The sequence below is a fragment of the Streptomyces sp. NPDC002788 genome, assembly GCF_053592115.1.
In genome coordinates this window covers 398,912-455,905 of the sequence record NZ_JBSFVB010000001.1, presented here as the reverse complement: position 1 = coordinate 455,905, position 56,994 = coordinate 398,912, and the positions used below count along the sequence as shown (strand labels likewise).

The window sequence follows — 56,994 nt, the reverse complement described above, 5'->3', positions numbered from 1 at the left end:
TCCCCTTCGCTCACCTGCCCACCTCGCTCTCCTGTCAGGGAGTCATCTCGTCATGCGTGTGAACAGCGACAGCACGGCCCGTACCCGCGCGGCCGTGGGCCTGACCGTGGCCGCGCTGGCCGCCGGCGCCATCGCCGGAGCGGGACCGGCCACCGCCCAGCCGAAGGCCGGCCCCGCGGCGGCCGCAGCGGCGGACTGCAGCGCCGCCTACCGCATCGAGCGGAAGCTCTCCACCGGCACGACCTGGAGGATGTGCTGGCGCTACGACGGCAAGGCCGGCCTCGTCCTGGAGAACATCTCGTACCAGCCCAAGGGCGAACCCAAACCGATCAAAGTCCTCAACAGCGCCCGGCTCGGCCAGATCCACGTCCCCTACGACGACGGCACCGTCGAGTACGACGACCTGACCGGCTTCGACTTCGCCCAGGGACTGATGAATCTGGCTCCCGGCGAATGCCCCGGCGGCACCATCAAGACGGTCAAGGTCCCCGACTCCTGGAACGAGGACCCGAACGTCAAGGGCCTGTGCACCACCACCCGCTCCCGCGGCCACGCCTACCGCATGCAGGGCGACAGCGCGAACAAGGTCTACCAGGCCGAGGGCAAGGACCTCCTCGTCTACACCGTGAACCAGGTCGGCTGGTACGAGTACATGACCGAGTGGCGCTTCCAGGACGACGGCGCGATCACCATGAACGTCGGTGCCACCGGCAGCCTCTCCTGGGACGACTACGACGCCGGCGACGGCCGCGGCTGGCCCATCGGCAAGGGCGCGAGCGCCAAGGCCACGAGCCACAGCCACAACGCCTTCTGGCGGCTCGACTTCGCGCTCGACGGCTCCACGAAGAACAGCGTCGAGCAGTACGACTCGACCGTCACCGCGCCGGCCAGGGGCCAGCGTGCCCCCACCACGAAGACGACCCGCACCAAGGTCACCAAGGAACTCGCCGGGGACAGCAAGAACTACCGCTGGTGGCGCGTGGTCAGCGCGGCCGGCAAGAACAAGGACGGACACGCGCGCTCCTACGAGATCGTCCCGGGGCCGACCACCAAGTACCCGGGCCGCGGCTACACCAAGCACGACCTGTACGTCACCCAGTACAACAAGTGCGAACTGTTCGCCAGCCACAACCCCGGCAACTGCGGTCGCGGAGCGGGCAATTCCGTCGACAAGTGGGTGAACGGGCAGGCGCTGAAGCACCCGGTGGTCTGGATGAACATCGGCTTCCACCACATCGCCCGCGACGAGGACCAGCAGCCCATGCCCGTCCACTGGCAGGGATTCTCCATCGCCCCGCGCGACGTCACCGCCATGAATCCGCTCACTCCGGCCGAGCTCGGGTGGCAGAACGGACACTGGCAGCCGCGCCGTTGAGAACGATGCTGCCCATCCGGCTGCACCGCCGACCGCTCCCGGAGTACCCTTCCTTGATCGTTGGGTGGGGCCTACGGAAATGTGACGCCAGGCCCCTCGGGAGTGCTCGGGGGAGCGGAAGGCGGTGCGCGGGTGGGCTCGGGAGGGCTGGAGCTGCCCCCTGGTGACGAGGGTCACGAGGGGAACTCCACAGAGGTCCCGACCGGTGCCGTGTCCCTGGCACGGCCGATGGACGCGGTGGGCTCGATCGGCCCGGAACTGGACTGGGGCGCCGACGCCTGGCGCGAGGTGCGCACCCGCGCTCAGCGAGCCGGCCGGGCCTACATCTGGCTGAACCTCGTCGAACAGCGGCTGCGCGCGGTCGTCGCCGCCGTCCTGCGCCCCGTCTACGAACCCGTCCACGGCGAGGATTGGGTGGTGGCCGCCGCCGGACCGGCCGGCCAGGAGTGGGCGCAGCGAGCGGTCGCGGTCCGCGAGGTCAGCCGCCGCAAGGGCTATCTGCTCGACCCGGCCGACGACAACGTCCTGTCGTTCCTCACCCTGCCGCAGCTGCGCGAGCTGATGGTGCAGCACTGGCCCTGCTTCGAGCCCTACTTCGACGACCGCCGGGACGTCGAGCTCGCCCTGGACGAGCTGGAGGTCACCCGGAACGTCGTCTCCCGCAACCGGGCCCTTTCCGAGGCCGTCCTGAACCAGGCCGAGCGCGCCTCGGCCCGGCTGCTGGAGATGCTCGGCGCGGGCGGTGACGTGCCCTCCGCGCGCCGGCTGCCCATCGACGCGGTCGAGGACCTCGTCGGCGACCGGTACGCCGACGTGGTCGCGGTCCACCCGGACCGGGTCCGGCTGATGCGCCAGTTCCCGGCCGAGGACATCTTCGGCGGCGCCCGCCGCCTCGACGCCATCGGCATCGGCCTCAACCTGCTCGTGCAGAACTTCTCCGGCCGCCGCCTGGTCCGGCTGGCCGAGTCCGGCTGCCGGGTGCGGTTGCTGTTCCTGAACCCGGCCTCCAGCGCGGTCAAGCGGCGCGAGCGCGAACTGGGCATCAAGCGCGGCGAGCTCAGCCGGGCCGTCGAGATGAACATCCTGCACATGCGCCGGGTGCGCGCCCGGCTGCGGGACCCGGGCGCCTTCGAGATCCAGGTCTTCGACGAGACGCCCCGCTTCACGGCGTACCTCGTCGACGGCGACGGGGCGGACGGCATCGCGGTGGTGCAGAACTACCTGCGCCGGACCCGCGGCATGGAGGCGCCGGTGTTCGTGCTGCGCAATGGCGGAAAACTGGTCAAGTCGGGTGAGGTTGACGAAAGTGGACTCTTCCCTACCTATCGTGAGGAGTTCGAGGTGATGTGGGCGGATTCGCGGCCGGTGTCGTGAACTGTGCCCCGGTGTGGGGTGATTCCGCCGCCCGTGCCGGGCGCAAGCGGAGCGCGGTCCTCTGATTGTCAGTGGTGCGTGGGAAGGTGGAGATCACTGGGGGAACGCACCACGAGAAGGGGGGCCGCCCATGGGCTGGCACCGGGAGCTGCTGATCGGCTTCGACCTGGAGACGACGGGCACGGATCCGCGTGAGGCGCGCATCGTCACGGGGGCCGTGATCGAGGTCAGGGGTGGGGAGCCGCGGGGGCGCCGGGAGTGGCTGGCCGACCCGGGGGTGCCGATCCCCGCGGACGCGGTGGCGGTGCACGGCATCAGCAGCGAGCGGGCGGCGGCCGAGGGCAGACCGGCCGACCAGGTGGCGGACGCCCTCGCGGACGTCCTCACCTCCTACTGGAAGACGGGCGTGCCGGTCGTCGCCTACAACGCGACCTTCGACCTCACCCTGCTCTCCGCGGAGTTGCGGCGCCACGGCCTGCCGTCCCTGCGCGACCGCCTGGGCGGCGTGGACCCGGCCCCGGTCATCGACCCGTACACCATCGACCGCTGGGTCGACCGCTACCGCCGCGGCAAACGCAACCTCGAAGCGGTCTGCGCGGAGTACGGCGTCGTGCTCGACGCCGCCCACGACGCCTTGGCCGACGCTCTGGCAGCGGCCCGCCTGGCCTGCGCGATAGCCGACCGCCACCCCAAGATCGCGTCCCTCGGCCCGGCGGACCTCCACCGCCGCCAGATCGAGTGGTACGCGCAGTGGGCGGCGGACTTCCAGAGCTTCCTTCGCGGCAAGGGCGACGCGACGGCCCTGGTGGACGGGGCATGGCCGTTGCGGGAGTTGATGGACGCGTAAGGGGGCCTTGCACTGTGCCCGCCCGGGTCGCGCGGCCTGGCACCGCGCCTCGCCGCGTTGCCGAAGCGCCCAGGTAGCTCCGCTGCCAGGACACTCCGGCGCCTTGCGGCGGGGTCGCTGAAGCCGACGTAGCGGGCCGCGGACAGCGCCCTGAGGCGTCCAGGTCCCCGCAGGTCTCCGGGGACGACCGCGAGGACATGGCGTGTGGTGCCCCGGTCCACCCTCACCCGCGGGACGACGCACTTCGCCGCCTCGGAGGCCGGATGCCGCGCAGCGCGCAGACAGCCTTCGGTGGCGCCTTCCGGCTCGTGGTCGACGAGCGGTAGCCGACGGAGGCGGAGTCGAGCGGGGAGATCAGGTGGTCGTAGGTGTCGTGCCGGCTGGGGTCGAGGCGGGCGCGGTCGGGCATGTGGAGCCCTTGTCGAGGGAGTGGGACGGGGGAGGCAGGGGGCCGGGTGCGCTTCGGTGCGCCCGTTCCACCGCCTGCCCCCAGTACGTACCGGCCACCATCAGGGCAGCCCCGAGGCCGGTGAGGGGCGTGAGGTGTTCGCCGCCGAGGGCGATGCCCACCGTGACGGCCCAGACCGGCTCGGTGCCCAGCAGCAGGCTGGCCCGGCTGGCGGAGGTGCGCTGCACGGCCCAGGTCTGCGCCAGGAAGGCGAACACACTGCAGAACAGGGCGAGATAGATCAGCTGGACCCAGGTCGCCGGGTCCGTGCGGACGAGCGTCGGCAGGTCGTGGGCGGTGACCGGCAGGAACAGGGCCGTGCCGACGAGGGTCTGCACCGTCGTCAGATGCAGGGGGCGGATCGCCCGGCCGGTGGTGAAGCGGCCGACCAGCGCGACATGCACGGCCCGGATCAGCGCGGCGCCGAGCATCAGCAGGTCGCCGAGGCGCGGCGCGTGGAAGCCGTTGCCGGACATCAGCAGCCCGACGGCCAGGACGCACACGCCGGTCGCGGCGAAGAAGGAAGGAGGCAGCGCGCCACGGCGGCCGCCACGGTCGAGAAGCGGGGTGAGGACGATGGTCAGACTGATGATGAGCCCGGCGTTGGCGGCGCTGGTGTGGGCGACGCCGTACGTCTCCACGATCAGCACCGCGGCCTGGGTCAGCCCCAGGGGGACCCCGGCCCGCAGCTCGTCACGCGTCCATCGGCGCGGCCCGCGCCGCCGGACGGCGACGACGCCGAGGCAGGCGAGCGCGGAGAGGGCGTAGCGGGCGAACAGCACCAGCAGCACGGGGAGCGCGGCAGTGGCCGTCTGGGCGGACAGATAACTGGAACCCCAGACGAGCGCGACGAGGAGGAGTACCGCATCGGTACGGCGGACATCGGACACCCGCCTACGGTGCACCGGAGCCATCCATGAAGCCCAGTACCAGTTTCTAAAACGATCATTTAGCAGTCCTACATCGTCCCTATAGTGAGTCCATGGACGAACGTCAGCTGCGGATCCTGCGGGAGCTCGGCGAACTGGGCAGCGTCACGGCGGTCGCCGAGGCCCTGCTGGTGACGCCGTCGGCGATCTCGCAGCAGCTACGGCTGCTTCAGCGCGCGATCCCGGTGCCGCTCACCGAGCGTCAGGGGCGACGGCTGGTGCTCACCGACGCCGGGCAGGCCCTGGCGGGCGCGGCCGTGGAGGTGGAGACGGCGCTGGCCCGCGCGCGGCACACGGTCGAGGAGTTCGTCGGACGGCCCGACGGCGAGGTGTCGGTGGCGGCGTTCCACAGCGCGGGCGCCGCGTTCTTCCCGCCGCTGCTGCGCGCGCTGGCCGGTCCGGGCAAGCCGGTGCCGAGGCTGGCCGACGAGGACGTACCGCAGGAGGACTTCCCCCGGCTCACCCGGGAGTACGACGTCGTCCTGGCCCACCGCCTGGACCACGCCCCGCCGTGGCCGGACACGGTGGCCGCGACCACACTGCTGCGCGAGCCTCTGGACGTGGCCATGCCCGCCGACCACCCTTTGGCCGCCAAGCGCCGCGTCACCCCGCGCGACGTGGCCGACGAGCCGTGGATCACCGTGCACGAGGGATTCCCGGTCCTGGCGACCATCGAGGCCATCGCCGCCGCGGCGGGCCGTGAACTCCACATCGCCCACCGCATCAATGAGTTCTCGGTGGTCGCCGAGGCCGTGGCCGCCGGGGGCGGTATCGCCCTGATGCCGCGCTGGACCATGCGCCCGCATCCGGCGCTCGTGCTCCGGCCGCTCAGCGGAGCGCGGGCGCGACGCCACATCGACGCCCTGTACCGCCCCGAGCGCACGGCCCGCACAGCGGTCCGCACGGTGCTCACGGAGCTACGCCGAGCCGCACACAGCATCCAGGACAGACAGTGACGGACGGATGACGCCCCTCAGGGGCGCGGGGCTGTGCTCGCTGTGCCGCTCCGCCGCGCGGGCGCGACCAGCCACACCCAACCCGCACTCGCCGCACTACGCGCAGTCCCCCAACCCCGGGCGCTCAGAACGGATACCACCGCACCGTCTCGTCCCCCTCCCGCAGCGAAGCCACCCGCCGCCGAAACTCCGCCAACGCCTTCGGATCACTCGGCGCATGCTGCGCCACCCACGCACAACTGGCCGTCTCCCGGGCCCCACGCAACACCGAACACCCCTCCCACTCCCGCACATCCCAGCCATACGTCTCGACGAACGACCCGTAAGCCGCCGCCGGCACCCCGTACCGGTCATGCGACAGCACCATCACCACCAAGTCGTGCTCGCGCAGGTCGGAGGAGACCGTCTCCAGGTCGACCAGAACCGGCCCCTCCAGCCCCACATGCACATTGCGCGGCAGCGCGTCCCCGTGGATCGGCCCCGGCGGCAGACGCGGCGTCAGCGCCGCCGCCTCCGCCGCGAACCCGTCCCGCCGCTCCCGCAGATACGCCGCGTCCGCCGGATCGATCGCGTCCCCCGCCAGCCGCAGCCAGCGCTCCACACCGCCCAGGAGATCGCGGGGCGGCAGATCGAAGGCGGGCGTGGACAGGGCGTGCACGACCCGTAGCAGTTCGGCCAAATCCCGTGGCTCGGCCGGTCGTACGGCACCGGGCAGCCGGTGCCACACCGACACCGGGTGTCCGTCGACCAGCAGGGGCTCGGGCTCGGCCGCCCGTACCGCCGGCACACCCTCCTCGGCGAGCCACAGCGCGATGTCCAGTTCGCGCCGCGCCCGGTGGAGGAGTTCGGCGTCGCGGCCCACCTTGACGACCAGGTCACCGACGGCGAACACCGCGTTCTCACCCAGTGCGAGCAGTCGTGCCTCACGGGCCGCGTCGGGCAGTACTCCCGCCTCCGCCAGTACGTCCCGAGCCCGTGCCTCGTCCATCGTCCGCCTCCGTCGTCCACGTCTTCCGCCGTCGGGTTCCGGCCATCCGCCGGTCAGTGTCGCATCGGCACAGGTGGGGCGGCATGCGCGGTGCCTTGACGAGGCAGACCGCCTTCACGAGCATGACGTGGCCGGCCGAGCCGTCAAAGGGGCTGATTCCGTGACATTGGTGACCGAGGCTTCGCCACCGAGGCAACCGGCCGGCCGGGGGCCCGGCGGGACCCGGCCCCGGCGGGCCGTCGATCACGGTGCCTGGTTCCTGGTGCTGCCCGCCCTGATCCCCATCCTCGTCCTCAGTGTCGGGCCGCTGCTGTACGGGATCCTGCTGGCCTTCACCGACGCCCAGTCGGGCCGCACCGAGCCCACCCGGTGGATCGGCGTCCTCAACTTCCGGGACCTGCTGCACGACACGCTGTTCTGGGAGTCGTTCCGCATCGGACTGGTGTGGGCGGTCGGGGTGACCGTGCCGCAGTTCCTGCTCGCGCTGGGCCTCGCCCTGCTGCTCAACCAGGATCTCCGGCTGCGCTGGCTGGCCCGCGCGCTGGCGATCATCCCCTGGGCCATGCCCGAGGTCGTCGTCGGCATCATGTGGCGGCTCGTCTACAACCCGGACGCGGGCCTCCTCAACGAGACCCTGCGCGACCTCGGCCTGGGCAGCGGCCGGGACTGGCTCAGCGGACTGGCCACCGCGCTGCCCGCCGTGATCGTCGTCGGTGTCTGGGCGGGCATGCCGCAGACGACGGTCGCTCTGCTCGCCGGGCTGCAGAACACCCCGCGCGAACTGCACGAGGCGGCGGCCGTCGACGGCGCGGGCACCTGGCGCCGCTTCCGCACGGTCACCTGGCCCGCCCTGCGGCCCATCGCCCTCGCCATCACCGCGCTCAACCTCATCTGGAACTTCAACTCCTTCGCCCTGGTCTATGTCCTCACCAGCGGCGGTCCCGGCGGCCGGACTCGTCTGCCCATGCTCTTCGCCTACGAAGAGGCCTTCCGTTACGGACAGTTCGGCTACGCGGCGGCGATGGGCTGCGTGATGGTGGCCGTGATCTCGATCGCCCTGGCCGTGTTCCTCGCGGGCCGCCTCAGGGGAGGTGACGACGCGTGAGGACCAGCACCCCCGCCCGCGTCGGTCAGTACGCCGCGCTGCTCGCCTACCTCGTCTTCCTGGCCTTCCCGTTCCTCTGGCTGATCTCCACGGCGTTCAAGCCCCCGCGCGAGCTGGGCAGCCTGCACCCGACGTGGATCCCGCAGGACCCCACCCTCGCCAACTTCCGGCAGGCCTTCGACGAACAGCCGCTGCTGCACGCCGCCCTCAACTCCCTGCTCGCCGCGCTCTCGGCGGCGGTCGTCGCCGTGCTGATCGCGACGCCCATGGCCTACGTCGTCGCCCGGCGCCGCACCCGGCTCGCCAAGGCGGTGACGGGCTGGGTGGTGGTCAGCCAGGCGTTCCCGTTCGTGCTGCTGATCATCCCGCTGTTCCTCGTACTGAAGAACCTCCGGATGATCAATTCCGTGCCGGGGCTGGTGCTGGTGTACGTGGTGTGGGCGCTGCCGTTCGCGCTGTGGATGCTCGCCGGGTACGTGCGGGCCGTACCGCCCGAACTGGAGGAGGCCGCCGCGGTCGACGGGGCGGGCCGGGTGCGGACACTGGTGTCGGTGACGGCCCCGCTGCTCGCGCCGGGCATCGTGGCGACCGGGCTGTTCGCGTTCATCACCGCGTGGAACGAGTTCTTCTTCGCGCTCGTGCTGCTCAAGACGCCCGAGAAACAGACCCTTCCGGTGGTGCTCACCCATTTCATCGGCGCCGAGGGCGTCGCCGACCTCGGCCCGCTCGCGGCGGCGGCGTTCCTCGCGACGCTGCCCTCGCTGGTCGTCTTCGCGATCATCCAGCGGCGGATCACCGGCGGCATGCTCACCGGGGCGGTGAAGAGCTGATGCGCGCACGCCTGCTGGCCCTCGTCCTGCTGCTGCTCCTCGCCGGCTGCACCTCCGGCGGCACCCGCGACGACGGCCCGATCACCCTCCGCTTCCAGTCCCTGGCCTGGCAGGAGGAGTCCGTCGAGGCCAACAAGGAACTGGTGAAGGAGTGGAACGCCACCCATCCGGACGTGCGGGTCGAGTACGTCCAGGGCAGCTGGGACAGCGTCCACGACCAGCTCCTCACCGCCTTCGAGGGCGGCGAGGCACCCGACATCATCCACGACGCCTCGGACGACCTCGCGGACTTCGCCTACGGCGGCTACCTCGCCGATCTCACCGACCTGCTGCCCGCGAGGCTCAAGGCGGACATCCCGCAGCGCAGTTGGGAGACGACCACCTTCGGCGACGGCGTCTACGGCGTGCCCTTCCTCCAGGAGCCGCGCGTGCTGATCGCCAACGCGAAGTGGCTCAAGCGGTCCGGCGTACGGATCCCGACACCTGAGAAACCCTGGAGCTGGGCCGAGTTCCGCCGGATCACGGACGGGCTCGGCGGCCGCGGCACGTACGGCGTCGCCTGGCCGCTGAAGGAACCTGTCTCGGCCACCCTCAACCTCTCCCTGTCGGCGGGCGGACAGCTCTTCCACCGCGGAGCGGACGGCAAGGTGACGGTCCGGTTCGAGGCGGCCGACCAGGTGGTGCCGCGCACCATCCACGACCAGGCGAACACCGACCGCAGCGCCTCGCCCACCACCCTGGGCAGCGGCGGCTCCGACACACTGCCCGGCTTCTTCGGTGGCCGGTACGCGATGGTCCCGCTGGGCTTCTCCTACCGCCAGCAGATCGTGCAGCAGGCCCCGAAGGGCTTCGACTGGCACGTGCTGCCCGCCCCGGCCGGCGCCGGCGGCCTCACCCAGGGCGTCAGCCCCCAGACCCTCTCCATCGCCGAGGACTGCCCGCACAAGAAGGAGGCCGCCGCCTTCCTCGACTTCCTCCTGCGGCCGGAGAACATGGTGCGCCTCGCCCTCGGCGACTGGATGCTGCCCACCGGCACCGAGGCCCTCGAGGACCCGGTCCTGCACACCACCCGGCACGGCTGGGCCACCGGCACCGCCCTCGCCGAGCATCTGCGCCCGGCACCCGCGCAGACGGTGCGGGGCTACCCGGAGTGGAAGGACAAGGTGGCCACCCCCGCCCTCCAGGAGTACTACAGCGGAGCCATCGACCTCGGCGAACTGCGCGAACGACTGGAGGAGGACGGCAACCTGGTGCTCGCCCGCTACCAGCGCTGACTCCGGCGAAAGCGCCGGGCGCCGGCGAAAACCCGTTGTCCGCCCCCGCCCGCACCGCCTAGCGTGCTGCCCGTGGGAATCAACGCGATCTACATCTCCGGTCACGGCCGGGGCTGCGCGCACGCCGCCAGGACGCGCCGCCGCCCCGGAGCCCTGACCGGCCCGGGGAGCCACGCCCGCTGAGCCACTCAGCCCGGCGTTCCGTCTCCCGCACCTTCACCTGTCTTCCGGTCAGGGCCTTCGTCTGCCCTTCCCACCTCTCGGAAGACAAGGACCGCAGGCCATGGCCCGCCCCGCCGCGCTTTCCCGCGCGCTCTCGCAGAACTTCCTCGCCGACCGCGCCACCGCCGAGCGCTTCGCCCGGCTCGCCGTCCCGGGATCCCACCCGGTCCCGCTGCTGCTCGAAGTCGGCGCGGGAAAAGGCGCGTTGACCGCTCCCCTGGCGCCGCGCTGCCGGGAGCTGCGCGCGTTCGAGATCGACCCGCGACTCGTGCCCGTGCTGCGTGCCCGGTTCTCGGGCACCCCGCACGTGCGCGTCATCGGCGGGGACTTCCTGGCCGCGCGGGCGCCCCGCACGGCCTTCTCCGTGGCCGGGAACGTGCCGTTCTCCCGGACCGCGGCCGTCGTCGACTGGTGCCTGCGCGCTCCCGCCCTCACCGACGCCACCCTGCTCACCCAGCTCGAGTACGCCCGCAAACGCACCGGCGACTACGGCAGCTGGACGCTGCTGACGGTCCGGACCTGGCCCCGCTACGAGTGGCGGCTGCTGGGCCGCGTCGGCAGGCGCAGCTTCCGGCCCGTGCCGCGCGTGGACGCCGGGGTGCTGCGCATAGAGCGGCGCGACACCCCGCTGCTCGACGCCGCCGGGTACCGGAGCTGGCGCCGTATGGTCGAGCTGGGGTTCTCGGGGGTCGGAGGTTCACTGCACGCGTCGCTGCGGCGGGCCCACCCGAGGCGGTCGGTGGACGCCGCGTTCCGGGCCGCGCGCCTGGACCCGGGCGTTCTGGTGGGTGAGGTGGCGCCGGAGCGGTGGCTGCGGCTGCATGAGGAGCTGATCCGCTGAAGCACGAAAGAGACTGTACGAGACGTATCGTCTCGCGTACGGTCGACGCATGACCAGTCGCGCTCATATCGCCATGTTCTCCATCGCCGCCCACGGGCACGTGAACCCGAGTCTTGAGGTGATCCGCGAGCTCGTGGCGCGCGGCCACCGTGTGACGTACGCGATCCCGCCGGTCTTCGCGGAGAAGGTCGCGGAGACCGGCGCCGAGGTGAAGACCTGGCACTCGACGCTGCCCTCGCCCGACGACGACCCGGAGGCCTGGGGGAGCACACTGCTGGACAACGTGGAGCCGTTCCTCGACGACGCGATCCAGGCCCTCCCGCAGCTGATCGAGGCGTACGAGGGCGACGAGCCGGACCTCGTCCTGCACGACATCGCCTCCTACCCGGGCCGCGTCCTGGCCCACCGCTGGGGCGTGCCCGCGATCTCCCTGTCGCCGGCCATGGTCGCGTGGGAGGGATACGAGGAGGAGGTCGCCGAACCCATGTGGGCGGAGCCGAAGAAGACCGAGCGCGGCCGTGCCTACTACGCCCGCTTTCACGCCTGGCTGGAGAAGAACGGGATCACCCGGCACCCCGATCGCTTCGCGGGCCGTCCCGACCGCTCGATCGTCCTGATCCCCCGGGCGCTCCAGCCGAACGCGGACCGGGTCGACGAGAGCGTGTACTCCTTCGTCGGAGCCTGCCAGGGCGACCGCACGGCCGAGGGCGGCTGGCAGCGGCCGGCCGGTGCCGAGAAGGTCGCGCTCGTGTCGCTCGGGTCCGCCTTCACCAAGCAGCCCGGCTTCTACCGGGAGTGCGTCAAGGCGTTCGGTGACCTGCCCGGCTGGCACCTGGTGCTCTCGGTCGGCAAGCACATCGACCCGGCCGGGCTCGGGGAGGTCCCCGCGAACGTCGAGGTGCGCTCCTGGGTGCCGCAGCTGGCGATCCTGAAGCAGGCCGACCTGTTCGTCACGCACGCCGGCGCGGGCGGCAGTCAGGAGGGCCTGGCGACCGCCACGCCGATGATCGCCGTACCGCAGGCCGCGGACCAGTTCGGCAACGCGGGGATGCTCCAGGGCCTCGGTGTCGCGCGGTACCTCCCCACGGAGGAGGCGACCGGCGAGGCCCTGCGCGAGGCGGCCCTCGCCCTCGTCGACGACCCGGAGGCCGCCCGCCGCCTGAAGGAGATCCAGGCGGAGACGGCCCGGGAGGGCGGCACCCGGCGTGCGGCCGACCTCATCGAGGCCGAACTGCCCGCTCGCCGGCGGTAGTCGGGGCGGTAGCCGGGGCGACCGTCACCCGCCGGTCCGTCACACCGTGACGGCCTGGCGGGTGAAAGGGCCCGTCGGTTCCCCCGGAACCGACGGGCCCTGTATGCGGCGGGCGGGTTCAGACCCTGACGGGCTCGCCCTCGTCGTCCCGCGCCGCCGGTCCCGCGACCGCCTGCGGTGTCTCGTCGTGCGTGAGGTCCGGCAGCCGGTGCAGCCACTTGGGCAGGTACCAGTTGCGCTCGCCGAGCAGCGCCATCACCGCCGGCAGCAGCACGCCCCGGATGATCGTCGCGTCGATGAGCACCGCCGCCGCGAGGCCGACGCCCATCTGCTTCATGGACTGCATGGACAGCGTCCCGAAGATCGCGAACACGGCGACCATGATGACCGCGGCGCTGGTGACGACCCCGGCCGTGGTGACCACGCCGTGCCGGATCGCGTCCTCTGTGCCCAGACCCCGCAGCCGCGCCTCGCGGATCCGGGAGACCACGAACACGTGGTAGTCCATCGACAGACCGAACAGGATCACGAAGAGGAACAGCGGCAGCCAGGTGATGATCGCGCCGACGCCCTCCGCCCCCACCAGCGAGGCACCCCAGCCGTGCTGGAAGACCGCGACGAGGATGCCGTAGGCCGCGCCCACCGACAGCAGGTTCAGCACGATCGACGTGAGCGCGATGGTCAGCGAGCGGAACGACAGCAGCATCAGCGCGAAGGCGAAGACCACGACGAACGCGAAGACCGGGACGACGGCTCTCGCCAACTGGTCGTTGAAGTCCTTCGAACCCGCGACCTGCCCGGTGATCGGGGCCTCGACGCCCTCGACCTTGCCGAGCGTGGCGGGCCGCACGTCGTCGCGCAGCTTCTCCAGGCTCGCGCCCGCCTTGTCGAGGTCGGAGCCGCCGACCAGCGGGACGTACACGAAGGCGAGGTTCTGCTCGTCGTGCAGCTTGATCTCCACCGGGCCGCGCGAGGCTCCCGAACTGACGGCCCGCTCACGGAAGTCGGCGAGCGCCGACCGCACCTCGGGCGCGTTGATGTCGTCCGCCCTGACGACCACCTCGGCCGGATCCGAGCCGCCCGGAAAGGCCTCGTTGAGCCGGTTGTACGTCTGCACGATCGGCAGCGAGTCACCGAACTCCTGATCCAGCGTGAGGTTCTGGGTCTTCATGCCGACCGCGGGAGCCGCGACGGCGAGCAGCGCACCGGCCGCCACCACGACGGACACGACCGGCTTGGCGAGCACACGCCGCAGGACGGCCGTCCAGAACCGGCTCTCCCCGTCGCCGCCCTGCTTGCGCCGGCGCAGGAACGGGATACGGCCCTTCTCCACGCGCTCGCCCAGCAGCGACAGCAGCGCGGGCAGCACGGTCACGGACCCCACCATGGCCACGGCCACCACCATCAGCGAGGCCAGACCCATCGCCTCGAACTCGGCGAGCCCGGTGAACAGCATGCCCGCCATGGCCACGCACACCGTGACACCGGAGACGACGATCGCGCGGCCGCTGGTCGCGGCGGCGATCCTGAGGGCCGTCCGCGCGTCCCGGCCCGCGGCGCGCTCCTCCCGCTCGCGGCGCAGGTAGAACAGGCAGTAGTCGACACCGACGGCCAGACCCACGAGCAGCATCACGGAGTTCGCCGCGTCCGTCATCGGCACCACGTGGCTGACCACGCCCATCAGGCCCATCGTCGCCATGATCGCGGTGATCGCCAGCGCCACCGGCAGCAGCGCCGCCACCAGCGCGCCGAAGGCGATGAGCAGAATACCGAGGGCCACCGGCACCGCGGAGTACTCGGCCTTCTTGAAGTCGTCCCCGAAAGCGTCGTCGAACGTCTTCATCATGCTGGCGGAGCCGATCTCCTCGATCCGCAGCGAGGCGTGGTCCTTCTGGACGCCCTCCACGGCCTTCAGCACCGGCTCGACCCGCTCACCGGCGGTGTCGGCCTCGCCGCGCATGTCGAACTGCACGAGCGCGCTGCGCCCGTCCTTCGAGATCGTCTTCGTGTCGTACGGCGAGGTCACGTCGGTGACCCGGCCGGTCCCCTCGACGGCCCGGACCACGTCCGTGACGGCGTCCCTGAACTCGGCGTCCGTGGCCTTCAGGCCGGAGTCCCGGGCCTGTATCAGCACCGTCTCACCGGCCGGTTCGTCGATCCCGGCGTCCTCGATGATCGTCGCGGCGGTGTGCGTCTCGCCCTTCAGCTGGTCGCTGTCCTTGACGTCGACCCGGCCCGCGGCCGAACCGAGCCCCATCGCCAGGACGACGAACAGCACCCAGATCCCGACGGCAGCCCATCGGTGCCGGGCGCTCCAGCCGCCGGCCCGGGCGGCCAGGCCCCGCACCCGTGCTTCTCCGTTCCCCATGACGGGCTTGCCCCCTCGTGATGCGGCGGCGGCCCCCTGCCGCCCCCTTCCGTCTCGAAGGTATGGGCCGGATAAAGCCATCACGTCGTGCTGCCCGGTGAAGTGGCGGGGCCGGAACTCATCCGCATGGCACTCGCCATCTCCTCACTGGGGAGGACCGGAAAGGGCCGTGGCCCCTTACACCTATCGGTCTCCTCGGCTGTGTGGATCCTGAGCAGAAGGTTGTGCCCCGCGCTGACCGGTGAGTAATTTACGGGGCTCGGGCAGCCGCCCACCGGCCGTCGTGCCCACCCCCACGGGGCACGACGGCCGCCTTAGGGTGAGCGGATGACGACGATGTATGCGGCGCTGTTGCGCGGGATCAACGTGGGCGGCAGCAGAAAGGTCCCGATGGCGGACCTGCGCCCCCTCCTGACCGGCCTCGGCTACGAGGACGTGCGTACGTACCTCCAGAGCGGCCAGGCCGTGTTCGCCTCCGGCCACGGCGAGGAGGAGTCGCTGGCGGCCGAGATCACGCACGCCATCGAGAAGCACTTCGGGTTCGGCGTCGACGTGATCGTGCGCGACCACGCCTCTCTCAAGGCGATCGCCGACGCCTGCCCCTTCCCGGCCGCCGACCTGGAGCCCAAGCAACTCCACGTCACCTACTTCTCCGCCCCCGTGACCCCCGAGCGCTTCGCGGAGATCGACGAATCCGCCTACCTCCCCGAGGAGTTCCGCCTCGGCGACCGCGCCCTGTACCTGTACGCCCCGAACGGCCTGGGCCGCTCCAAACTGGCCGAACACCTCGCGAAGCCGCGCATCAACAAAGGCATCGTCGCCACGACCCGCAACTGGAACACCGTCGTCAAGCTGGTGGAGCTGACGGATGCCTGAACACGACCCGGCCGTCGAGGCCGCCATCGAGGGCGAGCTGGCGCTGCTCGACCCGGACGTGCGCCGCTTCCCCGAGCGGGTCGGGGCGCTGCTGCACCCCGAGTTCCACGAGTTCGGCGCCTCCGGGCGGCGCTGGAGCCGGGCCGCCATCCTCGCCGCCCTGGCCGAGACCACCGACCTGGAGTCCCCGCCTGTCGTCACCTCCCAGGTGCGCGGCGTACGGCTGGCCCCCGACCTCGTCCACCTCACGGCACCGGGCGTTTTCGGTGTTCGCGTGAACACGCCCGCCGCCACCCCCGTACCTGAGGGCGGCACGAGAACGAGTCTCGCGAGAGGAATCGCGCCGAGATCGCCGCCCGCCCTCAAGGCGGCCGACAGGAGGCCGGAGCCATGACCGACCCGAACCTCGTCTACGTCTACGCGATCCTGCGCCGTACCCCCGGGGCCGTCGCGGCCGCGACGGACCTGCGCGGGGTCGCCGGCGACCCGATCCACCTGGTGGAGCCCACGGACCCCACCTCCCCCCTGGCCTTCGCCGTCGGCCACGTCCCGGCCGCCGACTACGGCGAGACACCCCTCAAGGCCCACCTCGACGACCTGGACTGGATGGAGTCCACGGTCCGGTCCCACCACGCCGTGGTCGCCGCGCTCGTCGCCCGCGGCGCCGCCGTCCTGCCGCTACGGCTGGCCACCGTCCACCCCGACGAACACCACGCCCGGCAGGCCCTCGACACCCGCCGCGCGTACTTCCTGTCCCTCCTGGACCGCCTCACCGGCCATGTCGAACTCGGCGTCAAGATCTACGCCGCACCGGACATCGCACCACCCGAGCCGGACACCGACGCCGGACAGGCAGCACCCACCGGCCTCGGCGTCGGCCGCGCCTACCTGGCGATCCGCCGCCGCAGACAACGCAGAAACGAGGAAGCCTGGCGCACCGTCGCACAGGCCGCCGCACACCTCACCCGGACGGCCGGCACCCTCGCCGTCGACCGCGTCGCACACTCCCCGCAACGCGGAAGCCTCGCGGGCCCGGCCCCCGGCACCAACGTCGGCAACGACGCGTACCTCGTCCCCGCCGACCGCGTCGACGCGTTCCGCACCGGCGTACTGGCGGCCGCCGAGGGCGTCCCCGGCCTCCGCGTCGAAGTCACCGGTCCCTGGGCCCCCTACTCCTTCGCACTTCAGCCGGAGCCGGTCATGGGCCCGTAGGGACCGCTGTGACGGCCATGCAAGCGCCCGTCTGACGAGACGGCCGTCGCCCCTTTCACGTTCTGGCGACTCCTCCGCAAGCTGCGTTCAGGCGCTCACAGCCGCCAACGCCGGCACCCGAGCCGCCTCGTACCGCTCCAGCACCACCCGGGCCACCTCCGGCGCCGGCCCCAGGACGTTCGCCAGGACGTCCGCCTCCGCCGCACCCCGGGCGATGCGGTCCGGGAGGAAGCCGGGAGCGAGGACGTAGGGGGCGACCGCCACCCGGGAGCAGCCGAGGGCCCGGAGTTCCCGGACGGCGTCCTCCGTGCGGGGGAGAGATGCGGAGGCGAACGCAGGTCGCACGGCGCACCATCCGGTGTGCCGCCACTCCCGCGCGATTTCTGCGATCACCGCGATCGCCTCCGGGTCGGTGGACCCCGCCGAGGCCAGCACGACCCCGGTCGAGGACTTGTCGGCGGGGGACAGGCCCGCCTCGTACAGACGTCGCTCCAGGGCCCCGAGCAGGAGGGGCGACGGGCCCAGGACCTCGGCCTGGCGGATGCGGAGCTGCGGGGGCGCGTCCGCCAGGACCGCAGGGATGTCCGCCTTCGCGTGGAACGCCCGGGTCAGGAGGAGGGGGAGGGCCACGACGTCGCGGACGCCCTGGACCGCCAGGGACTCCAGCACCCCTTGGACGGAGGGCACGTTGAAGTCCAGGAAGCCGGTCTCCACGCGGACGTCGGGGCGCAGCGAGCGCACCCGGCGTACCAGGGCGTGCACCGTCGCGGCGTGCCGCGGGTCGCGGCTGCCGTGGGCGATGACGAGGAGGACAGACGGGTTGATCATGGACGTCAGCTCTTCACCAGCAGGCCGCGACTGCGCAGCACCCACCGCTCCAGCGGGCTGAAGATGAGCAGGTCGATGGCGATGCCGACGATCAGGATGAGCAGGATCGCCTCGAACACCATGGCCATGTCGCTGGCGTTGCGCCCGTTCTCCAGCAACTGGCCGAGGCCGACGCCGAGGTCGGGGAAGGACGCGATGATCTCGGCGGCCATCAGGGAGCGCCAGGAGAACGCCCAGCCCTGCTTCAGGCCCGCCACGTAGCCGGGCAGGGCGGCCGGGAGCACGATGTGCCAGGTGCCCTTCAGGCCCGTCGCGCCGAGGGTGCGGCCCGCGCGCAGGAACAGCGGGGGCACCTGGTCGACGCCCGACACCAGGCCGTTGGCGATCGACGGGACCGCGCCGAGCAGGATCACCGCGTACATCATCGAGTTGTTCAGGCCCAGCCAGATCACCGCGGGTGGCACCCAGGCGACCGACGGCAGGGACTGCAGGCCCGACAGGATCGGGCCGATGGCCGCGCGGATGAACTTCACCCGGGCGACGATCAGGCCCAGCGGTGTGCCGATCAGCAGGGCGAAGCAGAAGCCGAGCAGACCGCGCGAGACGCTGGTCCAGATGTAGCCGAGCAGTTCGCCCTGGAGCCACGCCGTGTGCACGACGTCCCAGACGGCGGACGGCGCGGGCAGCTTGGTCGGGTCGTCGACGACCCTGAACGAGACGAGGGCCTGCCAGACCGCCAGGACCAGGGCGACGGCGAGGACGGGCGGCAGGATCTTCTCGGTGAAGGTCTGCCGCAACGGCGTGCGGCCGGTCTGCACCGTCTCCAGCGCGTCGAGGCCCGCCTCCAGTCCGGCGAGATCGCTGCCCTCCTTGGCGACGGTCGTCGAATCAGTGCTGGCCATGACGGCGGATCTCCCCACGCAGTTCTTCGGTGATCTCGACGGACAGTTCCGCCACGGCGGTGTCCTCGATACGGCGCGGATGCGGGATGTCCACCGTCCACTCGCGCGCGATCCGCCCGGGACGGGAGGACAGCAGCACCACGCGCTGCGCGAGCCGGACCGCCTCGCGCACGTTGTGCGTGACGAACAGGACGGACAGCTGCGTCTCGCGCCAGATGCGGGTCAGCTCGTCGTGCAGCACGTCCCGCGTGATGGCGTCCAGCGCCGCGAACGGCTCGTCCATCAGCAGCAGCTTGCTCTCCTGGGCGAGCGCCCGGGCCAGCGCGACGCGCTGGCGCATACCGCCCGACAGCTCGTGCACGCGCTTGCCGTACGCGCCCTTGAGCCGGACCAGTTCGAGCAGTTCCTCGGCGCGCTCCCGGCGTTCGGCCTTCTGCACACCGCGCAGCTTCAGGGCGAGCTCGATGTTCTTGCCCGCGGTCAGCCAGGGGAACAGCGCGTGCTCCTGGAACATCAGCGCCGGCCGGCCGTCCGTGGCGATCTCGCCGGCGGAGGGCCGGTCGAGGCCGGCCACCAGGTTGAGCAGCGTGGACTTGCCGCAGCCCGAGGCCCCCAGGAGGGTGACGAACTCTCCGGGCGCGACATCGAGGGTGATGTCGTCCAGGACGAGCTGCTGCCCGGCGGGGCCCGCGAACGACTTCGAGACGTGCTCGATGCGGGCGGCGTGCGTCGCCGCCTCGGTGCCGTCGGCGGCCTTGGCGAGGGTCGTGGCCATGGTCGTCACCTCCTGGGAACTGATCGGGATGCGGGCTTACTCGGCGCCGAGACCGGCGTCGTCGACCGGGGGCTCGCCCTCGGCCTTCAGGACCTTGTTCAGCGGCGCGAGGTCGTAGATGCCCTTGAGGTCCGGCTTCTGCAGCAGCCCCGCCTTCACGGCGTGCTCCGCCTCGGTGTCGAGGGTGGAGGCCAGCGGGTCGTCGGTGAACCGGATCGACTTCCACGCCGGGTCCAGCACATCGGCGGGCAGCGCCTTGCCGGAGTCCTGCTCCAGCTGCTTGTTCGCCGCTTCCTTCGCCGCGTCCGGGTTGGCGTTGATCCACTTGTTGGTCTCGACCGAGCCCTTCAGCACGGCCTCGACGACCTTCGGGTACTTCTGCAGGAACTCCTGCCGCACGATGATGTTCGTGATGACGAACTTCTTGTCCGGCCACAGCGTCGACTCGTCGAGGAGTACCTTGCCGCCCTCGGCGACCAGCTTCGACGCGGTCGGCTCCGGCACCCACGCGCCGTCGATAGACCCGGCCTTGAAGGCGTCCGGGGTGACCTTGTTGTCGCTGCGGACGACCGTGACCTCACCCTTGCCGCTCAGCGGGTCGACCTTCCAGCCCTGCCCCGCCACCCAGTTGAGGAACGCCACGTCCTGCGTGTTGCCCAGCTGCGGGGTCGCGATCCGCTTGCCCTTGACGTCCTTCAGCGACTTGATCTTGTCCGGGTTCACCACGAGCTTCACACCGCCGGACGCCGAACCGCCGATGATGCGCAGGTTCTTGCCGTCCGACTTGGTGTAGCCGTTGATCGCGGGGGAGGGGCCGATCCAGCCGATGTCGATGGAGCCGGAGTTGATCGCCTCGATCTCCGAGGGACCCGCGTTGAAGACGGCCGGTTCGGCCTGGGTACCACCCAGGGCCTTCTGGAAGAAGCCCTTCTGCATGCCCACCAGCGCGGTGCCGTGGGTCAGGTTGCCGAAGTATCCGATCTTGACCTTGTCGAGGCCCTCGATCTTCTTCGCCCCGGCGGCGACCTTGGCGGCGCCGTCGTCCTTGGGCGCCTGGGAGCCGTAACCGCAGGCTGCCAGCGTGAGCAGCGGAAGCGCGGCTATGACCGCGAGGCTGCGGCGCAGAGCGGATGATGCACGCACGGGAGGTGTTCCTCTCGGAGGCCCGGCGGTCACGGTCTCTCAGGTCGTGGCCGGGAGGTCGGCAGGTTTTCGTCTACGGCGGTGGGGGGTGAGGGCGCGCGAGCGGTGCGCGTACGTCAGCGCACACATCGCGCCACTCCGCCCTGCCCGCTGCCGAGGCCACCGCTGCCGACGCGGCCGCCCTCCTTCGCGAACATCGAGTAGAAGTCGGGGAGGGTCATGTCAGAAGTCCCACCCGTCGTCGTCGGCCTCGTCCTTGACCGGCTCCGGGGCGGCGAAGGACTCGCCGACCATGCCGGCGGTCAGGGTGGTGCCGTCGTTCGGGTCGATCAGGATGAACGAGCCCGTGCGCCGCGAGTCCGCGTAGGAGTCGACCGGCAGCGGCTCGGCGGTACGGACCTTCACCCGGCCGATGTCGTTGGCGACGAGCTGTCCCGGGTGCGGGTGCAGGGACAGGTCGTCGAGCGTGAGGCGGGACGGGATGTCCTTGACGATCGCCTTGACCGTGCGGGTGCCGTGCTTGAGCAGCACCCGGTGGCCGACGGTCAGCGGGGCGTCCGCGACATGGCAGACGGTCGCCTCGACGTCCTGCGTGGTCGCGGGCGCGTCCTTGCTCGGCACGATCAGGTCGCCGCGCGAGATGTCGATGTCGTCCTCCAGCAGGAGGGTCACCGACTGCGTGGTCCAGGCGACGTCGACCGGCTCGCCCAGCAGGTCGATGCCGGAGATCTTCGAGGTGCGGCCCGACGGCAGCACGGTGACGGCCTCGCCGACGTGGAAGGAACCGGCCGCGATCTGACCGGCGTAACCCCGGTAGTCCGGGTGCTCCGCGCTCTGCGGCCGGATCACGTACTGCACGGGCAGCCGGGCGTGGCAGTGGCTCAGGTCGTGCGCGACCGGGACCGTCTCCAGGTGCTCCAGCACGGTCGGGCCGCCGTACCAGTCCATGTTCGCGGAAGGCTCCACCACGTTGTCACCGACGAGCGCGGAGATCGGGATCGCGGTGACCTCGGGGACGCCCAGCTCGGTCGCGTACGCCGTGAACTCCTTGGCGATCGCGGCGAACACCTTCTCGTCGTAGCCGACGAGGTCCATCTTGTTGACCGCGAGGACCGCGTGCGGGACGCGCAGCAGGGCGGCGATCGCGGCGTGCCGGCGGGTCTGCTCCACGACGCCGTTGCGGGCGTCGACCAGGATGACCGTCAGCTCGGCCGTCGAGGCACCGGTGACCATGTTCCGCGTGTACTGCACATGCCCGGGGGTGTCGGCGAGGATGAACCGCCGCCGGGGCGTGGCGAAATAGCGGTACGCCACGTCGATGGTGATGCCCTGCTCCCGCTCGGCCCGCAGGCCGTCCGTCAGCAGCGCGAGGTCCGGCGCCTCCTGGCCCCGGCTCGCGGAGGCGCGCTCCACAGCCTCCAGCTGGTCGGTCAGGACCGACTTGGAGTCGTGCAGCAGCCGACCCACCAGGGTGGACTTGCCGTCGTCGACGGAACCGGCGGTGGCGAACCGCAGCAGGGTGGTGGCCGAGAGTTCCTCGGTCGTGATCGTGCTCATCTCTAGAAGTACCCCTCGCGCTTGCGGTCTTCCATCGCGGCCTCGGACATCTTGTCGTCGGCGCGGGTGGCGCCGCGCTCGGTGAGCCGGGAGGCCGCGATCTCGACGATCACCTTCTCGATGGTGTCGGCGTCGGAGTCCACCGCGCCGGTGCAGGACATGTCACCCACGGTCCGGTAGCGAACGACCCGCTTCTCGACGGTCTCGCCGTCCTTCGGGCCGCCCCATTCACCGGCGGTCAGCCACATGCCGCCGCGCTGGAACACCTCGCGCTCGTGCGCGTAGTAGATCTCCGGCAGCTCGATTCCCTCGCGGGCGATGTACTGCCACACGTCCAGCTCGGTCCAGTTGGACAGCGGGAAGACGCGGACGTGCTCGCCGGGCGCGTGCCGGCCGTTGTACAGATTCCACAGCTCGGGGCGCTGGCGGCGAGGGTCCCACTGGGAGAACTCGTCGCGCAGGGAGAACACCCGCTCCTTGGCCCGGGCCTTCTCCTCGTCACGGCGCCCGCCGCCGAAGACGGCGTCGAACTTCTCCGCCTGGATCTTCTCGGTCAGCGGCAGCGTCTGCAGCGGGTTGCGGGTGCCGTCCGGGCGCTCCTTGAGCACACCCCGGTCGATGTAGTCCTGCACGGAGGCGACGTGCAGCCGCAGCCCGTGCTTCTCGACCGTACGGTCGCGGTAGTCGAGGACCTCGGGGAAGTTGTGCCCGGTGTCCACGTGCAGCAGCGAGAACGGCACCGACGCCGGGCGGAACGCCTTCAGCGCCAGGTGCAGCATGACGATGGAGTCCTTGCCGCCGGAGAAGAGGATCACCGGCCGCTCGAACTCGCCCGCCACCTCGCGGAAGATGTGCACCGCCTCGGACTCGAGGGCGTCGAGGTGGGAGAGCGCGTACGGGCTGTCGGTCTCCTCGGAAACCGTCGCGGCGGTCGTCATGCCAGTCCCCTTTCGCTCAGCAGGGCGTACACGGACGCCGCGGACTCCTGCACGGTCTGGTTCTGCGACTCGATGCGCAGATCGGGCGACTCGGGCGCCTCGTACGGGTCGTCGACACCGGTGAGCCCCGTGAGCTCGCCCGCGGCCTGCTTGGCGTACAGGCCCTTCACGTCCCGCTCGCTGCACACCTCCACCGGCGTGGCCACGTGCACCTCGACGTACGCCGTGCCGCCGGCCTGATGCCGCTTGCGCACCGCCTCCCGGCTGTCCTGGTACGGCGCGATCACCGGGACCAGCGCCAGCACGCCGTTGCGGGCGAGCAGTTCGGCGACGAAGCCGATGCGCTGCACGTTGGTGTGCCGGTCCTCGCGGCTGAAGCCCAGGCCCGCGGAGATGAACTCGCGGATCTCGTCGCCGTCGAGCACCTCGACGCGGTGGCCCTCGGCGCGGAGCCGGCCGGCCAGCTCGTGGGCGATGGTGGTCTTGCCGGCGCTCGGCAGACCCGTGAGCCAGACGGTGGCTCCGGTCGTCACGTCGGTCTCCTGAATCGTCTGGGTCGTGGTCATCAGTGCAGTCCGCACTCGGTTTTGCTGAGGCCCGCCCAGCGGCCGGCGCGCGCGTCCTCGCCCTCCAGGACCCGGCGGGTGCAGGGGGCGCAGCCGACGGAGGCGTAGCCGTCCATCAGCAGCGGGTTCGTCAGGACGCCGTGTTCGGTGACGTAGGCGTCCACGTCGTCCTGGGTCCAGCGGGCGATCGGGGAGATCTTGACCTTCTGGCGCTTGTCGTCCCAGCCGACCACCGGGGTGTTCGCCCGGGTCGGGGACTCGTCGCGGCGCAGGCCGGTCGCCCAGGCCTGGTAGTTCTTCAGGCCTCGCTCCAGAGGCTCCACCTTGCGCATGGCGCAGCACAGGTCGGGGTTGCGGTCATGCAGCCTGGGGCCGTACTCCGCGTCCTGCTCGGCGACCGTCTGGCGCGGCGTGAGCGTGATGACGTTGACGTCCATCACGGCGTCGACCGCGTCCCGGGTGCCGATGGTCTCCTCGAAGTGGTAGCCGGTGTCGAGGAAGACGACGTCGACGCCCGGCATCGCGCGGGAGGCGAGATGGGCGACGACCGCGTCCTCCATCGAGGAGGTCACGCAGAAGCGCTTGCCGAACGTCTCGGCCGCCCACTGGAGGATCTCCAGCGCGGAGGCGTCCTCCAGGTCACGGCCCGCCTGCTCGGCGAGCGCCTTGAGTTCCGCCGCCGTGCGCTGGTCCTGAACCGTGGTCATATCTTCGCCCCTCCGGTGTCGGATCGCTTCAGCCCCTGGGCCAGCAGCCCCAGGAACTTCAGCTGAAAGGCCCTGCTGCACGCCGCGCATTCCCATGCGCCGTGCCCTTCCTCGCTCGGCCGCAAATCCTCGTCACCGCAGTAGGGGCAGTAGAAAGGGGCCGCTCGCTCGCTCACGACAGCGCCTCCTCGCCGGCCCGCGCCGCCCAGGTGGCGAACCGCTCGCCGTCCTCGCGCTCCGCCTGGAACCGCTTGAGCACGCGCTCGATGTAGTCCGGCAGTTCGTCGGCGGTGACCTTCAGACCGCGTACCTTGCGGCCGAAGCCGGCCTCCAGACCGAGGGCGCCGCCCAGGTGCACCTGGTAGCCCTCGACCTGCTCGCCCCGGTCGTCGAGGACCAGCTGGCCCTTGAGACCGATGTCCGCGACCTGGATACGGGCGCAGGCGTTGGGGCAGCCGTTGAGGTTGATGGTGATCGGCTCGTCGAATTCCGGCAGACGGCGCTCCAGTTCGTCGATCAGTTGCGAGCCGCGCTGCTTGGTCTCGACAATGGCCAGCTTGCAGAACTCGATGCCGGTGCAGGCCATGGTGCCGCGGCGGAACGTGGACGGCCGGGCGGTCAGGTCGAGCGCCTCCAGGCCCTCGACGAGCGAGTCGACCTGGTCCTCCTCGACATCGAGGACGATCATCTTCTGCTCGACGGTGGTGCGTACCCGGCCCGAGCCGTGGGCCTCCGCGAGGTCGGCGATCTTCGTGAGCGTCGTGCCGTCGACGCGCCCCACGCGGGGGGCGAAACCGACGTAGAACCGGCCGTCCTTCTGCCGGTGCACGCCGACGTGGTCGCGCCACTGCTGGGACGGCTGCTCGGGAGCCGGGCCGTCGACCAGCTTGCGCTTGAGGTACTCGTCCTCCAGGACCTGGCGGAACTTCTCCGCGCCCCAGTCGGCGACGAGGAACTTCAGGCGGGCGCGGGTGCGCAGCCGGCGGTAGCCGTAGTCGCGGAAGATGGAGATGACGCCCTCGTAGACGTCCGGCACGTCGTCGATCGGCACCCAGGTGCCCAGCCGCACGCCCAGCTTGGGGTTGGTGGACAGGCCGCCGCCGACCCACACGTCGAAGCCCGGGCCGTGCTCGGGGTGCACGACGCCGACGAACGCGACGTCGTTGATCTCGTGCACCACGTCCAGCAGCGGCGAACCCGAGATGGCCGTCTTGAACTTCCGGGGGAGGTTCGAGTACGCCGGGTTGTTCAGGACCCGGCGCTTCATCTCCTCCAGGGCCGGGGTGGCGTCGATGATCTCGTCCTCGGCGATGCCCGCCACCGGGGAGCCGATCATCACACGCGGGGTGTCGCCGCAGGCGGTGACGGTGGACAGGCCCACGCCCTCCAGGCGGTTCCAGATCTCGGGCACGTCCTCGATCCGGATCCAGTGGTACTGGACGTTCTGCCGGTCGGTGATGTCGGCGGTGCCGCGCGCGAACTCCTGCGAGACCTCGCCGATGACCCGCAGCTGCCGCGTCGTGAGCGCGCCGCCGTCGATGCGGACCCGCAGCATGAAGTACTCGTCGTCCAGCTCCTCCGGCTCCAGAATGGCCGTCTTGCCGCCGTCGATCCCGGGCTTGCGCTGGGTGTACAAGCCCCACCAGCGCATCCGGCCGCGCAGGTCGTTCGGGTCGATCGAGTCGAAGCCCCGCTTGGAGTAGATCGTCTCAATGCGTGTCCGCACATTGAGACCGTCGTCGTCCTTCTTGAACTGCTCGTTGCCGTTCAGCGGGGTGAAGTGCCCCGCGGCCCACTGGCCCTCACCGCGGTGACGGCTCACCTTGCGGCGGGGAGTCGCGGCGGCGGGCTTCTGCGGGGTGGCGGCCATGGTTGATACGTCCTTCGGGACAGCAGTGGGCAGGGGTCGGCGCGTGGCGCCGTCGTCGAGGGGCGGCGGTCGGATACGGGCGGAGGCTCCGACCTGCGCGTGCGCGCGCATGGGCATACCAGCGCGTCATTGCGCGGGAGGGAGACGAGCAAGGGGGATGTCGGCGCGTGCTGAGTGCTCTCAGTGCGCCGGACAGATGGCGCTGGACATGCGGCCGAGGTCGACGTGGCGTCGACTCACCAAGGCGATTCCAGTTCCAGGCATGACGGAAGCGTGTCACGGCGATCTGGACAGAGTCCAGCTTCGTCCAAGATGCGGACACCCTTGTCTCGCAGAGCAAGACAAGGGTGTCCTTGGTCACATCCGCCCGTGCCGAGGTGTCCGACCAGGTCAGACGGGGAACGCCCCAGGCCACGGTCCCGGCGCGGCGGCGTCCGCCTCCTCCTCGACCTTGGTGTCGAACAGCTTGAAGCCCCGCCGCTGGTAGTTGTCCATCGCGTGCTCGCCGTCCTTGCTGCAGGTGTGCAGCCAGACCCGCTTCGTCGGCGACAGTCCCGCCCAGCGGTCCGCGAGGTCCCAGGCACGGGCCGTGCCGTACGACAGCAGGTGCCCGCCGATGCGCCGGCCCCGGAAGGCGGGGAGCAGCCCGAAGTACACGATCTCCACGACCGCGTCGTCCTGCGCCTCCAGCTCCACGTAGCCCGCCGGCGTGCCCCGGTCGTACGCCACCCACGTCTCCACGCCCGGCCGCTCCAGGTGCTCCAGCCACCTCGCGTACGACCAGCTCAGCCGGTCCGTCCAGCGGATGTCGCCGCCGACCGAGGCGTACAGGAAGCGGCTGAACTCGGGCGAGGGCACCTCGGAGCGCACGACCCGGACGTCCCCCTCCGGCGCGGCGGCCGGCAGCAGATCGGTCGGGGCGGTCTGCTCCATGGACCAGGTGGTCACGGCGATGGTGGTCATGCGGGCCAGAAAATCATCTGACCCACTGGTCTGTCGATCGGCCGTTCATCGACTGCGTGGTCAGTCCAGCGCCCTGTCGACCGAGGCCAGCGGCAGCGCGAACAGCATCCGCCCGGACTGGGACCAGACCTCACCGGTCTCCTCCCAGTAGGACAGCGAGCCGGAGCGGCCGCTCCAGCAGTGGCGGGTCTCGTCCGTGCCGCACTCCGTCGCCCGTGCGCCCTCCGTGTCCTGGCGCCACAGCGTCCCGTGCCCGCCCGCGGTGCCCGCCGCGCGGTCCAGGTACCAGCCCGAGCGGTACGCCAGTACGCCCCGTACGTCGGCCGTCTTCGTCTCGTACGCCTCTACCGGGTCGGCGCGCCCGGAGGAGTCGGTGGTGAGCAGACCTGAGCGGTCCGGGTCCCGGCTCAGGGTGTAGCGCCACAACCGGGTGCGCCGGTCGCCGTCCGCGGGCACCCACTCGCTCGCGACCAGACTGTCGGGGGAGGTGCTGCGGTCCAGGGAGACGGTCGCCGGACGTGGCTCCCGCGTACCGGCGGGCAGGGTGTACGAGCCGACGGCCGGCAGCACGTACCGGTAGCCGTGCGCCGCCCAGCCGCCCCGCACCCGGCCGATCGCGTCGGACTCGACGGTCGCGCGCTGGATGCGGTCCAGGTCGTACACGTACAGCGCGTCCCGGTCGCCCTCGCGGGTCGTCACCAGCAGCTTGTCCTGGTACCAGACCATCCCCGACAGAGAGGAGACCAGCCCCCGGTAGTCCCGGCCGCCGTCCACCGGGACGGCCAGCAGGGCCCACGTGTAGCGGAGCCGGGCGGGGTCGTTCGCGTCGACGAAGGCGATTTTGGCCAGGCCCTGCTCGGGTGAGGGCCCGTCCATGGAGCCGCCCTCGCCTGCGCGGGTCCAGCCGGAGAGGATCACGCGGTTGCCGCCCCAGCGGCCGTCGTCGTCCGCGTCGCCCGAGGTGGTGACCGCGCCGGGGTGCCAGCCCCGGGTGTCGGCGCCGCCGAAGCAGTACGCACGCGTGGCCGCCGGTTCGACCGGCAGGGCGTGCTTATCGGCGGTCGAGCAGCCGGCCGCCTCGCGCAGCGGGAGGTCGGCGCCCTCCAGCACCGTCCCGGCCCCGACGGGCCGGCCCATCTCCGACGCGAGCCGGTCCAGCCACCGCTCGGGCACCCCGTGCTCGGAGAGCGGCAGCCGCCCTGCCCCGGTGGACACGGACACCGGTTTCAGAGCCCCGGGGGCGTCGGCGACGGTGGCCTGCGAGGTGCTGATCAGGGTGGCGGCGGCGGTGAGCGCGAGGGCCGTCCCGGCCAGGGCCCCACGCAGCGCCCTGCCCCGCCTGCGCCGCCGGTGTCTGCCGCGATGCTTCATAACGTCCTCCCGAGGCGGACCAACTGCGCCTGGTGATCCGCGGGTTGGCGGAGGAGCAGGTGGGGTGGTCCGTACCGGGATGCTACGGCAGGTGGAGGGGGTGGCGGACGAAGACCCTGCAAATATGCGAAAGATGCACCCCTCGGGGCGGGTTGGGGTGCACTCCGGGTGAACCTCAGGGCTCCGGTGCCGAGGTGCGCTGCCGGGTCACCGCCGGCGCGGTCGAGTGCGGCAGCAGATCGCGCGGGTCGTCCGGGAGCAGCACCTCGACCTCGGCGTCCTCGGCGAACCGGTACGGCCGGTGCTCCAGGAACGCCCCCAGATACCGCCGGACCCGCGACATCTCGGCGCGTACCGTCACCGTGCGGGCCTGGTCGCCGAAGACGTCCCCGGCCAGGGCCGCGGCGCTGCGGCCGACGCGGTGGAAGGCGAGCAGGTACAGCAACTCGGCATGCCGCGGACTCAGTTCCCGCGTCCAGGTGCCCGCCCCGCCGGACACCTCCACCGACCAGCGTCGCGCCTGCCTGAGGTCCAGCACGATCTTGGCCGCCCCGTGCGGCGCCGGCTCGTCGGCGGAGGGCCGCAGCAGCCAGCCCCCGGCCAGCGGCTCCACCGCGCACAGTCCGAGCCCCGGCAGCCATCTCAGGCCCGGCGACAGCGACTTCGGCAGGGCCACGCGCCGCGTGTACGGCATCCCGCCGACCGCGGCGGTCCAGCCGTCCGGATCGACGACCAGGGCCCGCCCGCGGAGCCGGGCCAGCACCGGTGCCGCCACCGCGCGCAGCCGGTCCAGCGACTCCACGTGCATCTCCCGCAGCCGGGCCTCGGCGAGCTTGGCCACCGAACCGACCCAGGAGAGCGTGGCCGGATGCATCGTCTCCAGCGGCCCGCTCACGTCCACCACGCCGAGCAGCCGGCCGTCCCGCGGATCCGTCAGCGGCGCGCCCGCGCACGTCCAGCCGGCCTGGGAGCGCACGAAGTGCTCGGAGGCGAAGACCTGTACGGGCCGGCGCACCACCGCCGGCGTGCCCAGGCCGTTCGTCCCGACCACGTCCTCACGCCAGTCCGCGCCGAGTTCGAAGCCGAGCCCGTCGGCCCTGCGCAGCACCGGCGGGCTGCCCTCGCGCCACAGCACCCGCCCCTCCTCGTCCGCCACGACCATGATGTGGTGGGCGACGTCCGCGGCCGCCAGCAGTCCCTCCCGCAGCACCGGCAGCACATGCCGCAGCACCGACGCCTCACGCCGCCGCTGCACCTCCTCACGGGACAGCAGATCCGCCCGGAAGTCGTGGTCCGGATCGACGCCGCTGCGCAGCATGCGGTCCCAGGACTGCTCGATCACGGGACGCGGCGGCACGGGGGCGGGCCGCCCGGACAGCCGGGCCGAACGCACCTCGTTGAGGACCCGGGCCGCACGCGTGGTGTCCACGGCGGCCAGGTGCGTGACGTCCATACGCGAGCGCCCCCCGAAGTCGCTTTTCTGACTGTGTGTCTCATAGTGCCGTCTGCCCGACGGGAGCGCGCACAGTCCGCACACGGTCGGCGGCAAGTTTGCAACCCCTTGCAACCCTGGTGGACGGCCCGGAGGTGCCTGAGACTTGAGCCCAGCCGTCCCGAGCGGCGTTCAGTGGCTCGAACGGGCCAGTGCGGCGGGGGTGGTGCCGTGTCGGCGCAGCACCACCCCCGCTTTCCTCCTGCCCGGACCAGGCCGGCCGGTCAGGACACCGGCCGGGCCCGCTCCACCACCGACGCCAGATCCAGCGTGTGCGGCAGCGTCCCGAAGGCCGCGCCCCCGTCGCCGCCCAGACGCGACGCGCAGAACGCGTCGGCGACCTGCGGTGGCGCGAAGCGGACCAGCAAAGACCCCTGGAGCACCAGCGCGAGCCGCTCCGCCAGCCGCCGCGCCCGTCCTTCCACGCCGTCCAGATCGGCGAGTTCGGTCAGAAGGTTCTTGACGGCCCCGTCGAGGCGGTGATCGGCGCCGCGCGCCCGGCCGACCTCCCGCAGATACGCGTCCAGCGCCCCCGGCTCCCGCTGCAACGCCCGCAGCACGTCCAGCGCCTGGACGTTGCCCGCGCCCTCCCAGACCGAATTGAGCGGCGACTCGCGCACCAGCCGGGGCATCCCCGACTCCTCGACGTACCCGTTGCCGCCCAGGCATTCCGCCGCCTCCACCGCGACCGGCGGACACCTTTTGGTCACCCAGTACTTGGCGGCCGGCACCGCGATCCGCAGCAGCGCGCGCTCCTGCTCACCGCCGTCGTCGTACGCCGCCGCGAGGCGGAGCGCCAGGGTCGTCGCCGCCTCCGACTCCAGCGCCAGATCGGCGAGGACGTTGCGCATCAGGGGCTTGTCGGCGAGCTTCCCGCCGAACGCCTCGCGGTACGTGCAGTGGTGCACCGCCTGCGCCACGGCCTGCCGCATCAGCCCGGCCGAGCCCAGCACGCAGTCCAGCCGGGTCGCCGCGACCATCTCGATGATGGTGCGCACCCCGCGCCCCTCCTCCCCGACCCGGCGCGCCCAGGTCCCGTCGAACTCGACCTCGGCGGAGGCGTTCGACCGGTTGCCCAGCTTGTCCTTGAGCCGCTGGATCAGGAACACGTTGCGGGTGCCGTCCTGAAGCACCCGCGGTACCAGGAAGCAGGTCAGCCCGCCCGGAGCCTGCGCCAGCACCAGGAATCCGTCGGACATCGGCGCCGAGCAGAACCACTTGTGCCCGGTCAGCTCGTACGCCCCGTCCTCGGCGAGCGGCCGCGCGGACGTGCTGTTCGCCCGTACGTCGCTGCCGCCCTGCTTCTCCGTCATGCCCATCCCGAACAGCGCCCCGGCCTTCAGGTGCGCGGGCCGCAGCTCGCGGTCGTAGACCATGGACGTCAGCCGCGGCTCCCACTCGGCGGCCAGCTCCGGGTCCGTGCGCAGGGCGGGCACCGCCGCGTGCGTCATCGACAGCGGGCAGCCGTTGCCGGCCTCGACCTGCGTCCACACCACGAAGGCGGCGGCCCGCCGCAGATGCCCGGCCGGCCGGTCCCAGGCCGCGGTCAGACCGGCCGAGACGCCCTTGCCGAGCAGGCGGTGCCAGGAGGGATGGAACTCGACCTCGTCGATCCGGTTGCCGTACCGGTCGTGGGTGCGCAGCCGCGGCGGGTTCTCGTTGGCGTGGACGCCCCACTCCTGCACCTGGGCCGAGCCGGAGGTGCGCCCGAGCGCCGACAGCTCGCCGAGCACCTCCTCGCGCAGGTCCGGTTCCAGATGCCGTTCGACCGCGGCGGCCAGAGCCCGGTCGGCGGAGAAGACGTCGTACCCGACCAGCGGCGGGACCTGGTTCGTCACGGAGTGCGTGCTGCCTGCCATGCTGCGAACGTACCCCGCCCTCCCGCCTCGGTCACCAGCGGACCGGGCCCGGCCCGCGAAGACCCGGCCTGTGGGTGAGTGGAGCCGGGCGCGACGGATACCGTTAGGGGGTGCAGCCAGCAAGTGAAACCCCCGACACACCCTCCGGGCGCCTCCATCGGGCGCGTGCTCTGTACCGGAACGTCTCCAAGCGCAGGACCGCCTGGCTGTTGATCAAGGACACCGTCAACTCCTGCATCGAGTACCGCATCCTGGGCCTCGCGGCCGAGGCCGCGTTCTTCACGCTGCTGTCGGTGCCGCCGCTGCTGCTGAGCATGATCGGATTGCTCGGCTACGTCGACGCCTGGACCGGTGCGGACACCATCGAGAGCCTCCAGACGAACATCCTGGAGGCCGCCCGCACGGTGCTGTCCGACCGGGGCGTGCGGCAGATCGCCGAGCCGATCCTGCACGACGTGACGAAGGGCGGCCGGCCCGACATCATCTCCATCGGCTTCCTGTTCGCCCTGTGGTCCGGCTCCCGCGCCGTGAACGTCTTCATCGACACCATCACCGTCATGTACGGCCTCGACGGCGTCCGCGGCATCGTCAAGACCCGCCTGATGGCCTTCCTGCTGTTCATCGTGGCCCTGCTGATCGGCTCCGTCGCGCTGCCGCTGATGGTGGCCGGACCGGACGCGGTGGTGCGGATCGTGCCGTGGTCGACGACGGTCGTCCAGGTCCTCTACTGGCCGGTCGTGATCCTGTTGTCCATCGCCTTCCTGACCACGCTGTACCACGTGTCCGTCCCCGTCCGCTCCCCGTGGATCGAGGACGTGCCCGGCGCGCTCGTCGCCCTGGGCATGTGGGTCCTCGGCAGCTTCCTGCTGCGGATCTACCTCACCAGCACGGTCGAGGGCCCCACGATCTACGGCTCCCTCGCCGCACCCGTCGCCGTGCTGCTGTGGATCGGCGTGGCCGCGTTCGCCGTGCTCGTCGGGGCCGCGGTCAACGCCGCCATCGACCGGGTCTGGCCGGCCGCCGCGACGGCCGCTGCCCGCGAGGCCAACGAGCGGCTGCGCCAGGCGCAGGTCGCCGAGTACGTGGCCCGCGCCGCCGCCCGAGGGGAGGCCGATCCCGACATGCCCTCCGAGTTCCCCGAACGCTGGTCCCGCTTCCTCCCCCCGGAGGACGTGTCGGCCCGCCTGCGCACCCACGTGAAGAGCACCCACGTGAAGAGCACCCACGCCAGCAGCGGCCGGAACCAGGGGGAGGGACAGCCGCCCCGGGAGAAGTGACAGGCGCCGGTCTCAGGCTCTCCCGGTCTCAGGCCTTCCAGGTGCCGGCCGCCGCCTCCTCGCGGACGAAGTCCGAGAAGTCCCTGGGTGCGCGGCCCAGGATGTCGTGCACCCCGTCGGAGAGGTGGGCGTTGCGCCCGTCGAGGAGGGTGTCGAAGATGCCGGTCAGGGCCGCGACCTCCTGCGGTGGCACGCCGAAGCCGGTCAGGGCCTCCCCGTAGTCCCGCGTGGAGACGGCCCGGTAGGCCAGCCGGCGGCCCGTCGCCTCGGCGATCTCCGCGACCGCCTCCCCGAAGGTCAGCAGCCGCGCCCCGGACAGCATGATCGTCTGCCCGGCGTACCGGTCGCCGGACGTCAGCGCGGTCACCACCACGTCCGCGATGTCCCGCACGTCGAGGAACGGCTCGCGCACCTCGCCGGCCGGGAACACCAGAACCCCGCGCTCCCGCAGCTCCGCCGACAGCGGCCCTTCGCTGAAGTTCTGCGCGAACCAGGCGGCCCGCACGACCGTCCAGTGCGCCCCGGAGGCGCGCAGCGCCTCCTCGGTCGGCAGGGCCTGGTCCTCGCCCCGCGCGGACAGCAGCACCAGTCGCCGCACCCCGAGCCCGACCGCCTCCCGCGCGAGCGCGCCGACCGCCTCGGCGGCACCCGGAGCGCCGACGTCCGAAGGATGGGCGAGGTAGGCCGCGTCGGCGCCACGCAGTGTGTCCGCCCAGGTCGAGGCGTCCCACCAGTCGAAGCCCGTCGCCCTGGACGCCGCCCGCACCGTGAGCCCGGCGGTCTCCGCCGCCCGCGCCACCCGGCTGCCGGTACGGCCCGATGCGCCCGTCACCACCACCGTCATGCCCCGCGTGCTCCGTGTCGTGTTCTCCGTCGTGTTCGTCATGCCGTCGAGTCAACTGCCGTACGCGGCACGAGACCATCGCCGAGCGGCTCATTCCCATACGCCCGCGTCTACGCTGACTTCATGGACGCACTCACCGGGTTGCTGGAGGGCCCCCGCGCCAGGGGCGCGTTCATGATCAGGGCGTGTTTCGACCCGCCCTGGGCGGTGCGCGTCGAGGACCGCGCCCCCCTCACCGTGATGCTCGTGGTCCGCGGCGAGGCCTGGGTCCTGCCCGACCGCGGCGAGCGGGGACGGCTGCGCGCCGGGGACCTCGCCATCGCCCGCGGCCCCGACCCGTACACCTGCGCCGACGCCCCCGGTACGGCGCCGCAGGCGCTGATCCTGCCCGGCCAGGAGTGCCGCCACCCCGACGGACGGCCCCTCAACGGCTCCATGGACCTCGGCGTCCGCACCTGGGGCGAGCGCCTCGACGGCGCCACGGTGATGCTGATCGGCACGTACCCGCGGCGGGGCGAGATCGGCGGCCGGCTGCTGGATGCCCTGCCGCCGCTGCTCACCCTCCCCGCCGACGTGTGGGACTGCCCGCTGACGCCGTACCTCTGCGAGGAGATCGCGCGGGACCAGCCGGGCCAGGAGGTCGTCCTCGACCGGCTGCTGGACCTGCTGGTCATCGCCGCGCTGCGGGCCTGGTTCGCCCGTCCCGAGGCGGAGGCGCCGGCCTGGTACCGGGCCCTGGCCGACCCGGTCGTGGGCGGCGTCCTGCGCCTGCTCCAGGACGACCCGGCCCACCCGTGGACGGTCGCCGCGCTCGCCGCGAAGGCCGGGGTGTCCCGGGCCGCCCTCGCCCGCCGCTTCACCGGCCTCGTGGGCGAGCCCCCGATGACGTACCTCACCGGCTGGCGCCTCGCCCTCGCCGCGGACCGGCTCCGCGACTCCGACGACACGCTCGACGCGGTGGCCCGCAGGGTCGGCTACGGCAGCGCGTTCGCCCTGTCCACGGCGTTCAAGCGGGTGTACGGGACGAGCCCGGTGGAGTACCGGGGGAGGGTGTAGCGCAGCGGCCCGGGGCGACGCGACAGGGGACCACGCCCCCGCAGCGTCGTCCCCGGCGGCAAAGCGGCGCCGACTCCCGGTTCTTGCCCGCCGCCTGGTCCGGGCGGTGCGGCAGCACGCACCGGCCCGGGTCAACGCCCGCGCATCCGCACCCCGCGGCGTAGCCTGGCACACGTGTACGCGGAGCGGGCGGCGCGGCTGGACGGGGCGGTCGTGTGGACCAACACCCCGGAGCGGTCCGGGGTGGGGCGGGTGCTGCCCGACGGGTGCATGGATCTGCTGTGGCACGACGGGCGGCTGCTGGTCGCCGGGCCCGACACCCGCGCGTACCTCACCGACGGCCGGGGCGGGCCCTGGGCCGGCATCCGCTTCTTCCCGGGCACGGCCCCGGTGCTCCTGGGCGTCCCCACGCACGAACTGCGGGACCGCCGCGTCGACCTCACGGACCTGTGGCCGGCTGCCGAGGTGCGGCGCCTGGCCGACCGTGTGAACGCGGCCCCCGACCCGGCGAGCGGCCTGGAGGAGCTGGCGCTGCGGCAGGCCGCCGGTGCACGACCCCCGGACCCGCTGCTGCGGCAGGTCGTCACCGCCCTCGACGCGGGCCGCCCGGTCGCCGTCGTTGCCGACGAACTGGGCTTCAGCGCACGCCAGTTGCACCGTCGTTCGCTCGCAGCCTTCGGCTACGGCCCCAAGACGCTGGCCCGCATCCTGCGGCTGCGGCGCGCCCTCGCGCTGGCCCGGGACGGCGTGCCCTTCGCGGACACGGCAGCCCGGGCCGGATACGCCGACCAGGCCCATCTGGCACGCGAGGTGAGGGAGTTGGCCGGTGCGCCGCTCGGTGAGCTACTCGCCCGAGGCGGCTAGCGGGGCGAACAGGTCCACGCCGTTGCCGTCCGGGTCGAGCACGACGGCGTACCGCTGCCCCCAGAAGGCGTCCCACGGCTTGAGCTCGCCGTCGCACCCGGCGCCGGTCAGCTGCTCGTAGAGCGCGTCCACCTCGTCCGGTGCGTCGCACCGCAGGGCCAGCGAGGTCCGGCCCCCGCCCGCGGGCGGCTGCCACTCGGGCAGGAAGGAGCGGACCGTCTCCTCGGTGTCGAGCATCAGCCGCAGTCCGCCGGGCAGTTGCGCCTCCGCGTGCGGCTGGTCCTCGGCGCCTTCGGGGAAGGCGAACCCGAGCCGGCGGTAGAACGCGACGGAGGCGGTCATGTCGGAGACGACCAGGCCGATGGCATCGAATCGTGCAGTCATGGGCTCACCGTAGGCAGGACCGCGACGACCGGTCTTGAAGGAATCGGACACCGGCCGCACGTGGAGCCGGGGGTGCGGAGGAGGCCGGACGACCCGACAGCCCTGTCCGTGGGTGGGGGAAACGAGATTCTCGGTCGCCGCAGATCCCGGATCGCCCTCCGGGGCATCCCCCCATCTCCTAGGTTCGGATGCCATGGCACCACGACTGCTCGTCTGCACCCGCACCACCGGCTACCGGCACCGATCCATCCCGGCCGGCATCGCCGCCCTGCGCACCCTCGGCGACTTCGACGTCCACGCCACCGAGGACCCGGCGGCCCTCGAGCAGCCGCTCGACCCCTACGCGGCCGTCGTCTTCCTCTCCACCAGCGGCGAAATCCTCACCCCGGCCGGCAGGGAGCGGCTCGCCGCTTACGTGGAGTCGGGCGGCGGTTTCGTGGGCGTGCACGCGGCGGCCTGCACGGAGTACGACTGGCCCTACTACGGCGAGCTGCTGGGCGCGTGGTTCGACCGCCACCCGCTCCACCAGCCCGGCCAGGCCGTCATCGAGGACCATGACCACCCGGCGACCCGGCACCTGCCGACCGTCTGGCACTTCACCGACGAGTGGTACGACTTCCGCACCAATCCGCGCGCCAGGGTCCGCGTCCTGGCCACCGCCGACGAGTCCTCCTACGAGGGCGGCGGCATGGGTGACGACCATCCCCTGGTCTGGTGCCGCGACCACGCCGAGGGCCGCGTCTTCTACACGGCCCTCGGCCACGCCTCCGAGGCCTACCAGGACCCGGCGTTCCGGGCGCATCTGCTGGGCGGAATCACCTGGGCGGCACGGCTGGAGGAGAGCCCCGGCTGAGGAGTCCTTGCACATGAGCGTTCGATCAGGTCGCGTGGTCCGGTGCCGTGCATCGCAAGGCGCCGGAGTGCCCTGGTAGCGGAGCTACCCGGGCGCTTCGGCGACGCGGCGAGGCGCGGTGCCAGGCCGCGCGACCCGGGCGGGCATGGTGCAAGGACCCCTGAGCGCCGGGCCGCCTGCGCTTCTCCCTCCCCCGGTGCGTTCCTTCCCGTCCCACGCGCTCCCCGTGAGACTGCCCTGCCCGAGGACCACCGCCCGTCACCGAGGTGCCCGTTCAGACGATGCACGTCCTGCCGGGCGACCGGCCGACCGGCACGGTCAGCCCGCCTCCGTCGCCTCCGGCCGAACCGCCGCCCCCGCCCTGCACGCGGGCGCCGCCGTACTCGCCCGCTCCACCAACCGCGTCGACAACTCCGTCCGCGTGCTCTCCGGATGGTGCCCGTCCATCAGCCGCAGCAGCGACCGCAGGGCCGTCGCGGCCATCTCCGACAGCGGCTGGCGGACCGTCGTCAGGGCGGGGGAGGCCCAGCGGGCCTCGGGCAGGTCGTCGAAGCCGACCACACTGATGTCGTCCGGGACGCTCAACTCCCGTTCTGTCAGGGCCTCGTACACCCCCAGCGCCATCCGGTCCGAGCAGACGAAGACGGCCGTCGGCGGCTCGGGCAGGTCGAGGAGTTCCAGCATGCGCCGGTGGGCCAGGCCCTCGTCGAAGCCGGCGTATCGGACGTACTCCGCGCGGTGCCGGAGCCCGGCCGACGCGAGCGCCGAGCGGTACCCGGCGACCCGCGCGCTGCTGCACATCGTGCGCCGGGGACCGGCGATGACGGCGACCCGCTCGTGCCCCAGTGACAGCAGATGCTCCGTGGCCGTCAGCCCGCCCTGCCAGTTCGCCGCCCCCACCGACACCACGCCCTCCGGTGGCTCCTGGATCGGGTCGATCATCACGAACGGGATGCGGTGCTGCTCCAGCCAGGCGTACTGGGAGTCGCTCAGCTCGGCCAGGTTGAACAGGACGCCGGAGGAACCCCGGGCCACCAGCTTGTCCAGCCAGCCCCGCTCCGGACGCCCGACCCGGGAGCGGGTGAGCGCCGCCGACACCACGACCTCCAGGCCCGCGTCGTGCGCCGCCTCCTCCACCCCGTGCAGCACCGCCCCCGACCAGGAGCTGTCCAGCGAGTGCACGACCAAATCGACCAGCCGGGGTGCCTTCGCCGCGTCGAAGCGGGGTCTGCGCACATAGCCGAGCCGGTCGAGCGCCTCGGTGACACGGCGACGGGTCTCGGGTGCCACGTCCTCCCGGCCGTTGACCACCTTCGACGCGGTCGGCACCGACACGCCCGCCTCACGCGCCACGACCGCCAGCGTCGGACCGGCCGCCATGCTCGCACTCGCCGTACGGACCATCGGGAACCCACCTCTCCGGCCCGCCCGAGGGCCGTGGAAAGTTTCGACCAGCGCTGCTCACCGCAGGCCGGAGTCCGGCCCTACAGAAAGCGCTTCCTACTGTAGGTGCGGCGGAGGACGGCGGGAAGACAAGTGAATTCACCGGTCCTCGCCGGTCAAAACTTTCGAAACCCCGAACAACGACTCAGCCGGGCGTGCAGGTCAGCGGGTACAGGTCAGCCGGAACCCCGTGAAGTCCGCCGTGAACGCCGCGTCGACGAGGTCCCGGGCGTGGACGCCCGCCATCGCACCGGTGAAGCGCAGCCGGGAACCGTGGTCGTCGGACAGCCGGCTGAAGTCCAGGGCCGGGCCGATCGCCGTTCGCACCCCGTCCCGGACGTGCCAGAAGCGTGCCTCGGCTCCCTCGATCGTCACCCCCAGCGTCACGGCCGCCTCCCCCGGAACCTCCACGACGGCGACCTGCCGGGTGCCCTCCTCATCGCGATCCACGAGGCTGAGCACCGTACGGCCACCCGCGCCGGGCGTGCCCCGCCACTGCTGTCCGCGCTGCGGCTCGCCCTCGGGCTCCGCCCAGGTCAGGTCCAGACTGAGATACGCCTCGGGGTTGTACCAGAGCACCAGCCCGGCGGCCTGGGTGAAGGTGACCGGCCGCGCCTCGACCGTGACCTCGGCCTCCGCGCGGTGTTCGGTGATGCGCTGGGCCAGCAGGCTGCTCGCCCAGCGGGACTCCGGCCCGTGCCGGCCGCGCAGCCGGATCCAGCCGGGCCGGGCCGTCGTGTCGACCCAGGACGGATCCGGCGGCTCGCGCAGGGAACTCCAGGGCCAGGACAGGTCCTCGGGCGGGGCGGCGGGAGGCAGCGGGTGCGGCTGGGTCGGTACCTCGACGTCCACCGCCGGGTGCCAGCCGCCCTGCCGCAGCCGAGGCCAGCCCTCCGCGTCCCAGGTCACCGCCTGGATCGCGGTCTCCCGGCCGAGCGGGCAGCGGCGGCCCTGCGGCGTGTGCAGCGGACGGGCCGTCAGATGCCCGATCAGCCACTGCCCGTCCGGAGTCTCCACCAGCTCGCCGTGCCCGGCCTTCTGCAACGGCACGTCCGGGTCGTCCCGCGTGGTCAGCAACGGCCGTTCGTCGAGTTCGTACGGCCCGGTCAGCTCCCGGCTGCGGGCCACCCGCACCCCGTGTTCCCAACCCGTGCCGCCCTCCGCGAGCACCAGGTAGTACCACCCGGCGCGCCGCAGCAGCTTCGGCCCCTCGATCAATCGGTCGTGCTGGAGCAGCAGTTGTGTCCGCCCGAGTGGAGCCAGGGTGTCCCGGTCCAGCTCCGTGACGACGATCCCGGCGAACCGCCGCCCTCCCGGCCGGTGGTCGTTCTGGAGGTTCAGCAACCACAGCCTGCCGTCCTCGTGGAACAGGGCCGGGTCGAAGCCGTGGCTCGCGACCCGGCGCGGCGCGCTCCACTCGCCGCTCACCTCGGTGGCCGCCGAGACGTACGTGTCCAGGTCGAAGTACGGCGTGCCGACCGAGCGCACGACGGTGTACGTCACCCAGAACCGTTCCCCGTCCCAGCTCAGCGACGGCGCCCAGATGCCCCCGGAGTCGGGCACCCCGGCCAGCGAGCCGCCGGGGGCCGCGCCCCGGACGTGCCCCGCGTACTCCCAGTGGGCCAGGTCGCGGGAGCGGTGGACCGGGATCGTCGGGAACCACTCGAAGGAGCTGGTCGCCACGTAGTACCAGTCGCCGACCCGGATCAGGGAGGGGTCGGGGGCGAAGCCGCGGAGGACGGGGTTGTGCAGGACGGTCACGCGGGGACTCCCGGGGAGTTGGGCACCTGGGGTCCGCGGGGAGTCAGGGTCACCCGCGGCCCCCAGGAGTCAGGAGAGGCGAGGGAGATCACTTGAGGGCGCCGATCACTTGAGGGCGCCGAGCGTCACGCCCGTCCGCCAGTAGCGGCGCATCGCGACCATCATGATCGCCATCGGGATGATGGACAGCAGCGCGCCCGTCAGGACGAGGCTGGTCACGTCGATGCCCGACTCCAGGCGCTTGCCGGTCCAGTTGTACAGGCCCAGGTTGAGCGTCCAGTTCTCCTCGCCGCGCAGCACGGTCAGGGGGAGGAAGAAGGCGTTCCAGGTGTTGACGAAGGCGAGCAGGAACACCGTCGCGCCGCCCGTGGTCATCATCCGCAGCACGATGCTGAAGAAGATGCGCAGTTCACCGGCGCCGTCGATACGGGCCGCCTCGAGGAGTTCGAACGGGATCGTGGCCTCGGTGTACACCTTTGCCAGATACACGCTGAACGGGTTGATCAGGCAGGGGATCAGCATCGCCCACGGGGTGTCCACCAGACCGATCGCCGAGAACAGCAGATACAGCGGCAGGGTGAGCAGGGCGATCGGGATCAGGAACGAGCCGACCACGGCCGCGAACACCACGCCCCGCCCGGGGAACTCGAAGCGGGCCAGCCCGTAGCCCGTGGCGAGGGCGATGAGCGTGCCGCCGAGGGAGCCGACCCCCGCGTAGAGGAACGAGTTGGCGGTCCAGCGCAGGAAGATGCCGCCCTCGTACGTGAACACCTGGTGCAGGTTCTCCCACAGGTGGAAGTCGGAGAACCACAGGCCGTTGCTCTGGTACAGCCCCACCCGGTCCTTGGTCGCGGCGACCAGCAGCCAGTACACCGGGAACAGGCTGTAGGCGCCGGCCAGGACCAGGCCGACCAGGAGAAAGCGCTGGCCGCCCCGGGAACGAGCGGCCGGGTCCGGGCGGGTGATCCGTCGCACGGCACCCCCGCGGGGTGGCACGGCAGCCGCTTCCGTGCCGTTTTCCTTGCGGTTTTCTGTCAGCGCCATCAGTCCGCCGCCCTCGAGGTCAGCCGGTAGAAGAGGAAGGACGCGACGCCGAGGATCAGCGCGAGCAGCACCGACAGGGCGGCGGCGTAGTGGTAGTTGGCGGCGTTGAACGCCTGGTTGTAGATGATCATGATCGGGGTGAAGCTGTCGCTGACCGTCTGCGGGGTCACGTTCCTGAACAGCGCGGGCTCGTTGAAGATCTGCAGCATCTGGATGATCGACAGCAGAGCGGTCAGGACGAGCGCGCCGCGCACGAACGGGACCTTGATGCTCAGGGCGATCCTCAGCTCCGACGCGCCGTCCAGCCGCGCGGCCTCGAACAGCTCGCGGGGCACGCCCTGGAGCGCCGCGTAGATGATCACCATGTTGTAGCCGATGCCGTGCCAGGTCAGCAGGTTGCCGATGGCCGGCCACACCATCGAGGGTCCGAAGAAGTTCCAGTCGAACCCGAACAGGTCGCCGATGGGGGTCAGGGGGCCCACGTCCGGGCTGTACAGGTTGATCCACACGATGGCCGCGACCACGCCCGGGATCATGTACGGGACCAGCAGCAGGATCCGGAACCGGCCGGCCACCTTAGAGGTGACCGCGTCCAGGAAGAGCGCCAGCACCAGGCTGATGAGCAGCATGAACGGGATCTGGACACAGGCGAACAGCACCACCCGCAGGATGGAGGTCATGAACGCCGAGTCGCTCAGGCCCTTGCTGTAGTTCTCCAGCCCGACGAACTCCGTGGTCGCGCCGCCGAGCCCCAGCCCGGACTGCTTCTCGAGGAACAGCGACTGGTAGACGGCGTAGCCGATCGGAAGCAGATAGAGGAAGACGAAGCCGAGCTGGAAGGGCACCGTGAACGCGGCACCCTTCCAGCGCTGGGAGCGAATCATCGGGTACGCCTCAGCCCTTGACGCTGATGCCGCGCTGCTTCAGGTCGTTGACCGTCCACTCCTGCATGTGCGCGAGGAGGTCGGTGACCTTCTGCTCCTTGCTGACGACCTTGGCCCACCCGTCCTGCATCTCCGTGAACATCGCGGTCCAGTTCGGGCCGAAGTTCCAGCCGGTCCGGACGGTGCCCAGGCTGTCCGTCACGATCTTCTTGGCCGGCTCGTAGTTCTTGCCGAGCAGCTTCTCGGAGATCGCGTCGGAGACGTACGACTCGCTGTCGGCCAGCGCCGGCATCACACCGCTGCCGGTCTCCGGGCTCGCCATGGTCTTGACCGCACCGGTGTCGGTGGACATCCACAGCGCCGCCTCGGCGGCCTGCTTCTTGTTCTTGCACTGCTCGCTGACCAGCGTCAGGTTGCCGCTCTGGTTGGTGCCGGCCGGTGTCTGGGCGGCTTCGCCCTTGAAGGTCGGCCATGGGGAGATCGCCCAGTCGCCGAAGGACTTGGTGAAGTTCTGCACCATGCCGGACATCTGCCAGGTGGAGATCTGCCGGGTCGCGGTGCCGCCGTTGTCGTAGTTGCGCTGTACGGCCGCGTAGTCGGCGAAGGAGAGCTTGGAGTTCAGGTCGTTGTCGATGATCTCCTGGATCACCTTCGCGGCCTTCAGGGTGCCCTCGTCCTGGAAGTCCACCTTCCAGGAGTCGCCGTCGACGCTGTACCAGTTCGCCCCGGCCTGCATGGCGAGCACCTCCAGGGTGCTCGGGTCCTCACCGGCGTAGTTGGTGATCTTGATGTCGTGCTTCTTCAGCACCTTGCCCGCGGCGATGAACTCGTCCCAGGTCTTGGGCGCCTTCAGGCCGTACTTCTTGAAGATGTCGGTGCGGTAGATGGTGAAGGCGGGCGCCGAGGCGGTGGGGACGCCGTAGATCTTCCCCTGGACCTGGCCGACCGCCCAGGCGCCGGGGTTGAACTTGTCCTTGCTGGACTCGACGTACTGGGTGATGTCGGCGAGCGCGCCCTGCGAGACCCAGCTCGTCACGTACTCGCCGGTGTTCTGCAGCAGGCAGGGAGCATTGCCGGCCTTGACGGCGTTGGTCAGCTGCTTCTGCATCGTCAGCTGGTCGGTGACCTTGGTGTACTTCAGCTGGACGTCCTTGTGCGAGGCGTTGAACGCCTTGACGACCGCCTCCTGGCCGTTGGCCCAGCCCCAGAAGGGGAGGGTGACCGGCCCGGACTTCGACGCGGCGTCGTCGCCCGAGCCGGATCCGCCGCAGGCGGAGAGCAGACCTGTCAGTGCGATACCCGCGACAGCGGCGGAGGTGAACCTTCTCCGGGGGCTGGTGAAGTTCATCTGACCGTGATCCTTCGGAATAGGGCGTTCTCAGAACGAGAGGACGACAGCGGCTCGGTTGTGCTGGCCAGGAACAGCGGCCGGAAACCGTCGGCTCGCGGTTGCAGGGGGTTCGGCCAAGCGTAAGAAGAAGCTGTAGTAAGCGGTTGCCGAGACCGTAGGCGGGGAGCTCGGTTCTTAGCAAGAGGTGCGCGGCAACTTGTTACGGCGGATTGTCTGCCGGGCTATCTCCGAGCACGCGGCGGACGTTTCGCGGATGCCCCTGTATACCCGCAGGTCAATGCGGTTTCAGGAGCGTCGTTCCGGGGCTCGTCGGGTACACCGACGAAACCTCGAACCGGCCGCAAAGGCTGTGGAAAACGGTTACGTAACGACCTCTGCGTGTTATCCGCGCTGCCCCGGCGGCCGCACCGAGTTCCGGACCACGACATGCGTGCCCAGCACCAGATGGTCGCCGTCGGCACTCTTGCGGCGCCCCGCGCCGCCCTCGCGCCGGTCCGCCACCGCGCGCAGCGCGACGCGGCCCATCTCCTCGTACGGCACGTGCACGGTGGTCAGCTGGGGCGTGAGCTGGGACGCGAGCGGGATGTCGTCGTAGCCGACGATCGAGACGTCCTCGGGCACCCGCAGGCCCGCCGCGCGCAGGGCCTGCATGGCGCCCGCCGCGACCACGTCCGTCCCCGCGAGCACGGCCGTGAAGTCCGGCGTGTCGTGCAGGGCCGCCTCGACGGCCTCGTACCCGTGCTCGTAGTCGTACGGGCCGTGCCGGACCATACCCGGGTCGAACGGCACGCCGTACGCCTCGAAGGCCCGCTGCGCTCCCCTCAACCGGCCCTGTGCGGTGGTCAGTTCGGCATGCCCCGGCAGGACCAGGACGCGCCGGTGACCAGCCGACAGCAGGTGGCTGGCCATCGCGTAGGCGCCGCCCTCGTTGTCGTAGTCGACGGTCGTCGCCGGTACGTCGCCCTCCAGCGGGGGCCTGCCCACCAGGACCAGGTGCGAGCCCGCCGCGTCCAGGGAGCGGGCGAAGCGGGCCATGCGCAGCTGGTACTCGTCGTAGTCGTAAGCCCCGCCGAGCAGTATCACCGCGGCGACGCCCTGCTGGCGCATGAGGTTCACCAGTGCGAGCTCCCGCTCGGGGTCGTCGCCGGTCGTGCCGACCAGCGAGAGCCATCCGCGCAGGGTGGCGGCGCCCTCGACGCCCTTCGCGACATGCGCGAACGCGGCGCCGGTGATGTTGTTGATGAGGATCGCCACCGTCGGGGTGCCGCCGCCGGCGAGCGAACGGGCATGGGCGTTGGTGACGTAGTCCAGGTCCCGGACCACCTTCATCACCTTGCGGCGCAGTTCCTCCGAGACCGGGTAGTTGCCGGACAGCACCCGCGAGACGCTGGCCACGGAGACACCGGCCCGCTCCGCGACATCACGAATGGTCGCCCGTCCGGCGTCGCTCGCCGCCTTGCGCTGACTCACCCTTGCGGCTCCTTCACCGTCGTGGCTCGATCCGGCACCGGGGCTGTGCCCCCACCCGTGCGGAAACCGTATCCCATCGTTACTCCAGGCTGGAGGGCTTGTGGGCGGCGGGCCGAAGGGCCTGCTCGCGACGTGACGCGGGCAGGGCGTGCCGCTGTGGTGCGGGCAGGGCGTGCGGCTGTGGTGCGGACCGGGCGTGCGGCTGTGGTGCGGACCGGGCGTGCGGCTGTGGTGCGGTCCGGGCGGGCCGCCGTGACGCGGCCCGCCGGCGGTCCCGGCGGCCTGCCACGCCGAGCCGTCATGCCACCCGCGCGAGATCCGCATGCCGCACCTCGTGGACCGGCGGCAGGCCCGCCGCCAGGCGCTCCAGTTCCTCCACGACGATGCGGCCGAGCCGCTCCAGTTCGTTGCCCAGTGAGCCGGCGATGTGCGGGGTGAGGAACACGTTGGGCAGGTTGTACAGCGGGGAACCGGCCGGCAGCGGCTCCGGGTCCGTGACGTCGAGGACCGCGCTGAGCCGGCCGGACACCAGCTCGTCGGTGAGCGCCTCGTGGTCGACCAGCGCGCCGCGGGCGGTGTTGATGAGCACGCCGCCGTCCCGCACCAGGGCGAGCCGCTCGCGGTCGAGCATGTGGTGGGTCTCGGGGATGTCGGGGGCGTGCAGACTCACGATGTCGCTGTGGCTGAGCAGGTCCTCCAGCGGCAGCGACTCGGCACCGAGGGCGGCGGCCTCGGCCGGGCTCACGTACGGGTCGTGCAGCAGGACGGTGAGGTCGAACGGCCGCAGCAGCTCCAGCAGCCGGCGGCCCACCCGGGACGCGCCGATGACACCGACCCGGCGGCCGAGGTTGCCGGTCGTCGCGGTCTGAGCGGGGCCCGGGTAGGCGTGCGTGTGGCGGAAGCGCTCGCGGTGATCGAAGGTGTCCTTGCCCACGAGCAGGATCATCGCGAGCGTGTACTCCGCGACGGGCACGGCGTTGCCCGTCACCGCACTGGAGACCTTCACGCCGCGCTCCCACAGGGCGTCGCCGACCAGGGAGCGCACGGAGCCGGCCGCGTGCAGGACGGCGTCCAGCTTCGGGGCCGCCGCGAGGGCGCCGGCGTCCAGATGCGGGCAGCCCCAGCCGGTGATCAGCACCTCGGCGGTGGCCAGGGCGTCGGCCGCGGCCAAATCGGTGAAGTCCCGCACGACCAACCCGGGGTCGATGTCGGCCGTGCGCCTCAGCCGCTCCATCAGCGGCGGAGGAAAGAGCAGCGGGAGGTGTAGCGGGTCCATCGCGAACACGGCCCGCGGCAGCTGAGGGCTGGGCATGACTCTCCTGGAGCAGAGGATGGAAACGTTTCAGAAAGCGTCTTCTACCGTAGATCCACCGGGAGGCAGCGGTCAATCGGCAGGGCCGGGGTGACGGTCGGCGGCGCAGGTTGTCCGGGCAAAGGGCCCTGGTTTCCCGCGTCGTGACGTGAACGAACAGACAGAGGGAGGGTGAACCGGAGGCGTAGAGGGTGCGTGTTGCTGTGAGGGGCGGGCCGGAGTCGACACCCCCTCGGGGGCGCCACGAGACGAGCACGTTCTGGAAATCGATTACCAGCGTTTCGGTGCGCGACGGTGGACACCGACTGTGCCGCCGTCGACACCTGGATACCCGGTTGCCCGCTTCGACAACCGGTTCCCACCCTCTTCCGAGGCGAGCTCCCGGCCGCCCCTGGTCAGGGCGGGCCGGTCACCCATCGTCGGCTTGTGCGCGGCGGCCGGGAACAGGACTTATCGACGCCCTGGCTGATAACACCGAGGTTACACAGTCTTCTCGAAAATTCGTCAAGGCTCTTGACGCGCCATCCCGAGGGCAAGAAGCTCTGCCCCACGAATAACAACCGGTTGCCATCGCGAACCAGGAAAAGCAAGGAGGTGGTGCGTTCATGCACCCAGATGCCGGTGCATCCCTGAGCCGCCGCCGGAGCTCGGCGCGATCACGACGCGGGCCGCAGTCGGAGCCCCTTTCCGGCAAGCTTCACGCCCTCTGAACCCGTTCCGCGCGACGGCGCGGACATCCGCTCCTGGCCGCGTACGGCGGCAGCGACGACCGCCTCACCGGGGCGGCGCCGTACAGGGCCACGGGGCAACCTCCACCGGGACGCGTCCCGCGCACCACGCCCCCCAGGGCGGCGGAACCAGGCGCCCCCGCGACGAACAGATGCCTGCCCCCGGAGCCGACCCCGGCGAGACCCGTCCCCGGTCCGGACATCGTCCGCACGGCGACCACCCGAAGCCGCTCTGCGTCCCCGTACCTCCGCGTCCTCATAGGTCCGTCCGTGAGGCCGCGTCACGACTGCCCCGTCGGCCTGCCGGCCACTCGGCGGCGGCCACTCGGCTGTACCCCGGCACGCTTCCGTGCGCCTCACCGGGCGAGCCGGCGCCTCACTCCTGCCTTGCCCCGGCGGAGTTCCCCGCGGATCTCCGTATCGGAACTCCCGCCGCACATCGGCCCTCGATCCGTCCCGCAGCCCCGCTGTCACCTGCATGAAAGGTTCACGACCATGTCCGTTCCCGCCAGAAGCGCCCTCGGACGGCGTGACTTCCTCGCCACCACCGCCGGTGTCACGCTCGCCGCCGCGGCACTGCCCGGATGTGCCGCCTCCGTCGACGACGGCTCCGGCTCCGGCGCCAAGAAGGGCGCCTCGACGCTCACCGTCATGGCCAACACCGAGGACAAGAAGACCGTCCAGGCCGCCGCGAAGGTGCTGGGCGTGAAGGTCACCTTTCTCACTTTCGACCAGACCAAGCTCAACGCCATGCTGGCCGGCAAGAACCCGCCGGACGTGGTGCGCGGCTTCGGTGCGCTGGACACGCCGTACTTCGCCGCCCGCGGCCTGATGGCCGACCTGGACCCCTACTTCGCCGAGAGCTCGGTCCTCAGGACCTCCGAGCTCGACCCGGTCAACGACCTCTGGCGCTTCGACGGAGAAAAGCAGGGGACGGGGCCGCGCTACGGCATGACGAAGGACTACTCCCAGGACGCGATGTTCTGGTACCGCACCGACATGTTCGACGCCGCGAAGCTGGACCACCCCAGCGACACCGAGCCGCTCTCCTACGACGAGTGGCTGGACCTCGGCAAGCGGCTGGCCAAGCGCAGGCTCGGCAAGGTGAAGGTCTACGGGCTGAGCGCCGGGCCCGGCACCTTGCCCACGTTCATGAACATGACCGCCTCGGCCGGCGGCAAGCTGTTCGCTGATGACCTCGCCTCCGTCGACTTCTCCTCGCCCGAGGCGATGAAGGGACTGAGCTGGTACCTGGAGTACGCCAAGGCCAACATCGGCCCGAGCCCCGCCAACCCGAACCCGGACGGCTGGGACTGGCCCACCTACCAGGCCAACCGCATGGCCATGGCCAGCAACGGCTACTGGTTCGGCGGGCTGGTCGGCGGCGACCCCAAGATCGCCAAGGTGACACGGTTCGCGCCCGCCCCGCAGATGGGCGGCCACCGCATCAGCCCCTGCTTCGGTGCCACCGGCTACTGGATCCCCGAGGGCGCCAAGAACAAGGACGCCGCCTGGAAGTTCTTCGAGTGGTACTTCGCAGGCCAGCCGGCCAAGGACCGGGCCAGCAGCGGCTGGGGCATCCCGAGCCTGAAGTCGCTGCACTCGCTGATGCCGCAGGCGCAGCCGTTCCAGAAGCAGTCCCACGCCGTCCAGCAGCAGGAGCTCCCGTACCTCCAGACGATGACCGTCACCCCGTACGCCCAGGCGACCGCCCTGGACGCGGTGATCAACAAGGTGTTGCCGGGTGCGGTCAAGTCCGGGACCTCGGCCGGGAAGGTCGCGGACGCGCTGAACTCGCAGATGAACGACGCGATCGCCGCGGGCAAGGAGCTGGTGGGGTGAGTACCGGTCAGCTCACGGGAGACACCGCCCGGGCCGTGCCGTCCCCGTCCCCGGGGGCGGCCGCCCGCCCGGCACGCAGACGACTGTCCCTCAGCAAGCGCAGGGCATGGGCGTTCTACGCGTTCACCGGCCCGTGGGTGCTGGGATTCCTGGGGCTGACGGCCTACCCGCTCCTGTACGCGCTGTGGCTGAGCTTCACCAACTCCGACGGACTCTCCCAGCGCACCAGCTTCGTCGGTCTGGCGAACTACAAGGAAATCTTCTACGACCCGGACACCATGGCCTCCCTCGGCCGGACCGCGCTGTTCACCGGCATCACCGTGCCGCTGTCGATCGTGGCCGGGCTGATGCTGGCGGTCCTGGTCAACCAGCCGATCCGCTCCCGTGGCCTGTTCCGCACCCTGCTGTACCTGCCCGCGGTCGTACCGCCGGTCGGCGCGGCGCTCACCTTCAAGCTGATCTTCGACCGGGACTCGGGGGCCGCCAACGGCGTCCTGGACGTCCTCAACATCAACGGCGTTCCCTGGCTGATCGACCCCTACGCCCGCTGGGTGCTGATCACCCTGACGATGTGGGGTGTCGGCAACGTCATGATCATCTCGCTCGCCGGGCTCCAGGACATCCCCAAGGAACTTCTGGAAGCGGCGCGGGTCGACGGTGCCAGTTCCTGGCAGTCCTTCACCCGGATCACCCTGCCCCTGCTCTCCCCGGTGATCTTCTTCCAGGTCGTCACCGGGATCATCGGAGCGCTGCAGAGCTTCGCGCCACTGCTGATCGCACTCAACCCCACCCCGGCGGGCGTGACGTCCGTCCCCGAGAGCAACTACTTCTACATGATCAACGTTTTCGCCCAGTACTTCGCCAACGGACGTTACGGCTATGCCTCAGCGATGCTGTGGGTGCTCTTCGCGTTCATCGTCGTCATCACCTTCCTGGTGTTCAAGGTGAGCAAGGGCGCCGTCTTCTACACGGTGGAAGCGGAGCCGGCGAAGGACAAGCCCCGCACGATGGGAGACGCGTAATGGTGTTCGCCCGGCGCAACGCCGTCTACATGCTCCTTGTGGCACTGCTCGTCCTCTTCCTCAGCCCTTTCGGCTGGCTCGCGATCACCGCTCTCAAGGACGCGTCGGAACTGCGGGTCATGCCCATCCACTGGTGGCCGCACCACCCGAACCTGGACAATTTCCGGCAGGCGCTGACCGCGTTCGACTACCTCGGCTATGCGCGAAATTCCCTGACGATCGCCGGCATCTACGCCGTTCTGGTCACCCTCGCCTCGGCCTGGGCCGGATTCGGCTTCGCCCGGCTGACCGCCCCGGGCAAGCGGGTGATCTTCGCGGTGCTGCTGTCGACGATGATGCTGCCGCAGGTCATCACCCTCATCCCGACCTATCTGATGTTCGCCGAGCTCCACCTGCTGAACACCTATATGCCGTGGGTGCTGTGGGGGCTGTCCGGCGCACCGTTCCTGATCTTCCTGTTCCGGCAGTTCTTCAGCAACATGCCGAAGGAACTGGAGGAGGCGGCGATCGTCGACGGCTGCGGTACCTTCCGGATCTTCCTGCGGATCTTCCTGCCGCAGTCGTGGCCGGTCATCGCCACCAGCCTTATCCTGTCCTTCAGCTGGTCATGGGGCGACTACATCGGCCCCGCGCTGCTGCTGGACGACGCGCACACCACCCTCACGGTCAAGCTCGCCAACGGCTACGTCAACGCACAGGGCATGCCGGTGTCCAACCTCATCGCCGCAGGCGCCGTGATGTACGTGATCCCGGTGCTCGTGCTCTTCCTGATCATGCAGCGCGGCTTCGTCTCCGGCATCGCCACCTCCGGACTCAAGTGAGCCAGCAGGCAACTGGCACAGCGTCAATTTCCCGCGAGCAACCTGGAGGGCACGACGAACATGACCGACGTCCAGGGCACCGACACGACCCGCAGGGTGGGGTGACGGACCGCCCCGCCCTCACCCCGCAGCTCGGCCGGACCCGGGTGATGGCCATCCTCCGGTCGGCCGACGCCTCCGGGCTGCCCGCCGCGGCCCGGGCGCTCGCGTCCGGTGGCATCACCTGCCTGGAAATCACCCTCACCACCCGCGACGCCCTGGCCGGTACTCGGGCAGCAGTGTCAACTCCACCGCCGGGTGCACCGCCGTGAGCTGAGCGGAGAAAGAGACACCGTCGGCCGCACGGCCGGCCCGATTGCGGGGTTCGGGCCAGTGGTCGGCGAGTACCCGGCGCACACAGCACCGTCCACCAGCTCGAACAGCTCATCGCCCCGGACGGTCAGACACGCGTACAACTCGTCCCCGAAGCGTGACGCTTCCGCGAACGCTTCCTCCGGAACAGCTTCAGGCAGCAGTCTCACCCTCACGGCCTTCGTCGTGGTCACGTGCACTTTGGTCGGAGCACATGATCAGACGAAGGCCGCCTCAGCGTTCGGAGAATACCCAGCGAGAGCAACCCAGTTCGAGATGCCGTTCGGTGCCGGAGACCAAAGAACAAGCTGAGCAGCCGTGTGGAGTCCTCACGGGGACTCGCGCTGCGAGCGCCGTGCCGCGCGGAAAGTGACACCAAGGACTCCGCCTGCACCACCGCCGAGCACCAGGCCCATCGCCATGTTGTCGAAAACAGCCAGTCCGAACACAACTGGAATGCCGATCAGCATGCTTACAACAAGCCCTGTGCTGATGGAGGGTAGGCCGGCTTCCTCGTTGTTCGTCACACGATCATGGTGCCGAACGAGCCGCCCGGAGACGAGCTTCAATACGGCCAACCCTCACGGTCGGCCGGACCTTGAAGAACAAGCTCAGAGGCGGATCCAACCCGGGCTCCCGCAACGACGCCGACACCCTCCCACCAAACGCGCCGTCGGCCTTCACCACCCACAACCAGGTGATGAAGGCCGACGTCACCCACAGGGGCCGGACCATGTGCCAGCAGTGTCCGGTACCGGTCCGGCCCCTTCGTTCACCCGGCGGCCACGAGTGCCGCCATGGCCGCGGTGATCGCGTCGGTCGCGGCGTCCACCTCGGCCTGCGTCGGGTTGGCACCGGTCTTGCGCAGGGCCAGCCCGGCTTCACGGGCCTCGGTCAGGTCCGCCCAGGACCCGGCGGTCCAGTCCGCCTCGGACAGAACGCCGGTCTCCTCCAGCAGGAGGTCGAGTCCGGTGACGTCCACCGGAACCCGCGTGAACTGGAGCTCGGCCAGGTTCGTGTAGCCGCTCGCCGAGTATAGCCGGAGCGCTTGGTAGCTGACGGGCGCCTCGAGCGGGTACTCGGTCCAGCCGCTGGAGGCGGGCGTCGAGAGGGTCAGGAACGTCTCCCAGGTCTTGCCTCCGTCGTTGGAGCCTTGGACCTTGAACCCGTTGGCCCGGTGCGCGTGTCCGGGGCGCGGCTGGACCTTGACGGTCTCGACGGGCAGGACGCGGCCGTCGTCCGGGAGGACCCGCACCCAGCCTTCGGCCGTCTTGGTGTCGGTGTACGTGGACGGGTCGCCGTCGAACAGGGCCCAGCCGTTGGCGGCCGCATCGCGCGAGCCGTCCCAGGACGGGCTGCTGGCCTCCACCCAGGACGGGTCGACCGGCATGATCGTCGAGGGCGGGTCCTCCAGGAGGTCCCAAGCCTTGAGGAGCCGCTCGGCGAGCGCCTGCTCGTCCGCGCCGTCCTTCTCGGCGGCCGCCTTGACCGCCTCCACTTCCCGGGTGAACAGGATCCCCGAGGCCCGCGAGTGCAGGCCCAGGTCGACCGCTTCGGCCCGGGCGAGCAGCTTGGCCAGGTCGAGGTGGACCTCGCCGTAGACCCGCAGCTCGGCGACGCTGATGATGGTGCCGTTGCGGATCCGCAGGTACCGGTAGGAGCCGTCGTCGAGCGAGGAACGGTTCTGCCAGTCGTGGGTGGTCTCGGACGGCTTGGTCAGCCGCGTCCAATTGACCAGGTCGTTCGATCCCTCGAGCGTCTGGGTCCACATGCGGGACAGACCGTAGCCGTCCTGGCGCGGCCGCAGCTCTGCCCGGTCGAGCGAGACCGACACGCCGTCGCTGAAGTCCCAGATCAGGTAGTACTCGCCGTCGACGGCGCGCACGTCGCTGGCGGTGCCCAGGTCGTCGTCGGTCATCCTCAGCCCGTGGCGGGACTTGTTCGAGTCGGCGTCGCCGTTGAGGTCGACGACCTCGCCGAGGGCGCCCAGATCGAGGTAGTCGCGCTGGTCGCTCGCCCACAGCTTCGATCCGTCGGTCGTCCCGTAGAACGTGTCGGCGGTCTCGCCGTCGGCGGTGGTGTGATCGATGCCGACGATGACCGTCCGGCCGCCGGTGACGCCATCGAGCACCGTCGAGGCGGTCCAGGTCTTGCCGTCGTCGCTGACGGCCTTGGCGCTCTGGCCGGCGATGGTGACCGTGACGTCGCTGATCGGCTCCTCACTGGAGAACGACACGGCGACCTCATCACCGGTGGTGACGCGGCCGATGGTCGCGTCGTCGGAGGACAGCGAGGCCTCGGCGATGCCGTTGACCGCTTCGGAGCGTTCGCCGTGGATGTGGAGCTCGGCGATCGAGAAGATGTCGGGGTAGGCCGGGTCGGTCTTCTCGCCGCGGATGTCGACCTGGACCTTCAGGAACCGGAACTCCTCGCCGGCTTGTTCGGCGACGACCGGGATGTGCTCCCAGTCGGACGTGTTCGAGGTCGCCCGCGCGGTCAGCAGCGTCCATTTTGCGCCGTCGAGCGAGCCGTACACGTTCGCGCCCTGGTACCGGTTGGGGAACAGGTTCCGCGCCCGCATGTCGAACTGCGATGCGGCGACCCGGTAGTCCGGCCCGAAGTCGAGCGTGAAGAACGTGCCGAGCATGTCGCCGCCGGTCGTGGTGTGATCGTCGTCGGCGAGGTTGCGCACCCCGTTCTTGTTGATCACCGTCGGCGTGACGATGCCGGTGAAGTCCAGCGTCCCGTCCTCCAGACGCGGGTTGAGCAGCCTGAGCGCGTCGATGGCGTCCAGCAGAGAGTCGAAGGCGGCGCGGAACTCCGCGTCGGTGCCTTCATCGTCGGCGACCTGCTTGACCGCGGCGAGCGCCTCCAGGTACGGCTCGTGGGTGACGGTGGTGTAGACGGCGTCCTCGTCGGTGCCGTCGGCGACCGCGTCCTCGATCATGCGGGGCCGGTTCTTGGACACCACGAGCTCGAAGGTGCGCGCCGTGATGGACTCGCCGTCGTCGGCGACGACCTGGACCGGGTAACGTCCGCGGTCCTGGGGGGTCGGCGTCCAGGTGACGGTCCCGGTCTCGGCGTCGAGCGACGCTCCGTCCGGGAGGCCGGCGGCCGAGTAGACGACCGAACCGCCCGCGTCGACCGCGGACAGGTCGAACGACGCCTTCACGTCCTGCCACCAGTAGTAGTGGTCCCGGGTCTGCTCGAACCGCGGGGCGGTGAGGTTGTCCTTGGCTGCGAACATGACGGTGTCGAAGTCGACGGTGACGCCCTCGGCGCCGGTCACGCGGTAGTAATGCACATTGGACCCGGTCGCCGGGTAGGTGATGTACCGCCATTCGCCGTGCGTGTCGGGCAGTTCCACCGTTCCGAGGGTTCTGGGCCCGGTCTCGTCCGGGTTCAGGCCGGACGGCTCCTCCTTGGAGAGCACATCGAGCGTGGCTTGGCCGTTGGTCCGCACCAGCACGCCGATGTCGCGGCCCGCGGGGCGCATCATCCGGCTGACGGCGCTGGTCGTGCCGTCCGAGCTCGCGTGGGCACGGGCGAAGGTGCGGCCGTCCTCGGTGACGATCTCGGTGCCGTCGTCCATCAGCAGGGCGTAGCGGCCGAACGAGAGCTCGGTCTCTTCGACGGGCGTCGGCTTCGTTCCCGCCAGTTCCTCGGGGAAAGCGACCCAGTACTCGACGCTCTTGTCGCCGGGGGCCCAGAAGTTCCTGGTGCCGGTCCCGTAGCGGAAGAAGGGGCCGTCCATACGCCGGTGCAGCTCTGCCAGCCACGGAGCATCGGCGTCGACGTCAACGCCTTCTCTGTACTTGTACTGGTAGTACAGCTCCGAGAGTGGGTCGAAGACCCGGCCGCGGTACGCCTGGGACAGCGTGCCGCCGGACTGTTGTTCGTCGACCCAGGGGATCCAGGCGCCCATCATGAAGCCGTAGAAGGCGTCCGCACCGTGCAGCAGGCGGTTGTTCAGGAAGGAGTAGGCGCTCACGGCGTCGTCGGCGGTCGAGACGGTGCCGTCGACGCGGTCGACCTTGGTGCCCTGGACGTCGAGGAAGCGGGCCAGGGCGGCGAAGTTGTCGATGTTGGTCTCGCCGTGGGCCTGGTCGCGGCCCATCTCGCGGACCTGCACGAAGTCCTTGCCGTAGGGGTTGAGCTTGTGGTCGGCCCCGATGAGCGGCATCTGCGTCGCCATCGCGCCGTTGTCGTAGCCGTCATAGGCGGAGTTCTTGGTGAACCACTCGACGCCCTTTGCGTAGCCTTTGACGTCGTCGGCATAGATCGCCGTGGCGATACGCCCGTACAGGCCGAAGTTGTGCTGGTTCATCCACTTCTTGTTGGAGAAGTTGAAGACGTCGACGATCGGGTTCGCGAGGTTGTTCAGGAGCTTCTTGTCGTCGTCGGCGTCCCAGGTCACGTCATAACCGTCGTGGGTACCAGCGGTGTCGTCGGGGACCGGTTCGGTGGCGCGGATGATCTCGGCGGCCATCAGGAACTGCGACAGCGGCTTGCCGGTGTGGATGTGCGCGTCGGGAAAGTAGGCGTAACCGTCGGGGTCCATGTTCGACCAGGTGCGCAGGCCCATGATCGCGCCCTTGCGGTACACCTCGTCACCGGTGTTGATCCACAGCAGCGCCTGGGTGAGGACCCCGAAGGAGTCGCGGGTCAGGCGCCCGCGCAGACTCCCTTCGGTGAAGGTCGACGTGATGGGGACCTCCGGCTTGTCCCTGACCATGTTGTCGACGGTGTAGCCCTTCTTCGCCCACGGCCGGACCTGCGTCATGGCATCGAAGTAGGAAGCCCAGGGCTCCTGGCCGGAGCGGACCATCTTCTGGGCGTTGCGCAGGTTCTCGGCCGAGAGGCCGACGCCGGGGTGGACGAATCCGGCGTCGCTGACCGTCTCGTGGATCTTGACCACATGGTCGGTGAGCAGGCTCTCGTAACCGTCGGCTCGGGCGGGCGCCGCAGCCGCCCCGGCAAGTCCCACCGTCAGCGCCAGTGCCGCGCCTATCGCGGTGATGCGCGATCTAGCGCGTTCCATGACTTGTTTCATCGCAGAGACCTTTCTGGGGCCGTGACGCGCCGGGCGCGGCACGGCATCCGGGGTTGTCGGGTATCGCGTCCGCCAGCCGGTGGCCTTGCGCCGTGTCCGGTGTCGAGGCCGTCGGCCGGCGGAGGTCCGTGAGGGTCCGTGGGCCGTGTCGGTGAGCGGGGTGATGTCCGCCTGCGGGGCGTCACTCACGTCCAGGCGGGCACGAGGGTGGGTAAGGCGCGGTAGTAGTAGTGGGAGCCGGCAGTGACCCTCCTGGCGAAGGCGTTGCCGTCGGTGCGCAGCGTGATTCCGGCGGTGTCCCGGCCGCGCGTGTGCTTCAGCGGCAGCGTGATCAGTGGCGTGGGAGCGGCGTCCGGACAGGCTCTAAGGGACCGCCGGTACCGGCGGGCGCACCGGTCCCGCCTCATACGCGATGACCGCCACTGCGGCCGCTCTCTCCTGCGCGCCGTTCATCAGCCCCTCTCAGGCGTTCGGACCATCTATAGAAACCGGTCTCTACGGAAGCTAAAGCCGACTACACGGCGGAACAATATGTCGGACGCGAGAATCTGCCGAAGCACCCAACACTCAAGGAAAAACCATGAAATTTCGGACCATCGAGGAGTAACGGACAGTGGCACGCTGGAGGGAACCGGTTTCCATAAAGCCGTGAAACAGTGTCAGACGCTGCCCTGCAAGGCGGTGCTGAGGACGGCGCGTTCCACGGCCAGGGCCTGTCGAGCTGCTTCGCGGTTCAGCTGGTGGACTGTGTTGTCCACCCAGACGC

At 70.9% G+C, this 56,994-nt stretch carries 50 protein-coding genes; 20 read left to right on the top strand and 30 right to left on the bottom strand.

Going from position 1 to position 56,994, the window contains the following annotated elements; translation table 11 throughout:
• Positions 1–52: 52 nt before the first annotated feature.
• The 3 genes from ACWD1U_RS02025 to ACWD1U_RS02015 all read left to right on the top strand — a co-directional run bounded on the left by ACWD1U_RS02025 (position 53) and on the right by ACWD1U_RS02015 (position 3,596).
• Complete coding sequence (locus tag ACWD1U_RS02025; RefSeq protein ID WP_451103724.1) at positions 53–1,375, top strand: copper amine oxidase; 1,323 nt, start codon at positions 53–55, stop codon at positions 1,373–1,375.
• 132 nt (positions 1,376–1,507) lie between these two features.
• The gene (locus tag ACWD1U_RS02020; RefSeq protein WP_451103723.1) at positions 1,508–2,749 is read left to right on the top strand and encodes an SAV2148 family HEPN domain-containing protein; all 1,242 of its coding nucleotides are present in this window, start codon (positions 1,508–1,510) and stop codon (positions 2,747–2,749) included.
• Positions 2,750–2,879: 130 nt separating this feature from the next.
• On the top strand, positions 2,880–3,596 hold the full coding sequence (locus tag ACWD1U_RS02015) for an exonuclease domain-containing protein (RefSeq protein WP_451103722.1): 717 nt from the start codon (positions 2,880–2,882) through the stop codon (positions 3,594–3,596).
• A gap of 354 nt (positions 3,597–3,950) precedes the next feature.
• Here ACWD1U_RS02015 and ACWD1U_RS02010 read toward each other — a convergent pair whose 3' ends face one another.
• The gene (locus tag ACWD1U_RS02010) at positions 3,951–4,934 is read right to left on the bottom strand and encodes a DMT family transporter (RefSeq protein WP_451103721.1); all 984 of its coding nucleotides are present in this window, start codon (positions 4,932–4,934) and stop codon (positions 3,951–3,953) included.
• 92 nt (positions 4,935–5,026) lie between these two features.
• Here ACWD1U_RS02010 and ACWD1U_RS02005 point away from each other — a divergent pair, with 92 nt between their 5' ends.
• Complete coding sequence (locus ACWD1U_RS02005; RefSeq protein WP_451103720.1) at positions 5,027–5,929, top strand: LysR family transcriptional regulator; 903 nt, start codon at positions 5,027–5,029, stop codon at positions 5,927–5,929.
• Between the two features lie 124 nt (positions 5,930–6,053).
• Here ACWD1U_RS02005 and ACWD1U_RS02000 read toward each other — a convergent pair whose 3' ends face one another.
• Positions 6,054–6,917 (bottom strand): phosphotransferase enzyme family protein, encoded by an 864-nt coding sequence (locus ACWD1U_RS02000; RefSeq protein ID WP_451103719.1) that lies wholly within the window; start codon positions 6,915–6,917, stop codon positions 6,054–6,056.
• A gap of 160 nt (positions 6,918–7,077) precedes the next feature.
• Between ACWD1U_RS02000 and ACWD1U_RS01995 the strand changes: the two genes are divergently transcribed.
• The 5 genes from ACWD1U_RS01995 (at position 7,078) to ACWD1U_RS01975 (ending at position 12,441) form a co-directional block, all read left to right on the top strand.
• Complete coding sequence (locus ACWD1U_RS01995; protein WP_451103718.1) at positions 7,078–8,022, top strand: carbohydrate ABC transporter permease; 945 nt, start codon at positions 7,078–7,080, stop codon at positions 8,020–8,022.
• Positions 8,019–8,852, top strand: a complete 834-nt coding sequence (locus ACWD1U_RS01990) for a carbohydrate ABC transporter permease (RefSeq protein WP_451103717.1) — start codon at positions 8,019–8,021, stop codon at positions 8,850–8,852. Before ACWD1U_RS01995 ends, ACWD1U_RS01990 begins: the two co-directional genes overlap by 4 nt.
• The gene (locus ACWD1U_RS01985) at positions 8,852–10,126 is read left to right on the top strand and encodes an ABC transporter substrate-binding protein (RefSeq protein ID WP_451103716.1); all 1,275 of its coding nucleotides are present in this window, start codon (positions 8,852–8,854) and stop codon (positions 10,124–10,126) included. Before ACWD1U_RS01990 ends, ACWD1U_RS01985 begins: the two co-directional genes overlap by 1 nt.
• A 283-nt stretch (positions 10,127–10,409) precedes the next feature.
• A complete protein-coding gene (gene erm, locus ACWD1U_RS01980) occupies positions 10,410–11,189 on the top strand; it encodes an ErmE/ErmH/ErmO/ErmR family 23S rRNA (adenine(2058)-N(6))-methyltransferase (RefSeq protein WP_451103715.1) in 780 nt (259 codons plus the stop codon).
• A gap of 49 nt (positions 11,190–11,238) precedes the next feature.
• Positions 11,239–12,441 (top strand): glycosyltransferase, encoded by a 1,203-nt coding sequence (locus ACWD1U_RS01975; protein ID WP_451103714.1) that lies wholly within the window; start codon positions 11,239–11,241, stop codon positions 12,439–12,441.
• Between the two features lie 118 nt (positions 12,442–12,559).
• Here ACWD1U_RS01975 and ACWD1U_RS01970 read toward each other — a convergent pair whose 3' ends face one another.
• Complete coding sequence (locus ACWD1U_RS01970; RefSeq protein ID WP_451103713.1) at positions 12,560–14,809, bottom strand: MMPL family transporter; 2,250 nt, start codon at positions 14,807–14,809, stop codon at positions 12,560–12,562.
• A 327-nt stretch (positions 14,810–15,136) separates the two neighbouring features.
• On the opposite strand from ACWD1U_RS01970, the gene ACWD1U_RS01965 reads away from it, so the two are divergent.
• From ACWD1U_RS01965 to ACWD1U_RS01955, 3 genes are read left to right on the top strand one after another with little or no spacing between them, the layout of a single operon-like run.
• Positions 15,137–15,685, top strand: a complete 549-nt coding sequence (locus tag ACWD1U_RS01965) for a DUF1697 domain-containing protein (protein ID WP_451103712.1) — start codon at positions 15,137–15,139, stop codon at positions 15,683–15,685.
• Positions 15,678–16,079 (top strand): DUF4440 domain-containing protein, encoded by a 402-nt coding sequence (locus ACWD1U_RS01960; RefSeq protein ID WP_451103711.1) that lies wholly within the window; start codon positions 15,678–15,680, stop codon positions 16,077–16,079. The genes ACWD1U_RS01965 and ACWD1U_RS01960 overlap by 8 nt, the downstream gene beginning before the upstream one ends.
• Entirely contained in the window at positions 16,076–16,897 is an 822-nt protein-coding gene (locus ACWD1U_RS01955) for a GvpL/GvpF family gas vesicle protein (RefSeq protein ID WP_451103710.1), read from the top strand. Before ACWD1U_RS01960 ends, ACWD1U_RS01955 begins: the two co-directional genes overlap by 4 nt.
• An 87-nt stretch (positions 16,898–16,984) precedes the next feature.
• Here ACWD1U_RS01955 and ACWD1U_RS01950 read toward each other — a convergent pair whose 3' ends face one another.
• The 15 genes from ACWD1U_RS01950 to ACWD1U_RS01880 all read right to left on the bottom strand — a co-directional run bounded on the left by ACWD1U_RS01950 (position 16,985) and on the right by ACWD1U_RS01880 (position 31,868).
• The gene (locus ACWD1U_RS01950; RefSeq protein ID WP_451103709.1) at positions 16,985–17,725 is read right to left on the bottom strand and encodes a sirohydrochlorin chelatase; all 741 of its coding nucleotides are present in this window, start codon (positions 17,723–17,725) and stop codon (positions 16,985–16,987) included.
• Positions 17,726–17,730: 5 nt separating this feature from the next.
• Entirely contained in the window at positions 17,731–18,627 is an 897-nt protein-coding gene (locus tag ACWD1U_RS01945) for an ABC transporter permease (protein WP_451103708.1), read from the bottom strand.
• Positions 18,614–19,402, bottom strand: a complete 789-nt coding sequence (locus ACWD1U_RS01940) for an ABC transporter ATP-binding protein (protein ID WP_451103707.1) — start codon at positions 19,400–19,402, stop codon at positions 18,614–18,616. The genes ACWD1U_RS01945 and ACWD1U_RS01940 overlap by 14 nt, the downstream gene beginning before the upstream one ends.
• A gap of 36 nt (positions 19,403–19,438) precedes the next feature.
• Complete coding sequence (locus ACWD1U_RS01935; protein WP_451103706.1) at positions 19,439–20,545, bottom strand: aliphatic sulfonate ABC transporter substrate-binding protein; 1,107 nt, start codon at positions 20,543–20,545, stop codon at positions 19,439–19,441.
• A 222-nt stretch (positions 20,546–20,767) separates the two neighbouring features.
• Entirely contained in the window at positions 20,768–22,102 is a 1,335-nt protein-coding gene (locus ACWD1U_RS01930; protein WP_451103705.1) for a sulfate adenylyltransferase subunit 1, read from the bottom strand.
• Between the two features lie 2 nt (positions 22,103–22,104).
• Positions 22,105–23,040: a sulfate adenylyltransferase subunit CysD gene (cysD, locus tag ACWD1U_RS01925; RefSeq protein ID WP_451103704.1), complete on the bottom strand. Its 936-nt coding sequence runs from the start codon at positions 23,038–23,040 to the stop codon at positions 22,105–22,107.
• On the bottom strand, positions 23,037–23,573 hold the full coding sequence (gene cysC / locus ACWD1U_RS01920; RefSeq protein WP_451103964.1) for an adenylyl-sulfate kinase: 537 nt from the start codon (positions 23,571–23,573) through the stop codon (positions 23,037–23,039). The genes cysD and cysC overlap by 4 nt, the downstream gene beginning before the upstream one ends.
• 32 nt (positions 23,574–23,605) lie before the next feature.
• Complete coding sequence (locus ACWD1U_RS01915; RefSeq protein ID WP_451103703.1) at positions 23,606–24,313, bottom strand: phosphoadenylyl-sulfate reductase; 708 nt, start codon at positions 24,311–24,313, stop codon at positions 23,606–23,608.
• Positions 24,310–24,489, bottom strand: a complete 180-nt coding sequence (locus ACWD1U_RS01910) for a hypothetical protein (RefSeq protein WP_338783869.1) — start codon at positions 24,487–24,489, stop codon at positions 24,310–24,312. Before ACWD1U_RS01910 ends, ACWD1U_RS01915 begins: the two co-directional genes overlap by 4 nt.
• The gene (locus tag ACWD1U_RS01905; RefSeq protein WP_451103702.1) at positions 24,486–26,183 is read right to left on the bottom strand and encodes a nitrite/sulfite reductase; all 1,698 of its coding nucleotides are present in this window, start codon (positions 26,181–26,183) and stop codon (positions 24,486–24,488) included. The genes ACWD1U_RS01910 and ACWD1U_RS01905 overlap by 4 nt, the downstream gene beginning before the upstream one ends.
• Positions 26,184–26,363: 180 nt before the next feature.
• Positions 26,364–26,447 (bottom strand): putative leader peptide, encoded by an 84-nt coding sequence (locus tag ACWD1U_RS01900; protein ID WP_350328477.1) that lies wholly within the window; start codon positions 26,445–26,447, stop codon positions 26,364–26,366.
• Between the two features lie 126 nt (positions 26,448–26,573).
• Complete coding sequence (locus ACWD1U_RS01895; protein WP_451103701.1) at positions 26,574–27,146, bottom strand: GNAT family N-acetyltransferase; 573 nt, start codon at positions 27,144–27,146, stop codon at positions 26,574–26,576.
• 60 nt (positions 27,147–27,206) lie between these two features.
• Positions 27,207–28,517 carry a hypothetical protein gene (locus tag ACWD1U_RS01890; protein WP_451103700.1) on the bottom strand — a complete coding sequence of 437 codons (1,311 nt, stop codon included), beginning with the start codon at positions 28,515–28,517 and terminating at the stop codon, positions 27,207–27,209.
• Between the two features lie 175 nt (positions 28,518–28,692).
• Entirely contained in the window at positions 28,693–29,970 is a 1,278-nt protein-coding gene (locus ACWD1U_RS01885; RefSeq protein WP_451103699.1) for a GAF domain-containing protein, read from the bottom strand.
• 263 nt (positions 29,971–30,233) lie between these two features.
• Positions 30,234–31,868, bottom strand: a complete 1,635-nt coding sequence (locus ACWD1U_RS01880; protein ID WP_451103698.1) for an acyl-CoA dehydrogenase family protein — start codon at positions 31,866–31,868, stop codon at positions 30,234–30,236.
• Positions 31,869–31,978: 110 nt separating this feature from the next.
• Here ACWD1U_RS01880 and ACWD1U_RS01875 point away from each other — a divergent pair, with 110 nt between their 5' ends.
• Positions 31,979–33,145 carry a YihY/virulence factor BrkB family protein gene (locus tag ACWD1U_RS01875; RefSeq protein ID WP_451103697.1) on the top strand — a complete coding sequence of 389 codons (1,167 nt, stop codon included), beginning with the start codon at positions 31,979–31,981 and terminating at the stop codon, positions 33,143–33,145.
• Between the two features lie 28 nt (positions 33,146–33,173).
• On the opposite strand, the gene ACWD1U_RS01870 is transcribed toward ACWD1U_RS01875, so the two are convergent.
• The gene (locus ACWD1U_RS01870; RefSeq protein ID WP_451103696.1) at positions 33,174–34,031 is read right to left on the bottom strand and encodes an NmrA family NAD(P)-binding protein; all 858 of its coding nucleotides are present in this window, start codon (positions 34,029–34,031) and stop codon (positions 33,174–33,176) included.
• An 81-nt stretch (positions 34,032–34,112) separates the two neighbouring features.
• Here ACWD1U_RS01870 and ACWD1U_RS01865 point away from each other — a divergent pair, with 81 nt between their 5' ends.
• Both ACWD1U_RS01865 and ACWD1U_RS01860 read left to right on the top strand, forming a co-directional pair.
• Positions 34,113–35,045, top strand: coding sequence for an AraC family transcriptional regulator (locus tag ACWD1U_RS01865; protein ID WP_451103695.1), 933 nt, complete (start codon positions 34,113–34,115; stop codon positions 35,043–35,045).
• A gap of 174 nt (positions 35,046–35,219) precedes the next feature.
• Positions 35,220–35,909, top strand: a complete 690-nt coding sequence (locus tag ACWD1U_RS01860; RefSeq protein ID WP_451103694.1) for a helix-turn-helix domain-containing protein — start codon at positions 35,220–35,222, stop codon at positions 35,907–35,909.
• Here the strand turns inward: ACWD1U_RS01860 and ACWD1U_RS01855 are convergent.
• Complete coding sequence (locus ACWD1U_RS01855) at positions 35,889–36,293, bottom strand: VOC family protein (protein WP_451103693.1); 405 nt, start codon at positions 36,291–36,293, stop codon at positions 35,889–35,891. The two genes, ACWD1U_RS01860 and ACWD1U_RS01855, sit on opposite strands and share 21 nt — an antisense overlap.
• Before the next feature lie 193 nt (positions 36,294–36,486).
• Between ACWD1U_RS01855 and ACWD1U_RS01850 the strand changes: the two genes are divergently transcribed.
• Positions 36,487–37,146: a ThuA domain-containing protein gene (locus ACWD1U_RS01850; protein WP_451103692.1), complete on the top strand. Its 660-nt coding sequence runs from the start codon at positions 36,487–36,489 to the stop codon at positions 37,144–37,146.
• Positions 37,147–37,464: 318 nt separating this feature from the next.
• On the opposite strand, the gene ACWD1U_RS01845 is transcribed toward ACWD1U_RS01850, so the two are convergent.
• From ACWD1U_RS01845 to ACWD1U_RS01815, 7 genes are all read right to left on the bottom strand, one after another.
• Entirely contained in the window at positions 37,465–38,550 is a 1,086-nt protein-coding gene (locus ACWD1U_RS01845; protein WP_451103691.1) for a LacI family DNA-binding transcriptional regulator, read from the bottom strand.
• 201 nt (positions 38,551–38,751) lie between these two features.
• Positions 38,752–40,350 (bottom strand): glycoside hydrolase family 43 protein, encoded by a 1,599-nt coding sequence (locus ACWD1U_RS01840; protein ID WP_451103690.1) that lies wholly within the window; start codon positions 40,348–40,350, stop codon positions 38,752–38,754.
• A 105-nt stretch (positions 40,351–40,455) separates the two neighbouring features.
• On the bottom strand, positions 40,456–41,394 hold the full coding sequence (locus tag ACWD1U_RS01835; protein WP_451103689.1) for a carbohydrate ABC transporter permease: 939 nt from the start codon (positions 41,392–41,394) through the stop codon (positions 40,456–40,458).
• A complete protein-coding gene (locus tag ACWD1U_RS01830) occupies positions 41,394–42,278 on the bottom strand; it encodes a carbohydrate ABC transporter permease (protein ID WP_451103688.1) in 885 nt (294 codons plus the stop codon). The genes ACWD1U_RS01835 and ACWD1U_RS01830 overlap by 1 nt, the downstream gene beginning before the upstream one ends.
• 10 nt (positions 42,279–42,288) lie before the next feature.
• A complete protein-coding gene (locus tag ACWD1U_RS01825; RefSeq protein WP_451103687.1) occupies positions 42,289–43,626 on the bottom strand; it encodes an ABC transporter substrate-binding protein in 1,338 nt (445 codons plus the stop codon).
• Positions 43,627–44,010: 384 nt separating this feature from the next.
• Entirely contained in the window at positions 44,011–45,099 is a 1,089-nt protein-coding gene (locus ACWD1U_RS01820) for a LacI family DNA-binding transcriptional regulator (protein ID WP_451103686.1), read from the bottom strand.
• A gap of 298 nt (positions 45,100–45,397) precedes the next feature.
• Positions 45,398–46,411 carry a hydroxyacid dehydrogenase gene (locus tag ACWD1U_RS01815; RefSeq protein WP_451103685.1) on the bottom strand — a complete coding sequence of 338 codons (1,014 nt, stop codon included), beginning with the start codon at positions 46,409–46,411 and terminating at the stop codon, positions 45,398–45,400.
• Between the two features lie 1,223 nt (positions 46,412–47,634).
• On the opposite strand from ACWD1U_RS01815, the gene ACWD1U_RS01810 reads away from it, so the two are divergent.
• From ACWD1U_RS01810 to ACWD1U_RS01795, 4 genes are all read left to right on the top strand, one after another.
• A complete protein-coding gene (locus tag ACWD1U_RS01810) occupies positions 47,635–48,981 on the top strand; it encodes an extracellular solute-binding protein (protein ID WP_451103684.1) in 1,347 nt (448 codons plus the stop codon).
• A complete protein-coding gene (locus ACWD1U_RS01805; RefSeq protein ID WP_451103683.1) occupies positions 48,978–50,003 on the top strand; it encodes a carbohydrate ABC transporter permease in 1,026 nt (341 codons plus the stop codon). Before ACWD1U_RS01810 ends, ACWD1U_RS01805 begins: the two co-directional genes overlap by 4 nt.
• A complete protein-coding gene (locus tag ACWD1U_RS01800; protein ID WP_451103682.1) occupies positions 50,003–50,824 on the top strand; it encodes a carbohydrate ABC transporter permease in 822 nt (273 codons plus the stop codon). Before ACWD1U_RS01805 ends, ACWD1U_RS01800 begins: the two co-directional genes overlap by 1 nt.
• A 101-nt stretch (positions 50,825–50,925) precedes the next feature.
• Entirely contained in the window at positions 50,926–51,135 is a 210-nt protein-coding gene (locus ACWD1U_RS01795) for a hypothetical protein (protein ID WP_451103681.1), read from the top strand.
• A gap of 369 nt (positions 51,136–51,504) precedes the next feature.
• Here ACWD1U_RS01795 and ACWD1U_RS01790 read toward each other — a convergent pair whose 3' ends face one another.
• From ACWD1U_RS01790 to ACWD1U_RS01780, 3 genes are all read right to left on the bottom strand, one after another.
• Positions 51,505–51,702, bottom strand: coding sequence for a hypothetical protein (locus ACWD1U_RS01790; protein WP_451103680.1), 198 nt, complete (start codon positions 51,700–51,702; stop codon positions 51,505–51,507).
• Between the two features lie 245 nt (positions 51,703–51,947).
• A complete protein-coding gene (locus ACWD1U_RS01785; protein ID WP_451103679.1) occupies positions 51,948–56,216 on the bottom strand; it encodes a discoidin domain-containing protein in 4,269 nt (1,422 codons plus the stop codon).
• A gap of 197 nt (positions 56,217–56,413) precedes the next feature.
• Entirely contained in the window at positions 56,414–56,635 is a 222-nt protein-coding gene (locus ACWD1U_RS01780; protein WP_451103678.1) for a hypothetical protein, read from the bottom strand.
• Positions 56,636–56,994 lie beyond the last annotated feature (359 nt).

Excerpts from the sequence above, each read along its gene's own strand:
- cysD (WP_451103704.1), bottom strand. The coding sequence starts at position 23,040 with ATGACGACCGCCGCGACGGTTTCCGAGGAGACCGACAGCCCGTACGCG.
- ACWD1U_RS01850 (WP_451103692.1), top strand. The coding sequence starts at position 36,487 with ATGGCACCACGACTGCTCGTCTGCACCCGCACCACCGGCTACCGGCAC.
- ACWD1U_RS01965 (WP_451103712.1), top strand. The coding sequence starts at position 15,137 with ATGACGACGATGTATGCGGCGCTGTTGCGCGGGATCAACGTGGGCGGC.
- ACWD1U_RS01890 (WP_451103700.1), bottom strand. The coding sequence starts at position 28,517 with ATGAAGCATCGCGGCAGACACCGGCGGCGCAGGCGGGGCAGGGCGCTG.
- ACWD1U_RS01955 (WP_451103710.1), top strand. The coding sequence starts at position 16,076 with ATGACCGACCCGAACCTCGTCTACGTCTACGCGATCCTGCGCCGTACC.
- ACWD1U_RS01880 (WP_451103698.1), bottom strand. The coding sequence starts at position 31,868 with ATGGCAGGCAGCACGCACTCCGTGACGAACCAGGTCCCGCCGCTGGTC.
- ACWD1U_RS01905 (WP_451103702.1), bottom strand. The coding sequence starts at position 26,183 with ATGGCCGCCACCCCGCAGAAGCCCGCCGCCGCGACTCCCCGCCGCAAG.
- ACWD1U_RS01960 (WP_451103711.1), top strand. The coding sequence starts at position 15,678 with ATGCCTGAACACGACCCGGCCGTCGAGGCCGCCATCGAGGGCGAGCTG.
- ACWD1U_RS01975 (WP_451103714.1), top strand. The coding sequence starts at position 11,239 with ATGACCAGTCGCGCTCATATCGCCATGTTCTCCATCGCCGCCCACGGG.
- ACWD1U_RS02000 (WP_451103719.1), bottom strand. The coding sequence starts at position 6,917 with ATGGACGAGGCACGGGCTCGGGACGTACTGGCGGAGGCGGGAGTACTG.
- ACWD1U_RS01825 (WP_451103687.1), bottom strand. The coding sequence starts at position 43,626 with ATGAACTTCACCAGCCCCCGGAGAAGGTTCACCTCCGCCGCTGTCGCG.
- ACWD1U_RS01945 (WP_451103708.1), bottom strand. The coding sequence starts at position 18,627 with ATGGCCAGCACTGATTCGACGACCGTCGCCAAGGAGGGCAGCGATCTC.
- ACWD1U_RS01785 (WP_451103679.1), bottom strand. The coding sequence starts at position 56,216 with ATGGAACGCGCTAGATCGCGCATCACCGCGATAGGCGCGGCACTGGCG.
- ACWD1U_RS01810 (WP_451103684.1), top strand. The coding sequence starts at position 47,635 with ATGTCCGTTCCCGCCAGAAGCGCCCTCGGACGGCGTGACTTCCTCGCC.
- ACWD1U_RS01940 (WP_451103707.1), bottom strand. The coding sequence starts at position 19,402 with ATGGCCACGACCCTCGCCAAGGCCGCCGACGGCACCGAGGCGGCGACG.
- ACWD1U_RS02015 (WP_451103722.1), top strand. The coding sequence starts at position 2,880 with ATGGGCTGGCACCGGGAGCTGCTGATCGGCTTCGACCTGGAGACGACG.
- ACWD1U_RS01870 (WP_451103696.1), bottom strand. The coding sequence starts at position 34,031 with ATGACGAACACGACGGAGAACACGACACGGAGCACGCGGGGCATGACG.
- ACWD1U_RS01845 (WP_451103691.1), bottom strand. The coding sequence starts at position 38,550 with ATGGTCCGTACGGCGAGTGCGAGCATGGCGGCCGGTCCGACGCTGGCG.
- ACWD1U_RS01865 (WP_451103695.1), top strand. The coding sequence starts at position 34,113 with ATGGACGCACTCACCGGGTTGCTGGAGGGCCCCCGCGCCAGGGGCGCG.
- ACWD1U_RS02005 (WP_451103720.1), top strand. The coding sequence starts at position 5,027 with ATGGACGAACGTCAGCTGCGGATCCTGCGGGAGCTCGGCGAACTGGGC.
- ACWD1U_RS01855 (WP_451103693.1), bottom strand. The coding sequence starts at position 36,293 with ATGACTGCACGATTCGATGCCATCGGCCTGGTCGTCTCCGACATGACC.
- ACWD1U_RS01985 (WP_451103716.1), top strand. The coding sequence starts at position 8,852 with ATGCGCGCACGCCTGCTGGCCCTCGTCCTGCTGCTGCTCCTCGCCGGC.
- ACWD1U_RS01930 (WP_451103705.1), bottom strand. The coding sequence starts at position 22,102 with ATGAGCACGATCACGACCGAGGAACTCTCGGCCACCACCCTGCTGCGG.
- ACWD1U_RS01970 (WP_451103713.1), bottom strand. The coding sequence starts at position 14,809 with ATGGGGAACGGAGAAGCACGGGTGCGGGGCCTGGCCGCCCGGGCCGGC.
- ACWD1U_RS02025 (WP_451103724.1), top strand. The coding sequence starts at position 53 with ATGCGTGTGAACAGCGACAGCACGGCCCGTACCCGCGCGGCCGTGGGC.
- ACWD1U_RS01915 (WP_451103703.1), bottom strand. The coding sequence starts at position 24,313 with ATGACCACGGTTCAGGACCAGCGCACGGCGGCGGAACTCAAGGCGCTC.
- ACWD1U_RS01780 (WP_451103678.1), bottom strand. The coding sequence starts at position 56,635 with ATGAGGCGGGACCGGTGCGCCCGCCGGTACCGGCGGTCCCTTAGAGCC.
- ACWD1U_RS01815 (WP_451103685.1), bottom strand. The coding sequence starts at position 46,411 with ATGCCCAGCCCTCAGCTGCCGCGGGCCGTGTTCGCGATGGACCCGCTA.
- ACWD1U_RS01835 (WP_451103689.1), bottom strand. The coding sequence starts at position 41,394 with ATGGCGCTGACAGAAAACCGCAAGGAAAACGGCACGGAAGCGGCTGCC.
- erm (WP_451103715.1), top strand. The coding sequence starts at position 10,410 with ATGGCCCGCCCCGCCGCGCTTTCCCGCGCGCTCTCGCAGAACTTCCTC.
- ACWD1U_RS01830 (WP_451103688.1), bottom strand. The coding sequence starts at position 42,278 with ATGATTCGCTCCCAGCGCTGGAAGGGTGCCGCGTTCACGGTGCCCTTC.
- ACWD1U_RS01895 (WP_451103701.1), bottom strand. The coding sequence starts at position 27,146 with ATGACCACCATCGCCGTGACCACCTGGTCCATGGAGCAGACCGCCCCG.
- ACWD1U_RS01900 (WP_350328477.1), bottom strand. The coding sequence starts at position 26,447 with ATGCCTGGAACTGGAATCGCCTTGGTGAGTCGACGCCACGTCGACCTC.
- ACWD1U_RS01800 (WP_451103682.1), top strand. The coding sequence starts at position 50,003 with ATGGTGTTCGCCCGGCGCAACGCCGTCTACATGCTCCTTGTGGCACTG.
- ACWD1U_RS01885 (WP_451103699.1), bottom strand. The coding sequence starts at position 29,970 with ATGGACGTCACGCACCTGGCCGCCGTGGACACCACGCGTGCGGCCCGG.
- ACWD1U_RS01950 (WP_451103709.1), bottom strand. The coding sequence starts at position 17,725 with ATGATCAACCCGTCTGTCCTCCTCGTCATCGCCCACGGCAGCCGCGAC.